The sequence below is a fragment of the Halorubrum lipolyticum DSM 21995 genome, from assembly GCF_000337375.1.
Lineage (GTDB): Archaea > Halobacteriota > Halobacteria > Halobacteriales > Haloferacaceae > Halorubrum > Halorubrum lipolyticum.
The window spans coordinates 57,672-115,342 of sequence record NZ_AOJG01000018.1; the positions used below are offsets into that span (position 1 = coordinate 57,672).

Genomic DNA, 57,671 nt, shown 5'->3' on the forward strand with positions numbered 1-57,671 from the left:
TGAACGAGAACGGAACCGCCGTGATCGTCGTCGAGAGCAACTCAATCGACGCGTTCGAGGTCACCGTCGGCGACGAGGATGAGGTCGGATATGAGTTCCGCGCGACGGTGACGCCGGCAGCGGACGGGGTCACGTCACTCGTCTTCGACCACTCGGAGGCCGGCGGGGACGGCAAAACGGTGACCGCCCAGGGCGACGGCGCGATCAAGATCGACTACGAGACGTCCCTCGACGACACGGTCGCCCCCGGCGACTACGACGTGGGGCTGTTCGTCGGCGGCGGCGAACCGACCGACGTCAGTACTCTGGTCGTCGAGGACGGAGATGACGACGATACCGGGAGCGACGGCGACGCGACCGACGGAAGCGGTGCAGACGAGGGATCGGTCGAGCCCGCCACCGTCACCGAGGCCGACGTCGAAGACGCCGACCTCGTCGTCGAGCCGGCAGAGACCGAAGTACGCGTTCCGGTGGAACTCGACGACGGCGAGGAGGTGACTCTCCGGATCCGCTCAATCGGGGACGCGAGTCCGGCCTTCCTCATGACGGAAGAAGCGACCGTCGAGGACGGGTCGGCGAGCGCGGCCTTCGATCTGAGCCGGGCGACCCACGGGGACCGCGCGACGCTGACCGTCCGCGGGAACGAAGCCCTTGACGAGCCGGTCGACCGCGAGGTGCTCGTCGTCGACGAGGAGGTCGGCGTCGAGGAGAGCGACGGCGTTCTCAACGTCGAGACGCCCGGGTTCGGAATCGTCGCCGGTGGGCTCGCGGTTCTCATCGCCGCACTCGCTGTCCGGCAGCGAGAGTGACGAGGCCGAACCAGGTTATTTCTCGATCGAATCTTCTTCGGAACCGACGGCAGCGTCGTCCTCTCCTCGGAGCTGCCGAGGGAGGAGCCCCGAAATAAGCCCGCGGAGGATCCGCCCCGGATCGAGGAAGTACTGCGGGAGCACGACCATCGCGATGGCGACGACGAGCAGTCCGGCGCCGAGCGCGACCTCGCCGGCGACCAGCCGGATGACGGCGTAGTTCGCGAGCGGCAGCGCGAACACGAGCGACGCCGCCAGTCCGATCATATCCATCAGCCCGAGATTCATCGGACTCGGGTTGGCGCCCGGCGTTCAAAAGGGGCGCGGCAGCGATTCGGCAGCAACGAGGCGACGGCGACGACGCGGGGCGGCCGCGACGACGCGACGGCGACGCCCCAGCGCGATCGGTCGAAACCCCGCCCGAACACCGAACCGATATGTGTCGCGCGCGCCCAGTTCCGGTATGTTCACCGGCATCGTCGAGGACACCGGGACCGTCCGCGAGCGGACCGAGACCGAGGACGGACTCCGGCTGCGGATCGCCGTCGACGGGTTCGACGACCTCCACCACGGCCAGTCGATCAGCGTCAGCGGCGTCTGTCTCACGGTCGAGGAGTACGACGATGACGACGCCGAGGACTGGTTCGAGGTGTTCCTCGCGAGCGAGACCGTCGCGAAGACGTACCTCGGCGACATCCGCGAGGGAGATCCGGTCAACGTCGAGCGCGCGATGCCCGCCGACGGGCGGTTCGACGGCCACGTCGTGCAGGGCCACGTCGACACCGTCACCGAGGTGACGGCGATAGAGCGCGTCGGCGAGGACTGGCGGTTCACCTTCTCGATCCCCGAGGGCCACGAGGACTACCTCGTCGACAAGGGGTCGGTGACGCTCGACGGCATCTCGCTGACGGTCGCCGAGAAGCGAGGCGAGGAGTTCGACGTCGCGATCATCCCGACGACCTACGAGCTGACGACCCTCTCGGAGAAGGCGGTCGGGGACCCGGTCCACCTCGAAGTGGACGTGATCGCGAAGTACGTCGAGAACATGATCGACGGGTACGCCTGAGGGCTGTTGCGGCGAGGCGTCGAATCGAAGTGCTTGGTTTTCGGCGTTGTGACTCCGGAGACGAGACGACGAATACCGTTTTAAATTACGGCCGCTCGCTCATAAACAGTCGCCGACGAATCGACCAAGAACACCGCCAAAGCCCAGTCACTCTTTTATAAATAATCGACCGATATCGGTGGTGAACACCACCAAATTTCCAGTCACTCACTTATAAATAGCCAAATTCGGATCGACGGAGAACACCACCAAAGCCCCAGCCGCGAGAGCTCGGTGCGCTCGCTGCGGTCCTCGGCGCTCACTCCGTTCGCGCCTGCGGTCCTTGCGTCGCGCGCCGTCGCCCTCGCGGCTGCCCCTTTGAGTCCCGCACCGCACGGCAACCGCACCTCACACCTCCCCAGCCTCGTCGGTGGTCCTCCGCTTCGCTCCGGACCACCGACTCCCTCGCGCGGTGCTGTTCGCGCCCGCTGGACGCTCACAGGCACGCGCCGGCCACATCACCGATCCACCTCTAGCGGGTTATTTGTCTCCTGTCCTGAGTCGATCGCGAACGAGTCAGATGAATTGACATCCTCTCCGCCCTGAAGGGCGAAGATTCCCACGGCACCGCACCGCTGGGTTGGGATGGTTACGGTTTGTAGCTGCCTTGATGACGGCTACTGGCTGTGTCAATCAGCCGTTACTCCTATCCCGCCATGGGATTCGGAGGTACTTCTTACTGTACCCGAACACTACAACAGAAAGGGTGCTTTCTGTGTGTGATCGGGAATCCCGATATTGTCCGATTAGGCGGGCGGATAGACCGCCTCGGCTAGCTTTCAGTAGGACAACTGCTTACTTAAAACATCCGGACAGGAGTTCGTGTTTAGTGTAGAGAACTGTCGGATTCATCCCCGCGCTGAAGCGCGAGGCTTTCTCCTCGATTCTCCGTAAGCGAGTAAACCCAATAAAAAAGCGCTCAGTCGTCGTGCGCGTCCTTCGCGCCCTTCACCGTCTCGCGGACCGCGTCGACGCCCTCGTCGTGGAGCAGGTCGCCGACGACGATCACGTCGCTGTGGGCGGCCATCTCGTTGGCCGACTCGTAGCCGTGGATCCCCCCGCCGTAGAAGAGGGTGGCCTCGTCGAGCGCGTCGTGGGCGGCCGCGACCTTCTCCGTGTCGCCAAAGGTGCCCGAGTACTCGACGTAGACGATCTCCTGGCCGAACATGCGCTCGGCCACCTTCGCGTAGGCCTCCACGTCGTCCGCGCTGAGGTCGCAGTCGGCCTCGGTCAGCTGGGCGACCGACGCCTCGGGATTCATCACGATGTACGCCTCGGTGTGCGTCCGGCCCCAGTCGAGGTCGTCGATGCGGACCCACTCCTTGTGCGCGCCGGTGATCCAAAACGGGCCGCCGGCGTTGAACACGGTCGGGATCAGGTAGCCGTCGAGGGCGGGCGAGTCGATGACGACGCCCGGGTTCGACGGCTCCTGATAGAGCGGCACGTCGTACTCGGCGGCAGCGTCGACGACGCGGCTCATCTTCTCCGCGGTGACGTCGAGGGTCCCCCCGATCTCGATCGCGTCGGTCCCGGTCCGGCAGACGTCCTCGAAGGTGTCGTCCCCGTACAGCTCCTTGTCCGGGTCGACCTTCAGCACGTGGTCCCAGTCGTCCCACGGGTTGTTCATCGGAAGCGACTCCACCGGGCGGAACCAAAAAGGTGCGGAAGCTGTCTCGCCAGTGCGCGGACTCGCCCGCGGAGACTACAGCAAGTCGTCGAGCTCGTCGTTCCGGAACGCGTCGGCGGGGTCGGGCTGTTCCTCCGGCTCGTCCCGAATTGCCTGTCGCGCGCGTTCGAGGAACTCCTCGACGCGGCGCGAGCGCTCGACGCCACCGAGGAGGACCAACGCGGCCACCCGGTCGGAGTCCAGCGGGAAGTCGCCGCCGCGCACTTGCATCGATCCGGTCTCCTCCTGGAGCCACTTGCGCGCCTTCTCCGCGCCCTTCCGAGAGATCCGGTCGGGATCGCCCGCGATGGCGACGAGGGCGGCGTCCGCGTCGGTCGCGTTCGGGAGCGACATCCCCGTCATCACCGCGCTCCGGACCGCGCTCATCACGGTCGTGATGTTCTCTTCGGCGTCTTCGGCGGCGGGCGCGGACGCGAACCCGACCGCGGCCATCCCGCCGGCGCGCAGCGTGTTGATCACCTCGCTCGTGTCGACGACCGACTCCGCGACGCCCTCGACCGACTCGCCGGCCGCGAGCAGGAGCCCGACGCGCTTGGCCATCGAGGCGTTGATCGCGGCGTAGCCTCCCTCGACCGACTCGCCCGAGGAGCGCCACGCGTCGTTGTCGAGCAGGATCGTCGCGTCCGCCTCGCGGACGAGCGTCTTCAGCGACCGGCCGGCGTTCACCTGATACATCGCCCCCTCGTCGCGGCCGGGGAGGACGCCGAGCGCGTACACCGGCACGTCATACACGCGGCTCAGCTCGCGGACGAGCACCGGCGCGCCGCCCGATCCGGTGCCGCCGCCGAGCCCCGCGACCACGAACAGCGCCTCCGCGTCTGCGGTCACCTTCGGCGCGAGCGCGTCCAGCACCTCGACGGCGTCCTCCTGCATCACCTCGGCGCCGAGCTCGTTGTCGCCGCCGACACCGTGTCCGTTCACCCGAGACTGACCGACGAGGACCGTGTCGAGCGGGAGGGGCTCTAGGTCGGCCGACGCGGTGTTCACCGCGAGCGCGTCGAGCACCGCGCCGTAGCCGGCGTCGGCGTCGAACTCGGCGAGCGCGGTCGCGAGCTTCCCGCCCGCCTGTCCGACGCCGAGGAGGACCGCTTTCATGATCGTAAGCTAACCGATCCCGGGGTAATACCTTTTCCCCCATATTTAAATACGGAACCGCGGCCAGTCGGCGGCGTGACCGACGACACTCACGACCGCGACCGGCCGGTCGGCGACGGCGGAGAGCCAGCGGAGACCACGGGTGACGGGCGTCCGGGACAGCCTCCCTCGTTCGAGCGAGCCGACCGTACGCCGGCCGGGACGGCCGGGACGGCCGGCTCGACGCGATCGAAGGCGGCGCGTTCGACCGCCACCGGCCCGGTCGAATCACCGACCGGAGACCCGAACACCGGTCCGAGCGCCGGACCGAACGGTGACCGGGTCGAAGAGCGGCTCCGTGCGGTCGAACGGGCGCTCACCGGGACCGACGATGCCGTCGCCGACATCGGCGACGAGGCGGCCGCCAGCGCGGAGCGGGAGGAGCTGTCGACGCGGCTCGACGACCTCGAAGCGCGCGTCGAGGAGCTGGAGGCGGCGACGCAGGCGATCAGGGGATACGTCGGATCGATCCGGTCCGTGAACCAAGCGGTCGAGCGCCGCGCCGACCTCGCGCTCGCCAGGGCGAGCGAAGGCGCTCGGCAGACGGCCAGAGACGGTCGACAGGCTACCGAAGACGGCCGACAAACGGCCGGAGACGGAGGGGAAATCGCGGACCGCGACGCGGCCGACGACGGTGTGCTCGACGGCGGCGTTCCGAGCGAGGCCGCCCTCGACGCCGCCGTTCCGGCGGCAGAACGCCGGAAAAACGGAACGGGAGCGGCGACCGAGCCGGCGGGTGGGCGCGCGGAAACGGACGACGAGAAGGCGGACGACTCGTGGCGCGCCGGCGCGCTGGATCGGCTCCGTGAGTCCTTGTAATCCGCGTCGCGCCGCGGGGACGGGCGGGTGATCCGCGTCGTCCTCACGGTCCTCGTCGCCGTCGCGCTCCTTTCGGTCTCGATGCCGGCGCTGGAGGACGCCCGCGTCGGTACGACCGACGAGCGGCTCGGGACCGAGTCTGACCGGATCGAGCGGGCGATCGGCGCGCTCTCATCCGGCTCGAGGAGCGTCTCGGACCCGTCGCTCGCCGCCCGGACGACAATAACCGTTCGTTCCCCGAGCGGCCTCACGGCCGCGCGGATCGACCGGCTCGCGATCGTCGAACCGGAGCGGTCGAGAAACGGGCCTGGCGCCGCGCTCCGGTATCGGATCCGCGGCGGTCGCGACCGGACCGTCTCGATCGTCCCGGACGCGGCGACCGCGACCGTCGAGGTCGTCGACGGACCGATCCCGCTCCGAACGCGCGGCGAGAGCCGTCTGGGCCTCCGTCTCGTCGACGACGCCGGCCCGACCGTCGAGATCGCGCGGGTCGGATGAAGGTTTATAACTGATACCGCGGCCACGCCCGCCATGAGCTTCGATCTCCCCTCGCTGTCGTCGCTCGGGGGCGACGGCGCGCCGCTGCGATCGCTCCCGTGGCTCGACGGGGACGCGGACGGCTGTCGATGCGACCCGTCGTTCAGAGAGCCGGTCGGAACCGGCGTCGACGACCGCATGGTCCTCGCGGTGGACGCCGCCGACTGTCCCGGGCGCGGTGACCTCGCCGCGAGCCCCGCCTGTCTCGCGACGGTTGTCGAGGCGCTGACGGAGCGCGACGCCGACGTGGTCCGGACGCGCCACGCGGGTCGAGAGCGGACCTACGCCGGGCGGGCCGCTGCGTGCCTGATCGCCGCCGGACGGTTTCGCGAGCGGGTCGAGTTCCACGAGACGCGGCTCGCGGAGCGCGTGACTCGGGAACCGATCACGGCGGCGCGGGAGGCGAGCGGTCGCGAGGGACCGCCGAAGCGGATCGCCGCGGAGACCGGACTGGCCGAGACCGTCGCGGACGCGGAGGAGACCGGCGACGTGTTGCGAGCGCACGCCGGGCCGACGATCGCGGCCACGCGCGTCGCGTCTGCACCGCCGCCGGATGCAGCGCTCGTCGACCAGTGGGAGGTCGACACCGGCGCGACCGTGCGGCTGTACGACGGAGTGGGGCCGCTGCGGACGTACCACCTCACACCGCCGTCTTCGCGGCTCGACGACGGGGCCGTCGAGCGACTCGCCGCCGCCAAAGACCGGCTGATCGACGATCCGACCGGGGGCGACAGGGCGCCGGGGCGGGCGGTCCGAGCGGTCGCGACGACCGACGACCCGGTCTCGACGCTCGTCGACGTGCTTCGACGGCACACACGCGGATACGGCGCGTTCGAACACGTGTTCGCCGACGACCGCGTGAGCGACGCGACGCTGTCGGCGCCCGTCGCAGAGAACCCGCTCCGGGTCGTCGTCGACGGGGAACGCTGTCGCACGAACGTCAGGCTACCACCCGAGGGCGCGGCGACGCTGGCGTCCCGGCTCCGGCGAACGAGCGGCCGGGGGTTCTCCCGCGCGAGTCCCACGCTCGACGCGACGATCGAAACCGAAGCCGGTCGGGTTCGGGTCGCGGCGACGACGGACCCCGCCAGTGACGGTCTCTCCTTCACGTTCCGCCGCGGTGACCCGGAGGCCTGGACCCTCGCGCGGCTCGTGGACGTCAAGACGATCACGCCGGCGGCCGCCGGGCTCCTTTCGGTGGCCGTCGAGCGAGGTGTGACCGGACTGGTCGCCGGCGGCCGCGGCGCGGGAAAAACGACGGCGCTCGGGTCGCTCCTCTGGGAGCTGCCGGCCGAGACCCGGTCGATCCTGATCGAGGACACGCCGGAGCTGCCCGTGGACGCGGTGACCGCCGCCGGGCGTGACACCCAGCGGCTCCGGGTCGGCGACGGCGCAGAGCCGTCGCCGAGCGAGGCGGTGCGGACCGCGCTCCGGCTTGGCGGCGGCGCGATCGTCGTCGGGGAGGTCCGCGGCGAGGAGGCCGCGGCGCTGTACGAGGCGATGCGCGTCGGGGCGGCCGGCGAGGCGGTCCTCGGGACGATCCACGGCGAAGATCCCGACGCGGTCCGGGAGCGGGTCGTCACCGATCTCGGCGTCTCACCCTCCTCGTTCGCCGTGACCGACCTGATCGTCGTGCTCGACGACCACCGCGTCGAGACGATCGCCGAGGTCGTCGGCCACGATGACGGATGCGCGTTCGAGCCGCTGTTCGAGCGAACCGGAGCGGGACTGGTCTCCTCCGGCCGAATCGATCGCGGCGAGAGTCGGATCGTCGAGTCGCTCTCGGAGACCGGCGAATCGTACGCATCCGTGCGAGATGCCATCGATCGCCGGGGCGAACGGATCGGTGAGGCGGCGAGGACCGGGCGGACCGCGCCGGAACGGTACGTCGACACTTCGGTCGACGTACCGGGGAGGAACGAGGAGGACCGGCTGGCCACGAGCGAGAGGTTCGGCGGTGGTGAGCGATGACCGGTCCGGACGGCGCTCTGACTGAGCGCCCACGACGCGGTGCAGTAGGTGACGACGAGGGATCGGCGGAGCTCCGTCGAGCTATCGCGTTCCTCGGATGGGACGCGACGAGCGCGGAGGTGATCGAAACGGGGTATCGAGCCGGGGTGGGTGTCGGACTGGTCTGCGCCGTCGTCGTCGCGTTCGTCTCCGGACCGGTTCCGGGGCTGCTGTTCGGACTGACCGGCGGTCTGGGCGCCACGCACGCCGTCCATCGGGGACCCGTGTGGCTCGCGTCGCTCCGGCGGACGAGGGCCCTCGGAGCCGCGCCCGGACTCGTCGGACGGCTCGTGTTGCGGATGCGGTTGGACCCGTCGACGGAACGCGCCGTGCGGTTCGCCGCGCGGACCGGCGACGGACCGCTCGCCGACGACCTCGCGCGCCGCGAGCGAGCGAACGCCGACGGGCCGACCAGCGGACTCAGAGCGTTCGCCCGCGAGTGGCAGCCGTGGTTCCCGGCGATCGACCGGGCGGCGGCGCTCGTTCGCACGGCCGCGTCGGCGCCTCCCGAACGGCGGGGGCGGTGCCTGGACCGCGCGCTCGACGCGACGATCGCCGGAACGACCGACCGGCTCGCCGCCTTCGTCGGCGAGGTCCGCGGCCCCGTCTCGGCGCTGTACGCGTTCGGGGTGTTGCTCCCGCTCGCGCTCATTGCCCTCCTTCCGGCGGCTGCCGCGGCCGGCGTTCCGATCGGCCCGGGCCTCGTCGCGGCGCTGTACCTCGGCGTGCTACCGGCGGGACTGCTCGCGGCGTCGGCGTGGCTGCTCTCCCGTCGCCCGGTCGCGTTCGCGCCGCCGAGCATCGACGGAGATCATCCGGACGTTCCGGAAAGAGGAGCCCACGCCGCGGTCGCTGGGGTGGGAACCGGAGCCGTCGCCGCCGTCGTCGCGGCGCGGTTCGTCGCCGGATGGGCCGCGCCAGTCGCCGGGATCGGAGTCGGAGCCGGCGTCGCGCTATTCGTCGCCGTCCGCCGTCGCAGGGCGGTACTGTCGAACGTCCGCGCCGTCGAGCGCACCCTTCCGGACGCGATGACGGTGATCGGCGGCGACGTGGCCGAAGGGGTCGCCGTCGAGACCGCGATCGCGAACGCCGGCGAGCGGCTCGACGGCGCCACCGGTGATCTGTTCGAACTCGCCGGACGGCGGAGCGATACGCTTCGAGTCGGCGTCCGGGAGGCGTTCCTCGGCCGCGGCGGTCCGGCGGTTCCGGTTCCGTCACCGCGGGTACGAGGCGCGGTCGCACTGCTCTCCGTCGCCGCGCGGGAGGGTCGACCGGCGGGCGACGTGCTGCTCGAACTCGCCGACCAGCTGGAGGACCTCCGCGAGCTCGAGAGCGACGCGCGGCGACAGCTCGCGACCGTGACGGGGACCCTAACGAACACCGCGGCGGTGTTCGCGCCGCTCGTGGGCGGGGCGACCGTCGCGCTCGCGACCGGTATCGACGCGGTCGACGCCGGGGGAATCGGCGCGGGAGCGACGGCCGGAGCGGACGTGCTCGGCGGCGGTGCGGGCGGTGCAGGCGGTGTGAGTGGCGATCCGGTCGGAGCGAGCGGCGAATCGTCGCCGGGAGCGAAGGGCGGAGCGCTTTCGGTTCCGGTGCTCGGCCGGATCGTCGGCGCGTACGTGTTGGTCCTCGCGGCGCTGCTCACAGCGTTGGCGACCGGGCTCGAACGCGGGTTCGATCGGACGCTCGTCGCCTATCGGGTCGGGATCGCGTTGCCGACTGCGACCGCGACGTACCTCGTCGCTTTCCTCGGCGCCGGACTGCTGCTGTAGCGGGGCGAAGGAACTTTCGAGAGCGCATCGGAGCGACCATTTAAATACGAAAACGCGGCCAGTCGCCTCGTGTTCGAGACCCACCTCGACGCCACGTACGCGTGGCTCGGTCTAGCGCTGGTAAGCGTCGCGACCGCCGGCGTCGCCGCCGCGCTCCCGGCCTCTCCGCCGCCGGACGCGAGCGGCGTCGCGCACACGATTGACTCGGTCGGCGACAGCGAGTACCCGACGACGGCGGAGCACGGGCTCGCCGCGGACCGCGTCCGTCTCACGGACCGCTCGATCGCACTCGACGGGGGAGGCGGGACCGCGCGGGCGACACTGCATGGACCGCGGATTACCCCCGTCCCGACGGGCCGAGAGGGAACGACCGACGACGATCGCCTTCGTCGGGTTCTGAGCGGCGTTCCGCCAGGCGCGGCGTTCGACGATTCCGACGCGTTCGCGGCCGCCGCCGAGCGCGCCCAGACGAGCGACCACGAGTGGCGTCCGGCGCCGGATCGACTAACGGTGAGGCGAGTTCACTACGGAGGAGAACATGTCACGCTGGTCGGCTGAACGGTCCCTCCGCGGAGAGGGATCCGAAGGCCGCGCCGCGGTCGAACCGATCGCCGCCCTGATCGCCGTGCTTGCCGTCGGCGCGGCCCTGGGCTTGTACGTCGTCGCGCTCGACGACGCGGCGCCGGATCGGGAGCGTCCGACCGCCGAAGCGACGCTCGATCGGGTCGAACCAGCCGTGACGACGGGCGGCGTCGTCGAGCCGGAACGGCTGCGCGGCATCGGTGAGTTCCGATACGCCGCGACCGTCGCGATCGAGGCTAACGGAGAGACGTGGACGGTCCGGTCCGGCGACGAGGCACCGGTAGCGGAGGACGGGCGACACACAGACGCGGTCGCGGTCGCCGAGCGGAAAGTAACCGTCAGAGTCGGAGTGGGGCGGAACGTCCGCGGAACGCTTCGAGCGGTGGTGTATCGATGACGAGCACCGTGCTCGACGTGACGGTACTGCTCCTCTGCGTCTCCGCGAGCGTCGTCGCGCTCGGTGCTGTCGACGGCGACCGGGGAGCGGCGGAGGCCGAAGCCGGCGAAGCCGCCGATCTGATCGCGACGGAGACGGTGACCGTGACGTACGCGTCGGACGAGGCGCCGAACGGGACCCGGACGGTCCACGCGACACGCGCCGAGCTGGTGGCGCTGGTGGCGGCCGAAGGCGGAGGAGACGGTGAGGAACACGCACGGAGAGAGGCGTTCGAGTCCGAGGCACTGTCCGCCGTCGAGCGGGGCATCGGACCGCGGACGCGGATCGACGCGGAGGTGGAGATGTCGCAGCCGAAGCGGGCCGCGAACGAAAGCGGCGGCGGAGCGGAGGGACCTTCGTCGGACGCCGCGGCCGGAGCGTCGCGTCGGAGCCCGAACGAGTCCGCGCTGCTGAGCGGGCCCGGGAGGTGGAACTTCGGTTCGGACGGAGTCGGTCAAAATCCGACCGGAGCGACCGGGACAGGCGTTCCGTGGCGTATCGATCGGGAGGAAGGCGGCGGCGGGAGATCCGAAACGGAGCGGCGTGAGATCGGGGCCGAACCTCCGGGTCCGATCGCCGTCGGGAGTGAGCCGCCGCGGGGCGCCGAGGTCACGGCCGCCGTGATCACGCACCCGATCCCGAACGACTCGGGTTCGATCGAGAGGGTCAGGATCGTGATCAGGAGGTGGTGAGCGTGCGAAATCGGTCGACAGACGAACGCGCGTCCGACACCGTATCGCGGTGCCGATCCTTCACCGTCGACGAGCGCGCGCGGGTCCCGTTCGCGCTGATCGGCGTGCTCCTCTTGGTGACGAGCTCGACGTACGCCGCGGGGATTGCGGACCAGGGGCTCGTCGGTGAGGACCGGAGCGTGGAACGCGCCGTCGAGCGCGTCGACGCCGATTCGACCGCCGCGCTCAGGGCCGCGGCGCGTCGGGCCGCGCACGATGCGGCCGCGGAGCCGGTGACGCGAGCGCCGGACGAGACGGCCGCCGGTTCGGAGGGTAGACGCGGAGCGACCGCGGTCCGAAACGGGTCCGCCTTCGAAGACGCGTTCCGGATCCGGCTCGCACTCGCCGGCGCCGAGGCGCTGTCGGCCGTCGACGCCGAAGTCGGTGACGTGACGGCGACGGCGTCGCTACCGACGGTGGACGACCCGAGCGGGCTGGCGACGGCGCGCGACCGGGTTCACGTCGAGTCCGCCGCGAACGGGACGGCGACGCGCGTGACGTTCGAAGGGATGGAAACGACCGCGACGCGGAACGGGCGCACGGTCGTCGACCGGACGGAGGACAGAACCGTCGTGGTGGCTGTGCCGACGCTTGCGGCGCACGAGCGGACGGAGCGGCTCGAGGAACGACTCGATCGAGGGCCGACCGAGGGACCGGGACTGGGCCGTCAGCTCACCGCGAGCCTCTACCCGATGACGTGGGCGCGCGGGTACGCGCAGTACGCGGGCGCACCGGTCGAGAACGTGCTCGCGAACCGGCACGTGGAGCTGTCGACGAACGCGGGGATCGTCCGGACGCAACGCGACGTGTTCGGCACGAGCGACCCGAACGCACGCGGGGGAGTGGCGCGTGCGACGGCGCGGACCGGCGTCACCGACCTGCTCAAACCGACCGGCGTCGACGAGGGGTCGTGGACCGAGGCCGTGCTCGACGCACCCACGCCGGGGGGAGGCGACGGCTCGAAAGCCGAGAGCACCCCGGAGGAGATCGACGGCGCGTTCGAGTCGGACGAAGACCGGGCGGGAAAGGGAACGTCGGTCGCAGTCGGTCGCGCGGCCGACGAGGGTGCGACGCGGGTCTACGACGATCTGGACGCGATCATCGAAGACGCGTACCGGGTCGAAGCGGGCGTCGAAGCGTCGGCGACGCAAGTGGCCGACGGCGGGCGTCCGACGCCGCCGACTCCATCTCCCTCGGAGTTCGTGACGGCCGGCGGCTGGGAGCGCGTCGACCTGACGCGGACCGAGCGGTCGCCGGACGTCTCGGGAAGCGGCGTGCCAGAGGGCGTCCCGTCGGAGACGGTCGATCCCGGCGAGCGCGTCTCGTTCGGCGTCGCGACCCGCGAGGCGACCGTCGAGCGCGTCGCGGTCGCGGAGTGGGAGCGGACGACGGTCGAGCGCGGTCCGAACGGGAGCGTCGTCGACGAGACGGTTCACCGGGAGACAACGCGCGACGCGGTCACCGACCGCTACCGGGTGCAGGTGTCGGTGGCGGGAGAGCACGCTCCGACCGACGAAGCGCCCGATCGGGCCGCCGCGACGTTCGGCGCGGGCGACGCGACCGACGGTCCCGACCTGCGCGACGCGCCGCCGGCCGCGCGGTCCGATCTCGGTGTCGACACCGAACGCGGCGTCGACCGGATCGCCGAGGACGCGGTCGACGGCGGAGCGGTGCGCGAGTCGACGACCGTCGTCGGGTCCCGTTCGGAGGCCGATCGGGACGCCGTCGCGGCCGACGTGGCCGCGCTCGCGAGCGAGGTGCGCGACATTGAGACCGAGGCGTCGATGGAGGACGCGGCGGTCGGTGAGGCCGAGCCGTACGTTGATCTCGCCGACGCGCTTCGCGACCGACGCGCGGAGCTCGTCGACGCGCCGGGGACGTACGACGGCGCGGTCGATCGGGCCGGGACCGCCGCCCGCGTCGCGTACCTCGACGCCGTGATCGACGAGCTCGAATTCGCCGCGGACGACCGGGAGCGCGCGACTGACGGGTTCCTCGACCGCGTGAACGGCGCGTTCGACGGCCCCGACGTGGGCGACGCGCTCGCCAGCCGCGAGGCCGCACGCGACTCCGGAACGTACACGGTCGGCGAGGACGGCCCCGGCGGAGCGGTGATGTTCGCACCGAACGGGTCTCCGGGATATCTCCCGCGGACGGCCGTCGACGGAGAGGCCGTCGACGGCGTAAACGGGACGACGACCCGACCGCTCGCGGTCCGAAACGTGAACTACGTCACCGTACCGTACGGGGAGGTGTCGAGCGGCGTCGTCGATCGGGTTCTCGGTACCCAGGACACGGTTCGGGCCAGGACCGCCGGGCGGTCGCTTCTCCTGGCGAACGAGGCGCTGGAGGCGGGCGACGACCCCGACCTGCGGGCGGATCGGGACGCGCTCGCCAGACAAGTGGACGGATCGCTGGACGAGGTGGACGGGGAACTCAGATCGACGCTCCGCGTTCGGACCTCGCTGTCGCGCGACGAGCGACGCAGGGCGCTCGACGAGGCCGCCGCGGACTACGGTTCGACGGGCGAGCGCGCCGTCGCCGTCGGCAACGGGTCCTATCCGGAGCGAGTCGCCGCCGAGGCCGCGAGCGTTGGGTCGCTGTCGCGGACGGCCGAAGAGGCGCTCGCCGCGAACCTGCGCGTCAGGGCCCGCACTGCGGCCGGGAGGGACGCCGTTCGGGTCCCCACTCGATTCGTCGACGAGACAACGAGCGGTGCTCGGGTCCTGCTCAGAGACCGGATGGAGAAAGCGATCGAAAGGGAGACGGCTCGGGCGGGCGAGGCGGCCGCCGGGAAGGTGAGCGAGAAGGCGGTGGAGGAACTGGGAGAGAAATGGTCGATGAAGCCCGCCCGCGCCGTCGGTGCGGGCCTTCCGGTCGCGCCCGTGCCGGGGTACTGGGTGACGACGGTGAACGCCTGGCGCGTGCAGGTCCGCGGTGAGTATCCGCGGTTCGCGCTGCGTGCCGACGTGGGCGCCCCCGGAGAGCGCTTCGCCTACGTCCGGAGCGAGGGCGACGTGACCGTCGACGTCGGCGGGGAGACGGTCCGGCTGGGCGAGACGGAGCCGGTCGCGTTCGAGACCGAGACGGTGGTCGCTGTCGCGGTTCCGGCCGGCCCGCCCGGCGTCGGCGACGTGGACGGAACCCGCGACGAGCGGTCCGGGGGGTGGCCGTGTCCCGGCGCGATGGGCGAGTCGCCGGACGGAGACGGCGAGGGGGCGTGTGCGGATCCGTGACCCGACCGCAGCCGTTTTGAGACGCCGCGACCGAGGGCGACCATGTTTCACGAGGTCGTCGCCGAGGGCGCGACGGGACCCGAACGCGACACCGGCGAAATGACCGCCGCGACGCTGCTCGCATCGTTCGAGACGCTGGTGAGCGAGGCGGTCGCGGAGGCCGGCCGCGATCGGATCGCCGAGGAGACCGGGATCGACGGGGAGCGTCTCGCCGCCGCCGCCGCCGGCGACGTCGAGGGACTTCGGCTCGAAGACGGGGTCGCGATCGTCGCCGTTCCGACCGACCGCGACGGCGACGTTCTCGTCGCCGAGGTCCGCGACCACCTGCTGATGGGAATGGCGACGGCGGTGCTCGACGTCGACACGATCGCCGCCGCGATCGACGCGGACCTCACGGGACAGGAGGTTCAGCAGGCGCTCGAGGGCCGCGCCGCGATGACGCTCGGCCAACTGGCCGAGATCATGGCGGTCATCGAGCGGCGAAAGCCATGAGGGTCGTCGTCGTCGGCTGCGGCTACGTCGGCCTCGAACTCGCCCGACAGCTCGCCGAGCGCGGCCACGCCGTGACGGGCGTCCGGCGGTCGGACGACGGGTTGGACGCGATCGAGTCGGTCGGGAAGTCAATGGACGAAGGCGAAGACGCGGGCGAGGTAGACGCCGTCCGCGCGGACGCGACCGACTCGGCGTCGCTCGACGCGCTCCCCGACGCGGACGCGGTCGTGTTCGCGGCCAGCTCCGGCGGTCGCGGTGCCGCGGCCGCCCGCGAGGTGTACGTCGACGGACTCGAGAACGTGATCGAGGCGTACGGATCGCGGGCGGCGACGCCGGACAGGCTCGTGTACACATCGTCGACGGGCGTCTACGGTGACCACGACGGCGCGTGGGTCGACGAGGAGACGCCGATCGAGCCCACGACCCAGAAGACCCGCGTCCTCGCCGAGGCGGAGCGGACCGCGCTGGAGGCGACCGCCGAGTTCGGGATCGACGGAACGGTCGCGCGCTTCGCGGGGCTGTACGGGCCGGACCGCTATCGACTCGACCGCTACCTCGACGGTCCGGTCACGGCCGGCTACCTCAACATGATCCACCGCGACGACGCCGCCGGAGCAGTCCGGTACCTCCTCGAAGCCGACCGCGCACGCGGCGACGCCGTCCTCGTCGTCGACGACGAGCCGGTCGACAAGCACGCGTTCGCCGACTGGCTGGCCGACGCGTGCGGCGTGCCGCGACCGGCGAAGCGGTCGAAGGCGGAGCGGATCGCTGACGGCGATCTCTCCGCGGCGGCCGAACGGCGGATCCGGACCAGCAAGCGCTGTTCGAACGACCGGCTGCGGGCCCTCGACTACGAGTTCGCGTATCCGACCTTCCGCGAGGGGTACCGCGACGCGGTGCGGGCGTTCAGAGCGGCGAACGAGTGAGTTCTCGGCCGCCGTGACCGGTCGAAACGGGTCTATCGCGTGTTGTCGGCGGGTCGAAACGGTAACGAACCTTGATGTACCGTGAGCGAGTCGACCGGGACGTATGTGGTCCCTGAGCGCGGTCGACGACCCGCTCTCGCAGGCTGAGGCGGTGGCGCGAGAGAACCCGGAGCTCGTCGTCGCGACCGCGGTCGTCGCGGCCGTCGCGATCGCCGGCGCGTACGTGTTGTTCCGCGCTCACAGGACGCCCGGCGTCAGGTTCCGTCGGCTGCTGGCCGAGCACGACGAGATCGCGGTGCTGATGCACCCGAACCCGGATCCGGACGCGATGTCGGCGGCGCTCGGCGTCGCGTCGCTCGCGGAGCAGCTCGACGTCGACGCGACGGTCCAATACCCCGGACAGATCCGCCACCAGGAGAACCGGGCGTTCCGCACGGTGCTCGATCTGGACTTGGAACCGATCGAGCACGTGAGCGACCTCGCGGCCGAGTCGGTCGTGTTGGTCGATCACAACGAGCCGCGGGGCTTCGCCGGCGCCGACGGCGTGCTCCCGCTCGCCGTCGTCGACCACCACCCCGGCGACGGGGCCGGTGAGGCGTTCACCGACGTGCGGACCGACTACGGCGCGACCGCCTCCGTCATCGCCGAGTACTTCCAGCAGAACGACGCGACGCCGGTGCCGCCGGACAAGCACGCGAGCGAGACGGACAGCGACCTCACGCTCCCCACCGACACGGCGACCGGGCTCCTGTACGGGATCCTCACCGACACCAAACACCTCACGGTCGGCGCGAGCGAGCCCGATTTCGCGGCCGCCGCGTACGTGTATCCCGGCGTCGACCAGGACCGGCTCGACCGGATCGCCAACCCGGCAGTCGACGCGGAGGTGCTGGAGGTGAAGGCGCGGGCCATCGCGGGCCGCCGGGTCGAGGGGTCGTTCGCGGTCGCCGACGTCGGCGGGGTGAACAACGTCGACGCGATCCCGCAGGCGGCCGACGAACTGATCCAACTGGAGGGGGTCAGCGCCGTCGTGGTCATCGGGGAGCGCGACGGGACGGTCCACATCTCCGGCCGGTCGCGGGACGACCGCGTTCACATGGGCAACGCCATCGACTCGGTCCTGTCCCACCGCGACAACGGCAACGGCGGCGGCCACTCGCGGATGGGTGGCGGAACGGTCGGCCCGACGATCGACGCGACGGACGACGAGGGGCCGAAAGCAGTGGACCGCGACGCGCTCGCCGACGACCTGTTCCGAGCGATGGCGGGCGACGTGTGAGCGGGGAGCGGGGCGGCCGGCCGGGAGCGCTGAAGCGCGAGACGGTCACCGATAGTTAAGTCAACGGCGGCGAAGCGACGGGTATGGATCTCGACCTCTCGATGCGCGATCTGCCCACCGACGACGGTTGGCGCGCGCTCGCCGGCGTCGGCATCGGCTACGCGATTGCGACCGGACTGATATTCGCGCTCTTCTTTATCCTCCCGTACGTGGTCCTACGGGCGCTGTAGCGACTAGCGACGAATCGGACGAACGGCGGAGAATCGGGACGGCGGGCCGCCTCAGGCGAACGCCAGCGAGTCGTCGGCGCCGGTCTCGTCGTCCTGCTGGAGCTTCTCGTGAGCCCCGAGGAAGTCGTCGAGCGTGACCTCGGTGCGGTCGTCGCGGATCGCGAACATCCCGGCCTCCGTGCAGATGGCCTTGATGTCGGCGCCCGAGGCGTCGATCGTCATCTCGGCGAGGTCGGTGAAGTCGATGTCGCTCGCGAGGTTCATCTTCCGGGTGTGGATCTGGAAGATGATCTCGCGGCCCTCGGTGCCCGGCTTGGGCACCTCGATGAGCCGGTCGAAGCGGCCCGGGCGGAGGATGGCGGGATCCAGCATGTCGAAGCGGTTGGTGGCGGCGATGATCCGCACCTCGCCGCGCTCGTCGAAGCCGTCCATCTCGGAGAGCAGCTGCATCATCGTGCGCTGGACCTCGGCGTCGCCCGAGGTCTTCGAGTCCGTGCGCTTCGAGGCGATCGCGTCGATCTCGTCGATGAACAGGACTGCGGGCTGGTTCTCGCGGGCGACCTCGAAGAGGTCCCGGACCAGCTTCGCGCCCTCGCCGATGAACTTGTGGACGAGCTCGGAGCCGGCCATCTTGATGAACGTCGCGTCCGTCTCGTTGGCGACCGCCTTCGCGAGCATCGTCTTCCCGGTGCCCGGCGGCCCGTACAGCAGGACGCCGCTCGGCGGCGTGATGCCCACGTCCTCGAACATATCGGGGTGTTCGAGGGGCATCTCGACGGTCTCGCGGACCTCCTGCATCTGGTCTTCGAGTCCGCCGATGTCGGCGTAGGTGACGTCGGGGGAGTGCTCGACCTGCATCACGCGGGCGCGCACGTCCGTCTCCTTCTCCAGCTTCTTGACGACGGACAGCGAGTTGTTCACCGCGACCCGGTCGTCCGGGTTGAGCTTCTCGCGCATCTCGGCGGTGATCTCGGTGAGCGCCTCCTGGTTGTTCCCGTGCTGTTTGATGACGGCGCCGTCGGGCGTGACCTCCTGAACCGTGGCCACGAACAGCGGGGACTGCTTCAGCTTCTTGTTCTCGTGGGTGAGCCGCTCGAGCTTCTGCTGGTACTTGTTGTTCTCGGCGTTCGCGTCGAGGAGCTTGTCGCGCATCTCCTCGTTTTGCGACTCCAGCACGTCGAGCTCCTCTTGGAGGGACTCGATCTTCTCCTGTCTCGACGCCGACCCCTCGTCGTAGGGCAGCTCGACGTCGTCGACGGTATCGGTCATTGTGCGTAATAAGGCGTCTCGCGCGTAAGAGGTTTCGGGTGGGGGAGAGTTAGCGAGGAACAGTCACCCGATAGATGCCCATCAGTAATTAAATAGGATAGTAAATATTATCTAACGGCATGAGATATGGAGAGGTACGCATGAGCACCACCGACGCCGTCGCCGCCGACGAGGACGTTACCGACCGCTGGAGCGCCGTCCGGGATCTGCCGCCGAGCGCGAAGCTCGTCGCGAAGGTCCTCGACTACAACGACACGCTCACGCAGAGCGAGCTCGCCGAGGAGACCCTGCTTCCGCCCCGGACTGTCAGGTACGCGCTCTCGCGGCTGGAGGAGGAGGGGGTCGTCGACTCCCGGTTCTCCTTCGCCGACGCCCGGAAGCGGCTGTACACGCTGTCGGTGTGAGCGGCGAACGGGACCGATCCGCTCCTCTCTCGCACCCGTCTCTCCGCCCCAGCCTCGTCTCTCCGCCCCAGCCTCGTCTCTCCGCCCCAGCCTCGTCTCTCCGCCCCAGCCTCGTCTCTCCGCCCNTCTCTCCGCCCCAGCCTCGTCTCTCCGCCCCAGCCTCGTCTCTCCGCCCCAGCCTCGTCTCTCCGCCCCAGCCTCGTCTCTCCGCCCCATCTCTCCGACTCAGCCTCCGCCTTCTCCCCTCCGGGAGCGACCCCTTATCAGCGATAGCGACCCAGGCCGCCCATGGTCTCGACCGTCGCCGTCAAGCGGGCGCTCTCGGCGTTAGCGAGCCGAACCGACACCGCGACCCGACCCTCCGTCGCCGTGATCGACGAGGCCGACGCCGCGCGGTCCGATATCCGGCGGGCCGCGTCGTTCGTCGACGCCGACGGGCTCGACCGGCTGGACGAGGCGATCGCCGCCGCCGAGTGCGCCGGTGACGAGGCCGCCGCCGAGCGCGGACGCGAGGCGCGCGCGGCGTTCCGTCGGTTTCGCGAGGCGGTTGGCGACGGCGGAGGGCGCGGCGATACCGAGGTCCCGCGGTAACCCGCCAGACCACTTCCGCTCCGCCCCCGGAACCCCTAAACCCGATACCGGCCAACACCCGGGCAGATGACACGGGTGATCCACACCGGCGACACCCACGTGGGGTACGCGCAGTACCACTCACCGGTCCGACGGCGGGACTTCCTCGACGCGTTCGCGGCCGTGATCGACGACGCGATCGAGGGGGAGGTCGACGCGGTGGTCCACGCCGGCGACCTCTTCCACGACCGCCGGCCCGAACTCGACGATCTGATGGGAACGATCACGGTCCTCCGCCGGCTCGACGACGCCGGCATCCCCTTCCTCGCCGTGGTCGGGAACCACGAGTCGACGCGGGGCGGCCAGTGGCTCGATCTCTTCGAACGGCTCGGGCTCGCGACGCGGCTCGGCGACGGGCCGACCGTCGTCGGCGACACCGCCTTCTACGGGCTCGACCACGTCCCCGTCTCCCGCCGCGACGACCTCGACTACGCGTTCGACGACCACGACGCGGAGTACGCCGCCCTCGTCGCACACGGGCTCTTCGAGCCGTTCGGCTACGCGGACTGGGACACCGAGGAGGTGCTCGCGGAGAGCACGGTCGCGTTCGACGCGATGCTCCTCGGCGACAACCACACGCCCGACGTCGCCGAGGTCGACGGAACGTGGGTCACGTATCCGGGGTCCACGGAGCGCGCGAGCGCGAGCGAGCGCGAGGGACGCGGCTACAACCTCGTCACGTTCGACGCCGACGCCGCCGGAGGCGACGACCGCGTCGAGATCCGACGGCGGGCGCTCGACACCCGCCCGTTCGTCTTCGTGGAGGCCGACCTCCGCGAGGGCGAGGGCGCGGCGCGAGTGCGCGAGAACGTGCGCCAGCACGACCTCGACGACGCCGTCGCCCTCGTGAACGTGACCGGCGAGGGCGACCCGGTCACGCCGGCCGCGATCGAGGAGTTCGCGACCGACGAGGGGGCGCTGATCGCTCGCGTGACGGACCGCCGCGAGGTGGAGACGGACGCCGAGATCGACGTGAGCTTCGCCGACCCCGAGGACGCCGTGCGGGAGCGAGTCGAGGAGATGGGACTGTCGGCGGCCGCGCTCGACGTCGAGGAGGCGGTTCGCGCCGACACGGTTCCGGACGCGAACGTTAGAGAGACCGTGAAACGGCGGGTCGAAGAGCGGATGGACGACCTCGACGCGTTCGAGGGCGGCGAACCGGGCGGCAACGGCGAGGGAGACATCGACGTTGACGACGAAGGAGACAGCAACGCGAACGAAGGAGACGCCGAGACCGATAGCGACGCCGCCGAGCAAGCGAGTTCCGAGACGCCCGGGACCGACGGGCAGGTTTCCATGGAGGACTACCTGTGAACTTCGACCGGATCCGACTCGCGAACTTCAAGCCGTACGGCGACGCCGACCTCCGGCTGACGGAGGGCGTCACGGTGATCCACGGGCTCAACGGCAGCGGGAAGTCCTCGCTGTTAGAGGCCTGTTTCTTCGCGCTCTACGGGTCGAAGGCGCTCGACGGCACGCTCGAAGACGTGATCACGAACGGCGAGGAGGAGACGGAGGTGGACCTGTGGTTCACGCACGACGGCGTCTCCTACCGCGTCGAGCGACGGCTCAAGGAGTACGACGGCCGGATAGACCACCAGTGCACGCTCGAGGCGACGGACGGGAGCGACGTGACTCGCGACGGCGCGCGGGCGGTGCGGGAGTTCGTCACCGAGCTGCTCCGGATGGACGCCGAGGCGTTCGTCAACTGCGCGTACGTCCGGCAGGGGGAGGTGAACAAGCTGATCAACGCCACGCCGCGCGAGCGGCAGGACACGATCGACGACCTGCTCCAGCTCGGGAAGCTGGAGGAGTATCGCGAGCGCGCCGGCGACGCGCGGCTCGGCGTCGAGGACGTGCTGGAGAACCGCCGCGGGCGGCTCGATCAGCTCGACGACCAGATCGCGGCGAAAGAGGAGAAAGAGCTCCACGACCGGCTCAACGGGCTCGAAAGCGATCTCTCGGACGTCGCCGACGACATCGACCGCTACGAGGCGCAGCGAGAGCAGGCGAAGGAGACCCGCGAGGCCGCCGCCGAGACGCTGTCGGCTCACGCGGAGAAGCGGGAGGAGCTGGAGTCGGTCGAGGCAGAGGTCGACGAGATCGGAGCAGCGATCCGCGAGGCGGAGCGCGAGCGCGACGAGCACCGCGACGCGATACGGGACGCCCGCGAGCGGATCGAGGAGATCGAGGCCGCGATCGACGATCGACTCGACGACGCCGGGCTCGACGCGGCGACCGACGAGGCCGTCGCCGAGCGCCGGGCCGAGCTCGACGACCGGGAGGCGGAGATCCGCGAGGAGCTCGATGACGAACGAGTGAGCGCCGAGGCGTTCCGCAACCAGGCGACGAACCTCGCCGGGAAGGCCGACGACCGCACCGAGCGCGCCGCGGAGATCGAGTCCGAGGCCGACGACCTCGCTGACGAGGCGGAGGCGGCCGCGGACGAGGCCGACGAGCGCGAGTCCTCGATCGGGGAACTCCGCGAGGAGGCCGAGGGCCTGCGCGATCGGTTCGCGGCCGCCGACGTCGACGTGGACCGCGACGGCGTAGGTGACGAACGCGAAAGACTCCGCGAGCGCCGCGGCGAGGTCCGCGAGCGGATCGCGGAGCTGTCGGCGGAGCTGAAGAACGCCCGCGAGCGCGTCGAGGAGGCCGAGGAGCTACTCGCGGCGGGGAAGTGCCCCGAGTGCGGCCAGCCCGTCGAGGACTCGCCGCACGCCAGCGGGATCGACGAGGACCGCGAGCGGGTCGCCGAGCTGGAAACGGAGCTGGAGGACGCCCGCGAGCGCGAGAGCGACCTCGACGAGCGGATCGCAGAGCTGGACGACCTCGCGAGCGCGGCGGACCGCCTCGACGAGATCGACGGGGCGGCGGACACCCTCGAGGAGCGGATCGAGGAGAAGCGCTCGGAGGCGGAGCGGAAGCGGGAGGCGGCGGCGGAGAAGCGCGAACGCGCCGAAGCCCTCCGCGAGGAGGCCGAGGAGACCCGCGAGGTCGCCGCGCAGAAGCGCGAGGAGGCCGAGGCGGCCGCGGCGCGTGTGGAGGAGCTCGAGGACGCGGTCGCGGCGGTCGACGACGCGCGGGAGGCGGTGACGGCGATCGAGGAGCGGCGCTCGGCGGTCGCGGACGCGGAAGACGAGATCGAGCGTCGACGCGAGAAGCGCGAAAATCTGACGGAGGTGAACGACGAGCGGCGCGACCGCCTCGGCGACAAGCGCGAGCGGCGCGACGAGCTCGCCGCCGCCGTCGACGGGGACGCAGTCGAGGAGGCGAGAGCGAAGAAGGAGCGGGCCGAGGAGTACCTCGAGAAGGTCGACGGGGAGCTCGACCGACTCGCGGAGCGGCGGACGGAGCTGGAGAACGCTATCGGCGGGGTGAAGGGAGAAATTCGGGAGCTAGAGAACCTCCGAGCGGAGCGCGAGTCGCTCGCGGAGCGGGTGGACGCGCTCGAAGCGCTCCACGAGGAGACGAGCGATCTGGAGGCGATGTACGGCGACCTCCGGGCGGAGCTCCGCCAGCGCAACGTCGCCGAGTTGGAGCGCACCCTCAACGAGACGTTCGAGCTCGTCTACGGCAACGACGCCTACTCGCACATCGAGCTCGACGGCGAGTACGTCCTCACCGTCTACCAGAAGGACGGCGAGCCGCTCGACCCCGAGCAGCTCTCCGGGGGCGAGCGCGCGCTGTTCAACCTCTCGCTGCGCTGTGCGATCTACCGGCTGCTCTCGGAGGGGATCGAGGGCGCGGCGCCGACGCCGCCGCTCATCCTCGACGAGCCGACCGTCTTCCTCGACTCCGGGCACGTCTCCCGGCTCGTCCGGCTCGTCGAGGAGATGCGCGGGTTCGGGGTGCGTCAGATCCTCATCGTCAGCCACGACGACGAGCTGGTGGGCGCGGCCGACGAGCTGGTGACGGTGGAGAAGGACCCGCGCACGAACCGGTCGACGGTGCGGCGGGAGGACGCCGCCGCGCTCGACGCCGACGAGCTCGACATCGCCGAACTCGCGGACGACTGAGCGGACGGTCTCTCCGGCGTTTCTCTTTATAAATATCCGACTGCATCGCGATCGGTGGGAAACGGCGGCGATACCGTTACCGACAGAGACACCGGGACAGCCCACACCGCCCACCTCGGCGCGCCTGCGAGCGCCCAGCGGGCGCGAGCAGCCCGCGAGGGAGGCGGCGGGTCGGCGCGACACCGTCCGCGCCGACCCGTCCGCCGAGGCTGGGGAGGCGCGAGGCATACGCTCGGCCGAACGAGGCACGGGTACGAACAGCCGCGAATGGTCGCGGGTCGCGTTTATAAACGGTTACTCGTCCGCCGACCCGCCCCGCAACAGCCCCAGCGCGTCGACCGCGACCGGCGTCGCCTCGTAGCCGCGTCGGCCCGCGACCTCGGCCTCGTCGATCAGGCCCGCCGCGCGGAACTCCGTGAGCGTGCCGTGGAGGTCGGACTCGCACATGTCGGCCGCGTCGAGGAGGTCGATCGCGGCGATCGGTCCCTCGTCGACGACGACCGCGAGCAGCCCCAGCGACCGGTCGTCCCGGACCGCTCGGAGCGTCCGCCGAACCGGAGCCGGCACGCCCGAGGCCGCGGTCGCGAGCGGCGACTCGCCGTCGACGACCGAGAGCTGGTCGTTGTCGACGTACCGCTCTTCGCCGGTGGCCGGGTCCCGGACCCGACTCGACTCGGCTGAGCGTTTCACGAGGAGGTACGTCTCGCCGGCCGCGTCACGAACCGTCTGCATGGATCGGAGAGAGCGGTCGCGCGGGCATTACGCTTCCGGGGGCGTCGCGTCGGTATCGGATTCGGGGGCGTCATCGGACTCGGTGGGGGACTCAGACCCGGTAGCGGACTCATCGCCGAGGCCGTCGTCACCCTCGTCGTCTCCGGAATCCGACTCCGCCGCCTCCCGCGATCGCTCCCACGACCGGTACGTCTGGTAGGTCCGAACGCCCGCGAGGAGCCCGGCGACGAACAGGGCCGGACCGATCCGCGACCACCCCTCGAAGAACCACAGCATCGGCCCGAGCGCGACGAGAAGCACCGCGGCGTTGGCGTAGACGACCGCGACGACGAACGCGCGGAGCGTCCCCGAGTCCACGTCGCTCGCGCCTTCGAAATCGCCGCCGTCGTCGAACGTCTTCACCGAGGGCGCCTTCGGGATGTCGGGCGTCATCTCCCGTTCGGCGTCGGAGCTCTCGCCGAAGGAGACCTCGCCCTCGTCGTCCTCGTCGAGACTGAACACGCCGGACGTACGCGGGGACGGGGCAAAGGGGTTCCGTCCGAACGGAAGCGACGGAGCGCCGGTCAGGTCGCGTCGGCCAGCCGGACCGTTCGGCTCGCCTCGACCCACGCGAGGGGGTTCGCGGCGTCGAAAAGCACCACGTTCCCGTCGTCCTCGTACACCTCCACCTCGGCGTCGACCGCGTCGGAATCGGCCGTGCGAGCCGCCTGGGGTTCGGAACGTGGGTCCGAAGACATGGACCGTGGTATGCCGTCACACATTATATGCCTTTCCGTGGCGGGACTCCTCGCCGCACCCGAAAGCCGAGTTTTTTAGCCGGGTGCGCCGAAGCACGGATATGACTCAGTCGGGGCTGTCGGACTTCTCGTCGTCCGGAGACGCGGGCGACGGGTCGGAGGACGGCACGGAGGCCGAACGGGAGGAGCTGGCCGCACAAGAGGCGGCCGTCGTCGCCGGCGGCGGGCGCGGACACGTCAGCGACGTGGTCGACGTCGACGAGGCGAAGTTCCCGGAGTCGACCGGGACCGTCGAGCTGATGATCACCCAGATCGACTACGCCGTCGAGGGGTACGGCAGCGACGAGTACCCGGTCGTCCACGTGTTCGGCCGGCGGCCGGCGGAGAACGTCGGCGGAGACGGCGAGGAGGACACCGTCGAACACCTCCGCGTGCTCGGCGTCGAGCCGTACTTCTACGTCCCTACGGCCGACCTCGACCGCGACCCGGTCGAGGAGTACGACGTGGTGATCGGGACGCGCGAGGAGAACGTCGACGGCGAGCCGTACGAGAGCATCCGCGGCGAGGCGCTCACTCGGATCGTCACACGCACGCCCCGCGACGTGGGGAACATCCGCGACGACTTCGCGACCAGCTTCGAGGCGGACATCCTCTTCCCGAATCGCTTCCTGATCGACAACGGGCTCAACGGTGGACTCCGGGTGGAAGAGCGTCGGCTCGACGACGGGGAGGGGACGATACAGGTCCATGAGGGGATGCTCGAACCCGCCGCGGTCGACGCCGAGATGCGGGTGAACACCTTCGACATCGAGGTCGACGACCGTCGCGGCTTCCCCGAGGACGGCGAGGAGCCGATCATCTGTCTCACCAGCCACGACTCATACGACGACGAGTACGTCGTCTGGCTGTACGACGCCCCCGAGGCCGAGGTGCCCCCGCCCGAGGACCTCCCCGACTACGAGGGGATCGTCGGCGACGGCGAGGAGCTCGAATTCAGGGTCGAGACGTTCGAGGCGGAGGCCGCGATGCTCGACGCGTTTATCGAGTACATCGACGACACCGATCCCGACCTGCTGACGGGGTGGAACTTCGAGGACTTCGACGCGCCGTACGTCCTCGACCGGCTGGAGGTCCTCGACGACGGGAGCCAGTACGACCTCTCTGTCGACCGGCTCTCACGGATCGGCGAGGTGTGGCGCTCCGGGTGGGGCGGTCCGGACATCAAGGGTCGGGTCGTCTTCGACCTGCTGTACGCGTACAAGCGGACGATGTTCACGGAGCTTGAGTCGTACCGGCTCGACGCGGTCGGCGAGCGCGAGCTCGGCGTCGGCAAGGAGCGCTACACGGGCGACATCGGGGACCTCTGGGAGCAGGACCCCGAGCGCTTACTGGAGTACAGCATCCGCGACGTGGAGCTGTGTGTCGAGATCGACCGCAAGCAGGACGTGATCGCCTTCTGGGACGAGGTGCGCACCTTCGTCGGCTGCAAGATCGAAGACGCGCCGACCCCCGGCGACACCGTCGACATGTACGTCCTTCACAAGGCGTTCGGGAAGTTCGCGCTCCCGACGAAGGGGCAACAGGAGTCGGAGGATTTCGAGGGCGGCGCCGTCTTCGACCCGATCACCGGCGTCAAGGAGATGGTGACGGTCCAGGACCTGAAGAGCCTCTATCCGATGTGCATGGTGACGATCAACGCCGGCCCGGAGACGAAGGTCGACCCCGACCAGTACGACGGGGAGACGTACGTCGCGCCCAACGGGACCCACTTTCGGAAGGAGCCGGACGGGATCATGCGCGAGATGGTCGACGAGCTGCTCTCCGAGCGCGAGGAGAAGAAGTCGCTCCGGAACGACCACGACCCCGGTACCGAGCCGTACGAGCAGTACGACCGACAGCAAGCTTCTGTAAAGGTTATTATGAACTGCTTCACGCCGGACACCGAGGTCGTGACTCCCGACGGCGTACGGTCGATCACGGAGTTGGAGGTCGGCGACGCCGTGTACTCGCTCGATCCCGAGACGGAGGAGATGGCGGTCAAGACCGTCGAGGAGACCCACGCGTACCCCGACTACCGAGGTGATCTCGTCGACATCGAGACCTCGAAGATCGACTTCCGCGTGACGCCGAACCACCGGATGCTCGTCCGGAAAAACGAGACGAACGGGATCACCGAAGACGGGTACGGTTTCGTGGAGGCCGGCGATCTCGACGGCGCGACCAACTACGAACTCCCCCACGACTGGGACGGACCGGACGGCGAACGGGTCAAGGAGGTCGACCTGACCGAGCTCGTCGACGGCGAGTACGAGGTGTGGGTCCGACCGAGCGTCCACGGCCACACGTTCACCGCCGAACTGGGATGGACACCGCGGCGCGTGCCGAAGGCGGACGTCGGCGAGACCGGCTACGTGTTCACGGCGGCGGAGTTCGAGGAACACCGCGAGTACGTCGAGTCGGTGTGTGAGCGAAGCTACGTTCACCGCGAGCCCGGGCGGAAGTGGATCCCGCGGACGTTCGACGGTGACGACTTCCTCGAACTGCTCGCGTGGTACGTCACGGAAGGAAACGTGTACACCTCAGAGGAGAAGCGGTTCGGCGACAACCTTCGCGGCTCCGCGACCACGATACAGATCGCGCAGGACGCCGTGGCGGACGGCGGGGACTCCGATCACGAGACGATCGGCGACCTCCTCGACCGGATGAGGTTGGACTACTACGTCGACGACCGCAGCTATCAGTTCACCTCGGAGCTGCTCGGGGATTTCCTCCGGGACCGCTGCGGCGACGGGAGCTTCGAGAAGCGGCTCCCGGACCGCGTCTTCGAGGCGACGAGGGCGCAGAAGCGCGCGTTCTTGGAGACGCTGATCGACGGCGACGGCGACCGGCAAACCGGATCGTGGCGGTACACGACGTCGAGCGAGGAGTTGCGGGACGACGTGCTCCGCCTCTGTGCCCACCTCGGGCTCACCGCGAGCTACAACCGCGACAGCGGGAGCTGGCGGATTTACGTCACGGAAGACGGGAAGAACACGCTCCGGATGCACCGGAGTGGGTCCCGGAGCGAGGCCGAGGACGGCGTCTACTGCGTGACCGTCGAGGACAACCACACGCTCCTCGCGGGACGGAACGGGAAGTTCCAATTTGTCGGCCAGTCGTTATATGGAGTGACGGGATGGGATCGGTTCCGCCTGTACGACAAAGAAGGCGCAGCGGCCGTCACGGCGACCGGTCGCGAGGTCATCGACTTCACCGAGGAGGCCGCAGAGGAGCTTAATTATCAGGTAGCTTATGGGGATACTGACAGCGTTATGTTATCTTTGTCTGACATGTCGAAGGAGAAGGCGATCGAGACCTCCTTCGAGATAGAGGACCACATCAACGAGCGCTACGACGATTTCGCGCGCGACGAGCTCAACGCCGAGTTCCACCGCTTCCAGATCGAGTTCGAGAAGCTCTACCGGCGGTTCTTCCAGGCGGGCAAGAAGAAGCGGTACGCCGGCCACATCATCTGGAAAGAGGGGAAAGACGTCGATGACATCGACATCACCGGCTTCGAGTACAAGCGCTCGGACATCGCCGGCATCACGAAGGAGGTCCAGCAGAACGTCATCGAGACGATCGTGACGGGCGACGACATCGACGAGGACTTAGAGGAGGTGAAGGCGTACCTCGTGGACGTCATCGCGCGCGTGCTCGACGGCGACATGGACCTCGACGAGATCGGGATCCCGGGCGGGATCGGCAAGAAGCTCGACGCCTACGACACCCCGACCGCGCAGGTCCGGGGCGCGAAGTACGCCAACCTCATGCTCGGGACCAACTTCGGGAGCGGGTCGAAGCCGAAGCGGCTCTACATCGAGAAGGTCCACCCCGACTTCTGGCAGCGGATGGAAGACGAGGAGGGGCTCGACCCGCAGCGCGACCACCTGTACGGGGAGTTCAAACGCGATCCGGACGTGATCTGTTTCGAGTACGCCGATCAGGTCCCCGACGAGTTCGAGGTCGACTGGGAGAAGATGCTGGACAAGACCCTTCAGGGGCCGATCGAGCGCGTGATCGAAGCGCTCGGGATGTCCTGGGAGGAGGTCAAGACGGGCCAAGAACAGACCGGACTCGGCTCTTTCATGTAGTCTGCTCGCTTCTGAGAAAGCAGTTTTCGATCGTTGGAAAAAATCTTAACGGATTCGAGAGTTTTGACGGGGAGATGCGTAACCATTAACCCCCTCAACCACCACCGTAAACGTACGAGGCACGAGAATACATATGGCTACTCTCGAAATCAACGATCTTCACGCACGAGTGGCGGAAGAGGACGGTGAACGCATTCTTCGTGGGGTCGACTTGACGGTCGAGTCAGGGGACATCCACGCGCTGATGGGCCCGAACGGCTCCGGCAAGTCGACGCTCGCGAAGGTCATCGCCGGCCACCCCGCGTACGAGGTCACCGGCGGCGAGGTCCTCCTGCATCTCGACGAGGCGGACGTTGCCGACATCGACGCCGAGCTCGACGACGAGGACTACCACTGGGAGCTGCTCGAGTTGGAGCCCAACGAGCGGGCCGCGCTCGGGATCTTCCTCGGGTTCCAGTACCCGGCAGAGATCGAGGGCGTCACCATGACGAACTTCCTCCGGCAGGCGCTCAACGCGAAGGCAGACGAGCGCGAGGAGCTGTTCGAGGACGAGGACGCCGCGGAGGCCGACGCGGACGACGACGAGGGGGGGTACGACACGTCCCCGATGGAGGGCCCCGCGGACGACGGCGAAATCGGCGTCGCCGAGTTCCAAGAGATCCTCTCTGAGAAGATGGAGCTGCTCGACATGGACGAGAAGTTCATGCAGCGGTACCTCAACGCCGGTTTCTCCGGCGGCGAAAAGAAGCAGAACGAGGTCCTGCAGGCCGCGATGCTAGAGCCCGCCGTCGCCGTGCTCGACGAGATCGACTCCGGGCTCGACATCGACCGGCTCCAGGACGTCTCGAAGGGGATCAACGCGCTCCGCGACGAGCAGGGCACGGGCGTCCTCCAGATCACGCACTACCAGCGGATCCTCGACTACGTCGAGCCCGACCACGTCCACGTAATGTTAGACGGTGAGGTCGTCAAAAGCGGCGGCGCGGAGCTCGCCGAGAAGCTCGAGGACGAGGGGTACGACTGGGTCCGCGAGGACGCGTTCGAGGCGGCGTAACCGAATCCAGTCACGCGATACACGTAAATCAGGCAAGACGTAACACGAAATCATGAGCTCACAACAGGACGAACTGAAGGAGACAGACACCGAGGCCCGCTTCGAGTTTAAGAAGGAGGAGAAGTCCGCCTTCCAGACCGAGAAGGGCCTCACCGAGGAGACGGTCCGCGTCATCTCGGAGGACAAAGACGAACCGGAGTGGATGCTGGAGCGGCGCCTGCGCGCGCTCGAGCAGTTCCAAGAGATGCCGATGCCGACCGACTGGCCCGGCCAGCCGGATCTGAGCGAGGTCGACGTCGACGAGATCATCCCGTACATCCGGCCGGACGTCGACGTCCGCGCCGGCGTCGACGACTGGACCGAACTCCCGGACGAGATCAAAGACACGTTCGACAAGCTGGGCATCCCGGAGGCCGAGAAGAACGCGCTCTCCGGCGTCGGCGCCCAGTACGAGTCGGAAGTCGTCTACCAGAACATGCAGGAGCGGTGGGAGGAGAAGGGCGTCATCTTCTGTAACATGGACGAGGCCGTCCAGGAGCACGAAGAGCTCGTCCGCGAGCACTTCATGACGAAGTGCGTCCCCCCGAGCGACAACAAGTTCGCGGCGCTCCACGGCGCGATCTGGTCCGGCGGCTCGTTCGTCTACGTCCCGGAGAACACCACCGTCGACATGCCGGTGCAGGCGTACTTCCGGATGAACTCCGAGGGGATGGGCCAGTTCGAGCACACGCTCATCATCGCCGAGGAGGGCTCCGAAGTCCACTACATCGAGGGCTGTTCCGCGCCGAAGTACTCGGCGTTCAACCTCCACTCCGGCGGCGTCGAAGTGTTCGTCGGCGAGGACGCCCACGTCCAGTACTCCACGGTGCAGAACTGGTCGAAGAACACGTACAACCTGAACACGAAGCGCGCCATCGCCGAGAAGGGCGGACGCATGGAGTGGATCTCGGGCTCGATGGGCTCGAAAGCGACGATGCTGTACCCGTCGACGATCCTGAAGGGCCGCGGCGCCTCCGACAACCACATCACCATCGCGTTCGCGGGCGAGGGACAGAACATCGACACGGGCGCGAAGGTGTACCACAACGCGCCCGACACCAAGTCGACCGTCGAGTCGAAGTCGATCTCGAAGGACGGCGGCCGCACGAACTACCGCGGGCTCGTCCACATCGCCGACGGCGCCGAGAACTCCTCGACCGCCGTCGAGTGCGACGCGCTGATGTTCGACAACGAGTCGACCTCCGACACCATGCCGTACATGGAGATCAACGAGTCGAAGGTCGACGTCGCCCACGAGGCGACCGTCGGCAAGATCGGCGACGAGGACATCTTCTACCTGCAGTCGCGCGGCCTCGACGACGACGACGCCAAGCAGATGATCGTTTCGGGCTTCATCGAGCCCATCACGGAGGAGCTGCCCATCGAGTACGCCGTCGAGCTCAACCGGCTCGTCGAGCTGGAGATGGAGGGCTCGCTCGGATAACATGAGCACGCAAGCAATCGAGAGCCTCTCTGAGGACACGGTACGACGCATCGCCGAGGAACGCGACGAGCCCGAGTGGCTCTTGGAGACCCGTCTGAACGCGCTGTCCGCGCTGGAGTCGGCCGAGCTGCCGGACGTGATCCAGACGCCCGGGCGCCGCTGGACCGACCTGGAGGCGCTCGACTTCGAGGCGCTCGTCGACCCCCTGAACCAGTCCGACGCCACGGAGCGGTCCGCCGGCGACGACGAGGTCGTCGTGCTCCCCTTCACCGAGGCGTTCGACGAGTACGGCGACATCATCGAGGCGAACTTCGGCTCGGTGCTCGACCCCGAACACAACTACCTCACCGCGCTGTCGGTCGCGCTGTTCACCACCGGCACGTTCGTCTACGTCCCAGAGGGCGTCGACGTCGAAGACGTGACGGTGCGCGCGGAGATGAACTCCCGCTCGCTGTTCAGCCAGACGCTCGTCGTCGCCGAGGAGTCGTCGTCGGTGACGATCCTCGAGTCGATCGAGTCGGGCGACGACGAGGTCGGTGACGACCGGTACTTCTCGAACCTCGTCGAGATCGCCGCGGGCGAGAACGCGAGCGTCCAGTTCGGGTCGCTCCAGAACCTCGACGACGACACGTACACCTACTCGCTGAAGCGCGCCGACGTCGGCGTCTACGGCACCGTCGACTGGATCGAGAGCAACTTCGGGTCGAAGCTGACGCGCTCCGACGTGGAGTCGGAGCTGAACGGCGACGGCGCCGAGAGCCAGATCGTCGGGACGTTCTTCGGCACCGACGACCAGCACTTCGACATCAACGCCCGCGTCTGGCACCAGGCCGAACACACGACGGCCGACCTCGTCACGCGCGGCGTGCTCGACGACGTGGCCCGGTCCGTCTACGAGGGCGTCCAAGACGTCGGTAACGAGGCCTGGAACACCTCCAGCTACCAGCGCGAGAACACGCTGATGCTGTCGGACGACGCCGAGGCCGACGCGTCGCCGAAGCTGATCATCCACAACCACGACACCGAGGCCTCTCACTCCGCGACGGTCGGACAGGTCGACGCAGAGGACCTGTTCTACCTGGAGAGCCGCACCATCGACTCGCACACGGCGCGGAACATGCTCGTCGAGGGCTTCTTCGTCCCCGTGTTAGAGGAGATCGCCGTCGACGAGTTCCGCGACGACGTCGAGGAACTCGTCTTCGAGCGCCTGCAGTAAGAGTCGTCCGTCGACGGGCGACGCCGATTTTATCACGACGCTGAGAAGCTCGATGAACCGATCGGCCGTGACGTTCATTATTTCAATAACGAATTATTTTCATATTACCTACAGGACTAAACAGTCGAGAGCCGTAGGTACGGGAATGGCAGACGACAAGGACGGACGAGAGAAACAGGCGCGCAACGAGGACGACCGTCAGCGGCGGCGCGACGTCGACGCGGAGCTGGAACGCGGCGACGAGCCGGAACCGGAACTCGACCCCGATGATCTCGGAGAGTTCGAAGCGGAGCTCGAACAGCTGGAGTTCCCGGTCACCGGGATGGAGATCGTCGCGACGATCGGTGACCGCGAGATCGCCTCTCCCACGGAGCGGTACACCGTCGAACAGTTGGTCCCGAACACGGACCGGGCGGTGTTCGACTCTCCGGACCGCGTCCGCGTTCGGATACAGCGACCAACGGTCGCCACGGCGATGAAGCGGATCGTGGAGGCCAGCGAGGCGCTGCCGAACGAGGAGCTCGACGGCTCGCAGTACGACGCCTACGAGAAGACCTTCCTCGAGCTCGAACGGGTCAGCCCAGACGACGACGACGAAGCGATCGGCGTCGTCCGCGACTGGGTCGTCGACCGGATCCGGGAGAAGGAGACGCTCCCGACCTCGCGACAGATCCGTCGACAGGCGGCGAAAGTCTGCCGACAGGAGGGACACCAGGTCCGGAACGACGACTGGCTCGGCATATAAAACGCCGCGTCGGAGGGGAACTCCTTAAGTCGGACTACACCTGAGTTGACGTGTATGCGAACGGGCGTATCGAACGGTGACGGGTGGTCGCCGTGAGCGTGAGCCAGCGGATCGCCTCCGACGACCAGCTCGCCCGGCTGTTGCAGATCGGGATCGTGCTGGAGGAGGTCGTGGAGGCACGGGCGCACCACCACTACCAGAGCCTCGACGCCGAACTCGACGAGGAGGTCGAGACGCTGCTCGCGGACGCCGCCGAGGAGTCGGCGGAACACCGCCAGCGGCTGGAGTCGCTGATCGAGGGGCTCGGCGTCGACAGCGTTCCCTTCGACGAGATCGAGTCGCTCGTTGACGCGCGATACGGCCGGACCCAACCCGAGGACTTCGACGGCGTGTTGTACGACCAGCTGTGTAACGAGGAGACCGCCTACAAGTTCTACGACGACCTCATCCAGGCGATCGAGGAGTCGGACGCCGAGTTCTCGCTCGACCGCGCGGAGCTCCTCGACGAGCTCCACGCGATCCGCGAGGACGAGGCCGAGGGGGTCAGCGAAGTGACGGCCGTCATGGAGCGACGATGAACCGGGGGATCGAACCGACGACGAGCGCCGACGGAGGGAAGCCGTGAACACCGCAGACCAGTACCTCAAGACGATATACGTCGTACAGAAGCAGGAAGACGGTCCCGCCTCGACCGGGTCGATCGCCGATTCGCTCGGCGTCAGCCCGGCGAGCGCCAACGAGATGATCGGGAAGCTCGAAGACCGCGGGCTCGCCGAGCACGAGAAGTACAAGGGGGTCCGACTCACCGACGACGGGATCGTGCGGGCACGCGACGCGCTCCAGACCTACTGTATCATCGAGCGCTTCCTCGCGAACGTGCTCGCGGTCGAGGAGTTCCAGGCCGAGGCTCGCGAGCTGGAGGCGGTCATCGACGACACCGTCGCCGACCGGCTCGACACGATCATCGACCGAGAGCCGGAGTGTCCGGACTGTTTCGACCCCGAGACGGACGCCTGCGCGTGTCTGGAGATCGCGGCGGCGCCCGTCGAGCCGGAGCAGTAGAGCGGGAGAAATCTGAGGGGAGCGGTTTTTCGGCGTCCGCTTACACGCCCGTCGAGTACCGCAGAATACCCGCGATGCCGCCGAACGCGTCGAGCAGCTGTTCGCCCTTCTCGAAGTCGGTGGAGATGAACTTGGTGTCGGTGCCGCGCTGTTCCGCGATCGCCATCAGGTGTTCGATCACGTCCTCGCGCTCGTCGACGTCGGCCTCCTCGCCGCACTCCGAGCACTCGTGTGAGGGGGTGGAGTGTCGCGCGTCGACCACCTCGTACTCGTCGTGGCCGTTCGGGCACTCGTAGACGACAACGTCGGAGCGGAGGTCCTCGGAGATGAGCAGGCGGTCGACGGAGCCCATGATCAGGTTTCGCCGGGTCTGATCGAAGCCGTAGGTGGCCTCCTCGCCGGTGTTGAGCTTCTCGAAGAACTCGTCCATGTGGCGTTTGTCCTCGACGATCTCCTGATCGGCGAGCGCCTCGCTGGCGTTGTCGACGAGGTCCTTCAGCCCGGACTCGTCGGTGTACGCCACGTCGAACTTGCCGAGAACCTTGTCCTGCAGCTCGTGGTGGAGGTAGTCGCCGTCGAGGAACTCGTCTTTCGTCGGCGAGGGACCGCCCACGAGGATGCCGTCGAGCTCGTGGCGCTTGTCGACGAACAGGTCGTCCGCCATCCCCGCGACCTCCTGGTAGAAGTTGTCGATCGCTTCGAGCCGCAGGCGGGCGAACCGCTGGGCTGACTGACCCCCCTTCCGCTGCTTGCCGGGGACGAGCGAGGAGGCGGACTTGACAGGCACGACCCGCTTGCCCTTGAGCCAGCCGACGTTGGCCTCGCGGCGGTCCAAGACGATGAGCCCGAACAGCCCGGAGTCCTCCAGCATGTGTTCGAGCGGCTCCGTGAGGAACTCGGAGTCGCAGTGGTAGCGGAACGACTCGACGGGCTGCGGGGGCGACTCCAGCGTCCGGGTGACCATGTCGGTCTGGCCGCCGCCGGCGTCGATCGCCCCCGAGAAGATCACCATCCCGTTCTCGGGCGGGTAGGTGTCGTAGTAGCGGAGGCGGTCCTTGATCGAGGTGAGCGCGTCCTGGACGGCCGTCCGGGTCTGCTTGGATTTAATGTTGGACGCCTCGCTGTGTTCCTGTGTGACGTGGGCGACCACGTCGGAGACCTGCCGATCCTCGGGGATGTAGATGGTGACGAGCTGCGTGCCGGAGCCCTCGAAGTCGCGGAGCTCCTCGATGACCTTGCGGAACTCGTACTTCCGCCGGTCCTCGCTCGCCTCTTGGGCGTCGCTACTCATTACCCGAACTACGGCGGCGTGCGTGTAAGTAAGCTTTGACCTTCCCGCCAGTGCGACGGTACCGGATCGCACGGGCGGCCGATCGCCGGGTCGTTTATAAACAATTGGCGGTGGCGCGTGCCTGCGAGGCCGCGTCGCGGCCGAGCAGCGCGCGCGAGGGAGTCGGTCGCCCGAAGCAACGCGAAGGGCGACCGACGAGGCTGGGGAGGCGCGAGGTGCGGTACGGGGCGGTTGGGTGGGACTCAAAGGGGCAGTCGCCGGCGGCTGCGCCGCCGGCTTCCAGAGGCGCGAAGCGCCTCGCTGCCGCGAGGACGAAGCACGACGACACAAGCACCACAGCGAAGGAGCGGTAGCGACTGAGCGAGGAGCGCAGCGAGTCGCGTGAGTCCTCGCGGCTGGGGCTTTGGAAGTGTTCACCGCCGATCCATCTGTAGCCGTTTATAAGCGAGCGACTGGGGCTTTGGAAGTGTTCACCGCACCGACGATGACACCACCCCAATCGAAGAAAACCGAACGACTGATCCAATCGCCCCGATCCTACATCGACTCGGGCGCCTCGACGCCGAGCACGTCCAGCGCGTTGGCCATCGTGTGCTTCGCGGCCGCGACGAGCGCGACGCGGGCGGCCCGCAGCTCGTCGCTCTCGGCGGTCACGACGGGGCACTCCCGATAAAAAGCGTTGTACGCGTCGGCGAACTCGCGGGTGAACGTGGCGATCGTGTGCGGCTCCAGGTCGTCCGCCGCCGACTCGATCGCGGCCGGGAAGCGAGCGACCTCGCGGAGGAGGTCGCGGGCCGCCTCGGTCTCGAAGACCGCGGCGTCGACGTCGAGCGCGCCGGCGTCGACGACCCCGTCGGCGTCTTCCGTCACCCCCGGGACCTCGACGCCGGCGTCGGCCGCCTCGTCGAGGATCCCGCAACAGCGCGCGTGGACGTACTGGACGAACGGCGCGGACTGCCCCTCGAAGTCGAGCGCGTCCTCCCACTCGAAGGTGATCGCCTTCGCGGGCTGCTTCGAGACGATGTCGTACCGGACCGCGCCGATCCCGACCTGGTGGGCGATGCGCTCCACGTCCGCCTCGGTGAGGTCGTCGTCGCGGATCCGGTCGTCCATCCGGCGCTCGACCGCCTCGCGGGCGCGGTCGATCGCCTCGTCGAGCAGGTCGTCGAGCATCACGCCGGTGCCTCGCCGGGTGGACATCTTCCCCTCGGGGAGGTTGACGTACGAGTAGATGACGTGGCCGAGCCGGTCGGTGTCGTTACCGAGCAGCTCGAGGGTCGCGTCGAGCTGGTCGGCCTGCAGCTTGTGGTCCTCGCCGAGCACCGTCACGGCCTGGTCGTAGTTGGCGAACTTCCACTCGTGGTGCGCCAGGTCGCGGGTGGTGTAGAGGCTGGTGTCGTCAGAGCGCAGGAAGACGAGGTTCTTGTCGATCCCCCAGTCGTCGAGCTCCAGCTGCCACGCGTCCTCCTCGTAGACGGCGTGGTCGGTCTCCTTGAGCCGCTCGGCGATCTCGTCGGTGGAGCCGTCCCGCATGAACCGCGTCTCCTTGACGAACTCGTCGAACTCGGCGGGGAGCCGCGCCAGACAGTCCTTCATCCCGCCGAGGACCGCGTCGACGACCTCGCCGACGCGCTCGTACGTCTCCTCGTCGCCGGCCTCCAATCCCTGCAAGATGGCGGCGATCTCGTCTTCCGCGGCCTCGACCGCCTCCGGCTCGGCCTCCTCGAGGAAGGCGTTCCCCTTGCGGTAGTAACGCACGAGATCGTACTCGGCGCGGTCGCGGGCGGGCTCGNAGATGTGTATAAGAGACAGCCCACGTGAACACCGCCATCTGGCGGCCCGCGTCGTTGACGTAGTAGTGGCGGTCCACGTCGTAGCCCGCGTACTCCATGAGATTCGCGACCGCGTCGCCGACGATCGGGTTGCGCGCGCGGCCGACGTGGACCGGGCCGGTCGGGTTCGCGCTCGTGTGTTCGACGACCACCGAGGTGTCCCGGTCGGGGAGCGCGCCGTAGCTCGCGTCGGGAGCGGCCGCGTCGAGGGTGTCGGCGAGGTAGCGCTCGCCGGCGTGGAAGTTGACGTACGGCCCGGCGGTGTCGACCGCGTCGATATAGCCGTACCCCGCGATGTCGACGGCGTCGGCGACCGTCGCGGCCACGTTCGGGGGCGCGTCGCCGACCTCGCCCGCGAGCCGGAAGGCGACGCTGGAGGCGAGCGTCGCGTCCATGTCGTCGGGCGGGCGTTCGATGCCGAGGTCGTCGGTCGGGAGGTCCAACGCGTCGAGCGCGTCGCCGAGCGCGTCGGCGACCTCCGACCGGAACTGCCTGAACATACCGTCCGTTCGTCGGTCGGCCTAAAAGGCCCTTCCGAAGCGGGGCGCGAGGGGGAGATCGGCGGGACGTGCGCTCGACCCGCGGCGGCGCACCCGTGAGCGCCGCCGCACGGCGGACCACCCGGAGACGGCCGGACCGATCGAAGGCGAACCCGCCCCCGACGCCGGAATCGCCGCCCGTTCAGAGCCCCTCCTCGCCGCCCTCCTGCGCGAGCATGACGACCATCGAGAGCCCGGAGATGACGAGGAGCAGGAGGGTGGGGACGACGGCGTACTGGTAGAGCCCGGACTCCTGCGCGCGCCAGATCTGCGTGACGATCGTCTCGAAGCCGGAGGGGCGGAGGATGAGCGTGACCGGGAGCTCCTTCATCGTCGTGAGGAACACGAGGGCCGCGCCGGCGACGATCCCGGATCTGACGAGGGGAAACGTCACGCGCCGGAACGAGCCCATCGACGACTCGCCGAGCGCTCGGCTCGCCTCGACGAGCCGCGGGTCGACGCCCAGGATCGAGGTCCGCGTCGACCCGACGACCTGCGGCAGGAACCGGACGACGTACGCGAACACCAGGAGGGGGAGCGTCTGGTAGAGCCACGGGAGGTAGCTCGACCCGAAGTAGACCAACGCGAGCGCCAACACGATCCCGGGGACCGCGAAGCCGACGTAGGTCGCCCGCTCGAACAGCGTCGACAGCGGGGTGTCGTGGTTCGCGGCGAAGTACGCGACGGGCAGCGCCGCGAGCGCGGCGACGACGGCGGCCGCCACGGCGACCGACACCGAGTTGAGCGCCTGCACCCACTCGAACGCCATCGAGGGGCGGCGACCGGTGTCGGTGCGGACGAGCCACAGGAGGAGGATCCACAGCGGGACGAGGAGCGCGACCGCGGACACCGACGCGGGGAGGAGCGTCGCCGGCCAGCGCCAGCGCCCCAGCCCGACGAGCCGGTCGGTGTTGCCCGCGTCGTCGCCGTGCGCGTTGCGGTCGGACCGGACCAGCCGCTCCAGCGCGAGGACGACGAGCACGACGGCGAGCAACTGCAGGGAGAGCAGGGCGGCGTAGTCGCTCCCGAAGGAGTTGTACTCGACGTAGATCTGGCGGGTGAACACGGGGAGCCGCATGATCGTCGGCGTCCCGAAGTCTGACACCGCGTACAGCGCCGCCAGGAGGGACCCGGCGGCGACCGCGGGGCGAATCACGGGGAGCGTCACGCGGCGGAACGCCTCGAACCGCCCGTGGTTCAGCGTCCGCGCCGCCTCGATCAGCGTCGTGTCGAGCGAGAGGAGGGCGGCGCGGGTCGTCAGGTAGACGTACGGATACGTGTAGAGGGTGATGACGAGGATCGCCCCCGGGAGCCCGTAGATGTCGGGGAGCCGCTCGACCCCCAGCGGCGCGAGCAGGTCGTGGAACTCGCCGCGGGGGCCGAACGCCGAGACGAAGGAGAACGCGCCGACGTAGCTCGGCACGACGAGCGGGAGCGCGACGGCGATCGACCAGAACCGGCGGAAGGGGAGGTCGGTCCGCGCCGTCAGGTACGCCAGGGGCACGCCCAGCAGGATCGAGAAGGCGGTGACGCCGCCCATCAACAGCAGGCTGTTCACCAGGATATCGACGGTCTCGCGGCTGAACAGCAGCTCCGTCGCCCGCGACCGATCGACGGTGACCGCCCTGATCACCAGCCAGGCCAGCGGGAACACCAGCGTTCCGGCGATGGCGGCCGAGAGCAGCGTCAGCCCCACCGGTAGCCGGCCGTCGCCGTCCGTCACGATATCTCGGATCCGGCGTGTCCAGTTCATAGTCCGGAAAGGGCGGGTCTTAGCGGAGGGAGGCCGCACCGACCGTTAGCAGTTGCGATCCGCCTCGGCCATCGGTACAGCGGTCGGGGGCGGCGGACGGGTCCGCGTTCGGGTCCGACGGATATAATAGTTTAGGGAGACCTAAATCCGATATGGAACTGACGCGGCGCGACGCGGTGGCGGCGCTGGCCGCCGTGGGCGCGACCGGTGGCGTCGCCGTCGCCGCCCGGCGGTCGAGCGACGGGGACGGCCGCGACGACGCCGAAGGGACGGTCGGCGAAGGCGATCCCGACGGGGAGGGCGACGCGATCCCTGACGAGGCAACCGTTCGGGCGGCGATGACCGCGATCGCGACCGTGGTCTACCCGAGCGAGGTCGACGGCGTCGAGGAGTTCGTCGACGGGTTCCTCGACGGCCGGCTCGACGGGTCGGCGCGCGCGACGGAGCTGCGCGCGGCGGTCGGCGACCTCGACGAAGCGGCTCACTCGTGGTACGACGCACCGGTCGCCGAGCTCTCCGAGGCCGACCGGGACGGCCTCCTCCGCGAGGTCGGCGCCGACACCGCCGACGAGAACCCCGACGGAACGCTCGCCGAGCGGGTGCGGTACCACGTCGTCAACGAGCTGTTGCTCGCGCTGTACGCCTCGCCGACCGGCGGCGAGCTGGTGGGACTGGAGAACCCGCAGGGCCACCCCGGCGGGACCGAGAGCTACCGGCGGGGCCCGCGATGAGCGCGGGGGACGCGAACCGTGACGTCGACCGCTCGCCCGTCGCGAACGCGAACGTCTGCGTCGTCGGCGCCGGTCCCGCGGGCGCGCTCGTCGCGGACCGGCTGGCGGCCGACCACGACGTGGTCGTCCTCGACGCCGGCCCTCGGTTCGATCCCGCGGACCGGCTCGCGCGACAGGAGCGAGCGATCCGACCGTCGTCCGACCGACCCGACGTGTGGGACGTGGGCGGCGAGCGCGACGCCCACGCCAACTCGGGCGAGTGGTTCTACCCGCTGAATCACGCCCGCGTCAAGGGAGTGGGCGGGTCGACGCTCCACTGGCAGGGGATGGTGATGCGGCTCCACGAGGACGATTTCAACTCGGAGACCGAGCGCGGCGTCGGCCCGGACTGGCCGATCGACTACGCCGACCTCCGACCGTACTACGCCGAGGCGGAGAAGGAACTGGGCGTCGCGGGCGCCTCCGACAACCCCTACGCGCCGCCGCGCGAGGAGCCGCATCCGATGCCCGCGTTCGAGCCCTCCTACAGCGACTCGCTGTTCGCGGAGGCCTGCGAGGAGCTGGGGATCGACATGCACTCGGTGCCGAACGCGCGCAACTCGGAGGCGTACGACGACCGCTCCGCCTGCGTCGGCTACGGCACCTGCCAGCCCGTCTGTCCGGCCGGCGCGAAGTACGACGCGACGGTCCACGTCGACCGCGCGGAAGAGCGGGGTGCGACCGTCATCGACCGAGCGCCGGTCCAGCGGCTCGAACACGACGCCGACCGCGTCACCGCCGCGGTGTACGCGACGCCCGACGGCGAGGAGCACCGGCAGACCGCCGACGCCTTCGTCGTCGCCTGCGGCGGCGTGGAGACGCCGCGGCTCCTGCTGCTCTCGGAGTCGGACCGGTACCCCGACGGCCTCGCCAACTCCAGCGGGACGGTCGGGAAGTTCTTCATGGACCACCTGTTCGCGGGCGTCGGCGGTACCCTCGACGAGCCGACCCGCCAGAACCACGTCGGGTTCTACACGAGCGCGTGCGACCAGTTCTACGACGAGGCGGACGAGTCGGTCGGGCCGTTCAAGCTGGAGTTCTTCAACTACGCCGGCCCCTCGCCGGTCGAGCAGGCGCTGACCGGCGACGACTGGGGGGACGACCTCTTAGCGCGGCTCCGCGACGGCTACGGCACCCACGTGGCGATGGGCGGGCTGGTCGAACAGCTCCCGCGGGCGGACAGCTACGTCGGACTCGACCCCGACCGCACCGACGACCGCGGTAACCCGGTCCCCGAGATCCACTGGAACGTCGGCGATCGCGCCCTCCGGACGATCGAGCGCGCGAACGAGGTCCAGCGAGCGGTACTGGAGGCGCTCGGCGCCGAGATCGAGTGGGTCGCGGGCCCCGACGCGACCGGCCCCGCCTACCACCACATGGGAACCACCCGGATGAGCGCGGACCCCGACGCCGGCGTCGTCGACGCCGACTGCCGGACCCACGACCTGGACAACTGCTGGATCGCGTCCAGCTCCGTCTTCCCCACGAGCGGCGCGATGAACCCCACGCTGACGATCGCCGCGCTCGCGCTGCGCGTCGCCGACGACGTTCGGGAACGCCTCTAACAGCTGCTTTAGGTAAACCTAAAAATTCAAGTGGGTGGGGCGGCACCTCGGAGGTAATGAGTTCGATCACGGCGCCCGACGACGAGGCGACCGACGGAGCCGACTCCGTCGACATCGACGCGAACGGACACGCCGACGACGCGGCCGACGGGACGGCCGTCGACGGCGACACCGACCGCTACACCTTCGACGACCTGAGCGTCGTGATGGGGACGTACAACGAGGAGGAGGCGATCGGGACCGTCCTCGACGACATCGAGCGCGTCACCGACGGGCGCGCCGAGGTCGTCTGCGTCGACGGCTCCTCGGACCGGACGCCCGAGATCGCTCGCGAGCACGGCGCGACCGTGATCGAGCAGGAGCCGCAGGGGTACGGGGTCGCCGTCCGGGAGGCGGTCCTGACGCCCGACCGCTCGGTCGTCGTCACGACCGACTGCGACGACACCTACCCGATGGACCGACTCCCCGACTTCCTCGATGCGATCAACGAGGGCCCCGACGTGGTCAGCGGCGACCGGCTCTACCACGGCGCGAAGTCGATGCCGGCGTTCAACCGGTTCGGGAATCAGGCGTTCGCGGCGCTCGCGTCCCTCCTCATGGGCGAGCGCGTCCACGACACGACGACCGGGATGCGCGCGTACCGGCGCGAGGTCGTGCAGGAGATCGGGTGGACCGAGAACACGGGCCTCTCCGCCGAGCTGCTGATCCGCCCCCTGATGCGCGGCTACGACGTGCGCGAGGAGCCGATCGAGTACGCCGAGCGACTGGGCGAGACGAAGCTCGATCCGATCGAGGGCGGCGCCGCCATCGCGAAGTCGATCGTGACCGTCTGCCTCGAAGAGCGGCTGCGACGGTTCTGAGGACTGAGCCGGGCCTCGAAGGCGGAAGGGCTTTTTCAGTACCACGAGCTATCGGAGCCGAGTGTTTATAAGTAGATGAGGCGGTGGCGCGCCTCCGAGCGGGCCACCGGCCCGCGAGGAGCCCGCGAGGGAGTCAGTCGCCCGGAGCAACGCGGAGGGCGGCTGACGAGGCTGGGGAGGGGTGAGGTGCGGGGCGGTGCTGTGCGGGGTGGGACTCAAAGGGCAGTCGCGAGGACGAAGGCGGCCGCGGCAAGCACTGCAGCGAAGGAGCGCAAGCGACTGAGCGAGGCGCGCAGCAAGGCCCCCGAGTCGTCGCGACTGGGGCTTTAGAAACGTTCACCGTCGATCTGTTGGCAACCGCTTATAAATACCGACGAGTAGATCGTCGCTATCCGTCAGCTTCGACGCCGTCAGCATCCGTCTCGAAGACCACCCACTCGGCGTGGGCGTCCGGGTCCTCGGGGAGGTACGTCCCCTCGGTCCCGCACTCGGTGACCAGCCGGCACACCGAGCGCTCGGGGGGCCAGACGACCTCGACGCGGTCGCCTTCGACCCCGTCGCCTTCGACACCCTCGTCCGCGACATCGCCACCCGCGACCCGAACCGCCGCCTCCTGCCGGTAGGTGAACGTCGAGCCCGCCGGATCGACGAGCGTCACCGTCACGATGACCTCGTCGCCCTCGGGGGCGATCGGGACGGTCGCGTTCGGCGCGCCGGCGAGCCGCACCCCATCGGGACCGACCGACCAGTCGACCGAGAGCGAGCCGTCCGGGTCGGTCACGACGCTGCTCGCGAAGCCGTCGCCGACCGCGGTTCCCGCGTCACCTGCGGTCTCCTCGCTGCCGCCGCGCACGGCCTCCACCCGGATCCGCGCGCTCTCGACGCGTTCGGGGACGCCGACGGTCGTCGTCGCCTCGACCCGTCCCCCCTCGCGAACGTCGAGCGGTTCGAGCTTCGGCGCGACGTGTCGGGTCGGGTCCGGCGTCCACTCCCCCTGATACGCGTACCGGTGAAGCTCGCGGTCGGGGTACGCGTCGATCACCGCGAAGTCCTCGACCGGGTCGCGGTCGAGCGCGTACACCACCTCGCCGTCGAGCCCTGGGTCATTTCGGAGCGACTGGAACGGGTGGTTCTGCCACTCGCCGTAGGGCGTCGGGATAAACACGAGGTCGTCGTCGAACTCGGCCGCCTCGATCGGCTCGTAGGCCGTCTCGTACTTGTCGGCGAGGGACGCGTTCCGATCGATCGGCGTCGAGACGGCCGCGGCGCCCGCGACGCCGGCCGTGACCAGCGCGAGGACGACCGCGACAGCGACGATCGCGCGGGCGGCCCGCGCCGAGAACGCGTCGCCGAGGCGCCGGCGGACCGCCGGGAGCGCCCGCCACGCGGCGCCGACCGCGATCCCGCCGAACACCGACAGCGGCACGAGCAGGTCGAAGTGGTAGAACGGCCCGAACTGCGAGACGAACCCGTCGGTCGGGTCGGAGAGCGTCGCGAGCGCGTTGTGGGTCCCCCAGAAGAACAGGTTCCCGACGACGACGGAACCCGCGATACCGCCGACGAGGAGCCCGGCGGTACGCTCGAACCGGGGGTCATCCGCGTCCGTCACACCGACTCCGACAGCGGCGCGCGTCCCGCGTCGCCACCGGCGAACCGCCAGCGCACCGCCGGCGAGCGCGAGAGCGGTCCCGATCGGACCGGCCGCGACCCACCGCGTCAGGAGGAACCACAGCGCGTAGCCGTTCGAGCGCACCGCGAGCTCCGGGGTGTAGTCGGCCGAGTGACCGAGGAGTCGGCGCTCACCGAAACCGGGGCCGTCCATCGGTGCGAACGCCTCGTACGGGAACGTGAGCGGCGACCCGGTCATCCGGAGGTTGTACGCGAGGGTGACGCCGACGAACAGGGTTCCGAACAGCGCCGTGAGCCCGTGGCGACGCACGGGGCCCGGAAGCGGGCGCAGACCCGCGTTCCGGACCGCGGCACCGACTCGGACCAGTGCGTGCAGGATGAACGGCGCCGCGAAGAGCACCGCGGTGTACGGCCGCGCGAAGAACGCCACCCCGATCGCGGTCCCGGCGACGCCGGCCGCCGGCACCGACTCGTCCCGCACGCCCCGAAGGTACGCGACCGCGAAGCAGAGGTTGAAGAACGTCGTAGGCGCGTACGGAAAGAAGACCGCGGAGGTGGCCACCGCCATCGGCGAGGCCGCGAACAGGACGGCGGCCGCGAGGCCGGCCCGGCGACCGAAGACCGACGCACCGAGCAGGTACACGAGCGCCGCGTTGCCGGCGGCGACCGCGGCGAGCGTGATCCGCGGCTCACCGAAAAGCGCCATCGAGACCGCGTACATCGCGGCGGGGACGGGACTGTACTTCGGGTAGAGCCGACCCTCGTCCTCGACGAAGAACCACGGGTGGAAGGCGTCTGCGAGCGCGCCCGCGTGTAGCTCCAGCTGCCCGGAGAGCAGCATCGAAGCCTGCATGAGGTACACCCCCTCGTCGTGGTTGGTGGAGTGGTACGCGAAGACGGTCGCGGCGATCGCGAAGACGAGGGCCCCGAATCCGACGGCGACGACGACGGCCGCGAGCGTGAGCCGATCCGCGCGGGCGATCCGAGCGCGGCCGCGGCTCGCGAGTCGCCGTGCGAACGAGCGCGGGCCAGAAGGGTCCGGACGGGACGACACGGGAGTCGGTGAGAGCGGAGCCTAGACCTCGACGCCGGCGTCGCGCATGAGGTCGATGGTCGTCTCGAGGTCGGACAGCTCCGTCAGATCGATGTCGGGGACGTCGAGCTCGTCGATCGTCGGCAGGTCGCCGACCGGCTCGACGTCGGGGATGAGCGGGTACTCGAACGTCGACCGGGCGAAGTAGTCCTGCGCCTCGGCCGAAAGCAGGTGGCGGACGAAGTTCCCGGCGAGCGTCGCGTCGCTCGCCGTGTCCACGATGGCGGCGCCGGCGACGTTGAACACCGCGCCGGCGTCGCCGCCGGTGAACGCGGTGGCGATCGACGCCTCCGGGTTGCCGTCGAGGACGCGCTGGATGTAGTAGTGGTTCGTGAACGCCGCGTCGATCTCCCCGTCCGCGATCCCCTGACAGGTGGCGAACTCGTTGTTGTACGGTGTGATGCCCGACTCGACGACGGCCTCGAGCCACTCGCGGGTGGCGTCCTCGCCCTCGATGAGCCGCATCGCGGTGACGAAGGCCTGACAGGAGCCGTAGGAGGGCGCCCACCCGAGGTCGCCGTCGAACTCCTCGGGATACGCCATGATGTCGTCGGGCACGTCCGACTCGTCGTACTCGCTGCTGTCGTACGGGACCGTCCGGGCGCGACCGGACGTGCCGATCCACTGCTCCGTACGGAACTCCTCGCGTACCAGCTCGGCGACGTCGCTCGGCATCGCCTGCGTTCGCCCCTCGTCGGCGAGCGCGCCGAGCGATCCCGCGTTGACCGAGTAGAACACGTCCGCCGGCGATCCCTCGCCCTCGTTGACGATCGCGTTCACGTGGTCGGTGGAGCCGGCGTACCGAACCGTCAGGTCGAAATCGTCGTACTGGTCCTCGATGTACCCGACGAGTTCGCCGACGAGGAACTCGCCGCGACCGGAGTAGACCGTGAGCTCGCCTTCCAAGTCGGGCATCTCGGCCATCGAGGTGCCGCCGGGGGCCTCGCGGCCCTCGCGCCCGGAACCGATCTGTCCGATGGACGACTCGGCGCCGCCGTCGTTACCGTCGCCGCCGTCGCCTCCTTCGCTGTCGTCACCGTCGCCCGTACACCCGGCGAGGCCGACGACGCCGACGCCCCCGGCCGCCGCCAGGAACCGTCGTCGATCGACGCCGTCCTCGTCTCGTGCGTGTTTCGTCATGTGTTTTAGGCTAACCTAAATACTCTTAGTGGTGTCGGTTCAGTCGTCCGCGACCGCCGGCGTCCGACGGAGCGCGTCGAGGCAGTCGAGCCAGTCGCGCATGTGTTCGCCGACGTGCGTGAAGAACGCACCGTTCCGGTACTCGTCGAACTCGCTGTCGGCGAGCCGGTCGGCCATCGCGTCGTACACGGCGGCGTAGTCGTCGGCGTCCGCGCCGGCGTCATCAACCAGCTCCCAGAGGTGCTCGTTGAGCTCGAGCCCGGCGACCTCGTTGTGGAGGTCGTCGAACGTCGAGCGGGCGGCCTTGTTGTGTTCACACAGCGGACCGCCGTTGTAGATCCGCTTGCCGAGCACGTCGCAGGCGCGCTTCAAGAAGACGCCCGACCAGATGTCGTCGAAGCGCCCGACCTCCCACTCGTTGTCGTCCATCGGGAGCTGGTAGAACGCCGGGATCACTTCGCGGCGGAACGCGAGGTTCATCGAGCAGACGGTGAGGTAGTCGCCGCGGGCGGCGACGAAGTCGCTCCCGAAGTCGTCGGCGGTCGTCCGCGTCTGCGCCTGTCCCTCTAGGTCGCCGTCCATCAGGATCCGGACCGCGTCGAGGTCGGGCACGTTCGTCCACAGGCCCTGCGAGGCGACGACTTCGCCGGACTCGATCTCGACCGCGTCGGTCTCCACCGTTTCGTTCATCGCCGAGTACGGGTAGCCGCGGGGGTAGAGCCCGTGTTCGTCGGCGTTCTGATAGAGGACGTTGACCCAGTTCTCGTCGGAGCTGACGCGCTCGATATCGCCCTCGAACGCGAGGTTCTCCATGTGGCGCCCGAAGTAGTCCTCGTCGTCGTGCGGGAGCGTGTCGTCGTCGATGAACAGGCCGTACTCGAAGGCGTCGTCGGCCCACATGTAGAGGAGCCCGAAGCTCGTCTCGGCGTGGCTCGCGGCCGGGACGACGTGGCCGTACTCCGCGATACCGTTGGCCTCGTACCACTCCTCGCGCCGCGTCCCGTCGAACACCTCGCCGGAGACGTCGAGGTCGTCGAGCATGGCGCGCATCTCGTCAGCGTCGCAGAAGTCCTCGGTGACGAGCACGAAGTGGAGCCGCGACGTGTCGAACCCGTGCTCCCGGGCGTTCGCGACGTACGCGCGGACGCACTCGTACTCGCGGATCGTGGGAACGATCACGCAGATGTCTCCGTGTCGGTCCGCTGAGCGTCGTTCTTCCATACACCGATGTTTTTAGGCTGGCCTAAAAGTCTGACGGTCCGGGGGACGACGCCTCGCGCTCCCCGGTCGCCGACGCCTCGGCGCCGCCCACGCTCTCCGCACCCGACTCGCCGGCGACGCTCCTCCCGTCGGCCTGCACCGAGGGGGCCGACTCACCGTCCGTCGCGGGGCCGGCCGTCGGCGAGAGGCCGAGTGCAAGCGCCGCGATCCCGCCGCCCGCGAGCGTGACCGCGTTCTTCAGCGCGTGGTCGAGGATCGCGGCCGCGAGCGCGGTCTCGACCGGCAGCCCCGTCGCGCTCACGACGAGGCCGGTGAACGCCGCCTCGTACAGCCCGATCCCGCCCTGCGAGAGCGGAAGCACCTTCGCGAGGTTGCCGACGCTGACCGCGAGCGTCCCGACGACGAGCAGCGTCGGCGTCGGCACGACCCCGCCGATCCCGCCGGTGAGCGCGGCGAGCACGAGGACGGCCGTGAGCACGTCGAGCGCCCAGACGACGGCGCTCCAGAGGAACACCGCGCCGAGCCCGCGGGGGTCGGCGGCGACGACCCGAACCGACGAGCCGAACCGGACGGCGGCGTCGACTGCCCCCGAGAGGCGCGACCCCGTGGCCCGATCCCGGAGCGCCGGCCCGAACCGCCGGTCGCTCCGGGCGACGGCGACGGTCACGACGGAGAGGGTCCCGGCGACGGCGGCGATACCGGCTGCGGCCGCGAGCGCGGTCGACGGCGCGACCGCCCCCACGGACTCGCCCGATCCGGGCGACCGACCGGTCAGGAAGAGGACCCCGAGCGCGACGCCTCCGAGCGCGCCGATAGCCACGAGGTCGAACGCGCGCTCGACCGCGAGCGAGGCGACCCCCGTCGGGTACGGCACGTTCCGACGCTCCTTGAGCAGGTACGCGCGGACTCCGTCGCCCGCCCGCGCGGGAATCGCGAGGTTCGCGGTCTGGCTGGCGAACACCGTCGCCGTGAGGAACCCGACCCGACAGCGACGGCCCATTGCCGCGAGCACGTCGGCGTACCGGCGACCGCGGACCGGCCACGAGAGGAGGTAAGCGACGAGGGCGACGCCGAGGAGCGCCGGGTCGGCCGCCGTCGCCGCCGCCACGACCGCGTCGGCGTCGAGCGTGCGGACCGCGACGGCGACGCCGACCGCGAGAACGGCGACCGTCCCGAGAAGCGTGAGCCGCTCCCGCGAGAGACGGTTTCGGATCCGACCCCGAACGCGACCGTCAGTCATCGGTCTGCCGGCGTTCGACGGCGTTCGACGGGACGTTCAGCGTACACACATTGATTTAGGCCGACCTAAAGAACAAAAGGTTGACGGTCCGCGTCGCTCCGTCGACGCCTGACACCGTCGACGCGAGGCACTACCCGGCATAACCCAGTTACCCGGCGCGACGCACTACCTGACACAACACCCTTAGAGTACCCGGCCGTTCGGCCGCGTATGTCCCTCCCAGAAGCCGCAAAGCGGCGAGCGAACCGCCGGTCCTCGAGCGCCGACGACGGGCACGGCACCCGGCGCCAGCGGGACGGTCCGCCGAACGGCGTGTACCTGATCGCCGCTCTCGCCTTCCTCGGCGGCGCGGTCGACCTCCTCCTCGGACTCGCGATGCTCCCGACCTCGTTCGTCGTCTTCGGCGTCCTCCTCGCGACGATCGGCGGTCTGGAGTGTTGGGCCGCGGTCGGTCTCTTCCGCCTTCGAGCGCGGGCGCTCGGACTCGCCGTGGTGCTGTTCGGCGCGGGCGCCCTCATCGACGGCCTCCGGCTGCTGTTCGCGCTCGGGAGCGGCGGAGCGGCCGGCGGGCCGGCGGCGCGGATCCTGCTCGCGGTCGTCGTGATCGGCTACCTCCTCGCGCGGGCCGATCACTTCGAGTGAGGTCCGACGCCACCGAAATACGCTTGTGTGTAGAAATCGAAATATAACACATGACCGATGTCGAGACCGACGCGAACACCGAGCGCGTCCGGATGTGGCTCGTCGAGCGCACCTACTCCGACGACGAGCAGAACATGGTCATCCTCACCTACGCCACGCCCGACGGCGAGCGCTACTTCCGCAAGGAGCGGGCGCTCACCTCCTTCACCGACGTGCGCGACACGACGGCCGCCGTCGACGCGGCCCCCGAGAACGTCGGCGCCGTCGACGACCCGGCCGATCGCGAGCGGTACGCCGCCGAGGCCGAGCGGATGGCCGGCGAACACGACCCCGACGACGTGATCTGAGGCGGACGGTCACCATTTAATCCGCTCTGGCGCGAACGACCGAGCGATGCGCGCCACGTTCGAGACCCTCGCGGCCGCGGCGCTGGTCGGGATCGCACAGCTCGCGTTGAGCGCCGTCGGCCTCGCCGGTCTGTTCGCGCTGTCGACGCCGCTCGCCGTCGCGCCGTGGACCGCGGTCACCAGCGTGTACGCGCACGGGTCGATCGGCCACCTGCTGGCGAACGCGATCGCGCTGCTCCTCGTCGGCCCGCTCGTCGAGCGCCGGACGACGCGCCTCCGATTCCACGCGTTCGTCGTCGGAACGGGTGCGCTCGCCGGGATCGCGCAGGTGACGCTCGGCGGACTGCTCGGCCCCCCGTCGGCCGTGTTGGGGTTGAGCGGCGCCGTCTTCGCGCTCGGCGGGTACCTCCTCGCGGGCAACGTCGTGAGCGCGACGCTGTTCGACCGGCTGCGACTCTCCTCCCGGGCGCAGTTCGCGCTGTTCGGGCTCGCCGCCGTCGTCCTCACCGCGACGACCGCGGCGCCCGGCGTCGCGCTGATCGCCCACGCGACCGGCGCGTTCTGCGGGCTCGTCGCCGGACGCGCGGGACTGCTCGACGTGCGGTAGCGGGCGGGGAGACGTATCGGACCGCGCCGGACGCGAGCGACGGCGGCAGCGCTCGCGAGCGTGAAAGAAAACGAAGAGAGCGTGTGAACGGACGCCCTAGCGCTTAGTCTTCGAGAACGATCTCGATGCTGACGTCGTTCGGCACTTGGACGCGCATGAGCTGGCGGAGCGCGCGTTCGTCGGCGTCGATGTCGATCAGACGCTTGTGGACGCGCATCTCCCAGTGCTCCCACGTCGCCGTCCCCTCACCGTCCGGGGACTTTCGCGACGGGATCTCGAGCGTCTTCGTCGGCAGCGGGATCGGGCCCGACAGGGCGACCCCCGTCGAGTCCGCGATCTCGCGGACGTCGTCGCAGATGTCGTCGAGGTCCTCGGGGCTCGTGCCGGCGAGGCGGACGCGTGCCTGCTGCATCGATTATCGCTCGTTGACTTCGAGCACCTTGCCGGCCGCGATGGTCTGACCCATGTCGCGGATGGCGAAGCTGCCGAGTTCCGGGATCTCGCCGGACGGCTCGATGCTGAGCGGCTTTTGCGGGCGCACGGTGACGACCGCGGCGTCGCCGGACTTGATGAAGTCCGGGTTCTCCTCGGCGACCTCACCGGACGACGGGTCGATCTTCTGATCGATGGACTCGATCGTACAGGCGACCTGCGCCGTGTGGGCGTGGAAGACCGGGGTGTAGCCGGCCGTGATGACGCTGGGGTGCTGCATGACGACGACCTGCGCCTTGAACGTCTCGGCGACGCTCGGCGGGTCGTCGGCCGGACCACAGACGTCGCCGCGACGGATGTCGTCCTTGCCGATGCCGCGGACGTTGAACCCGACGTTGTCGCCGGGCTCGGCCTTGGGCACTTCCTCGTGGTGCATCTCGACCGTCTTCACCTCGCCGCCCACGTCGGACGGCTGGAAGGAGACGTTGTCGCCGGTGTTGAGGATTCCGGTCTCGACGCGTCCCACGGGGACGGTCCCGATGCCGGAGATGGTGTACACGTCCTGGATGGGGAGTCGGAGCGGCGCGTCCGTCGGCGGCTCGGACTCCGGCAGGTCGTTGAGCGACTCCAGCAGAGTGGGGCCGTCGTACCAGGGCGTGTTGTCGGACGCCTCGGCGACGTTGTCGCCCTCGAACGCGGAGATCGGCACGAAGGTCGTGTCGTCGGTCGCGAAGCGGACCTGGTTGAGCAGGTTCTTGACCTCCTCGATGACCTCGTTGTAGGTGGACTCCTGGTAGTCGACCAGGTCCATCTTGTTGACGCCGATGATGAGCTCGTTGATGCCCAGCGTGCGGGCCAGGAACACGTGCTCTCGGGTCTGCGGCGCGACGCCGTCGTCGGCCGCGACGACGAGCACCGCGTTGTCGGCCTGCGAGGCGCCCGTGATCATGTTCTTCACGAAGTCACGGTGGCCCGGGCAGTCGACGATGGTGAAGTAGTAGTTGTCCGTGTCGAACTCCTGGTGGGCGATGTCGATCGTGACGCCGCGCTCGCGCTCCTCGGCGAGGTTGTCCATCACGTAGGCGAACTCGAAGCCGCCCTTGCCCTTCTCTTCGGCTTCCTCGCGGTGCTGCTCGATTACGTGCTCGGGGACGCTCCCCGTCTCGAAGAGGAGGCGACCCACGAGCGTGCTCTTGCCGTGGTCGACGTGGCCGATGATGGCCAGATTCTGGTGCGGTTTGTCACTCATGGGGTAATCACGCGCTAAGGCGCTCTGTGAGTAAGTTTCGGTAGATTCCACTAAAACGGTTTCGATACGTACTACAGAGTATCTCGCCGCCGTCGGGCGATTCTCGACAACGCGGGGCACGCCATCGAGACGCACGGTCGGGCGACGGGCGCGGGGTCCGAGACCGAGAGCCCTACTCCAGCCGGCCGACGTCCCCGAGCACCGCGCTCGCCGTCTCCGGACCGCCCGCGCCCCGCCCGGAGATGTTGAGCCGGCCGGCGTGAGTGGTCTCGATCTGGACGATGTTCTGCGTTCCGGAGACCGCGAGCGTCCCGTTCTCGGGGACGAGCCGCGGCGCGACCCGGACCGTCTCGCCCGTCGCCTCGCCGATGAGCCGGACCGTCCGCCCGTCTTCGGCGGCGAGCCGGAGCGCGGAGCCGGGCACGTCGCGGATCCCCTCCACGTCGGCGTCGTCGAGCGTGAACTCCCGGGCGTCGACCGGGTCGTCGGCCGCGCCGAACGAGAGCACGTTCGCGAGGATGACGCATTTGAGCGCCGCGTCGGTGCCGTCCACGTCGAAGGAGGGATCGGCCTCGGCGACGCCGAGGTCCTGCGCCTCCGCGAGCACGTGGTCGTAGTCGAGCCCCTCGGCGGCCATCCGCGTGAGGATGAAGTTCGCCGTCCCGTTCAGCACGCCCCGGACCGCCGTGACGTGACCGGGCTCGATGTCCTCGACGGTCGAGACCGCGGGGATCGCGCCGCCGACGGTCGCCTCGAACCGGACCTCGCCGGCGCTGTCGTCGACGAGCGCCCGCAGGTCGCCGAACCGCTCCGCAACGGGTCCCTTGTTCGCGAGCACGGCGTGGCGGTCGCGCTCCAGCGCGGTCCGGACGTGCGAGAACCCGGGCTCGGCGTCGCCCAGCGTCGTCGGCGTCGCCTCGACGAGGGCGTCGTAGTCGGCCGCCAGCGCGTCGGCCGGATCCGCGTCGCCGACGATCCCCCGCTCGGCCTTGCGGGCCACGACCGCGTCGGGATCGACGCCGACGCCCCGGCCGTCTGCCCCGTCCGCGACGGTCGCGCTCGACGAGTCCGCGACCGCGACGACCTCGTGGCCGTACTCGCCCGCCAGATCGACGACGGAGCGCCCGACCGCGCCCGCGCCGATGACGGCGAGTTTCACGCCTCCACCCCCGTGAGCGGCTCGACCAGCCGAAGCTCCTTCTCCTCGGCCAGCTCCCGGACCGCCGCGAGCGCCGCCTCCGTCTCCCCGGCGCGGGCCTCCAGCCGAAGCCGGGCGCTCGACGCCTCCTCGGTGCCCTGTGGCGCTGCCAGCGACACGTCGGCGACCGACGCCGACTCGCAGGCCTCGATCCGCGAGAGCGTGTCCGACAGGTCCGTGTCGATGAGGTGACCGAAGAGCAGTATCGTCACTTCCTCTGCGTACCGCTCCGTCCCCGCCTGCATCACGTTCACGCCCTCGCTCCGAAGCGCCTCGACGATCCCCTCGAACCGCTCTTGGGTCGCCTCGAAGTCGACCTCGACCGGGATCCGGCCGCGGGGCGTCTTGTTCCCGCGCTCGTGGTAGATGGAGAGGAGGTTCCCCCCGTTGTCGGCGATCGGGTGGAGCGCCGCGAGCAGCTGTCCGGGCTCGTCGACGAGCTCCAGCCGGACCGTGTGCGTCGACGACTCGGTTGAGGCGTGCCCGCCGTCTGGGGCGGGGTCGTCGTCCGGGTGCCCGTCGATCCCGTCGCTCACGCCGCCACCTCCGCGAAGCGCGTCGGATCGGCGTCGACACCCACCGTCGCCGGAGTCGCGGTCGGTGTGGTCGGCGTCCGGCACGACCCTGTCGGCGCTGCGGAGCGGTCGCTTGCTGGCTCCGTCACGGTGCGGCGAGCGGGAGTCGTGCCCGTCTGCATACCCGAAAGGAGTCGGGGGATCGGGTATAAGCCTTCGGCGATGGCATGCGTTGCCTCGCTCTTCTCCGCGTGAACTCTCCGCACGGAGCGAGCAGAAGGGTAACCCAGAGCCAGGACGAAAACGCGAGAGAGAACGGACTCCGGCTGGACACTCACGCGGTGACAGGTGTCAGAGTCCTCGAAACGCGGCAAAAAGCATTTTTGAGTGTCGGTGATAGCTCCGAACCGATGCCCTCCACCGACAGACGAGCGCTTCTGAAGTACGTCGCGCTCACAACGACGGGATTGATCGGGGCCGGCCTGCTGATGAAAACGACCGAACCAGGGGACGAACGTCCCCCCTGGGGGCCCCCTGTCGAGGGGTCCGGAGACTGGGCGATCATCGACGAGGATGCCGATCGGTTCACGGGCGAGGACGTCGAGGGGACGCTCGCGCTGACGGTGCAGGGGCCGAACGGCGGCTCCGACCGGTTCTACGACGGATCCGGGCTGCGTATCGTCAGCTACGAGACCACCGTCACCGGCATCGACCCGGACTGGAGCTACACTCTCGGGCAACCGCGCCTCTGGCTTCGCATCAGACCGGAAGGAGACGCTGAGGGCGCCGTGTATTTTTCAAACACCAACGCGTACGGGGACACCTCGGACGAGGAGGTTTCCGGAAGCGCCGAGATCCGGCACGCGTTCGACGCCGGAAGCGGTCGAGGAGCCGTGAATCCCGTTCTGAACTACTCGGGGCCCGCTGACAGCGACGAAACCGGGCTGGATACGACCGTGGAATCGCGTGTGAGCGTTCCGATACAGAAGGTGTGGACGAAGGGGGTCGGCGGCCGGATCGAGGTCGGGTCGCTCCGGTGCGAGATAACCGAGACCGTCACCTTTTTTGAGTGACTGCGGCTGCGTCGGCCCTCTCCGTGTCCGGGAGGCGAGTTCTATCACTTACGACGGATTCCACCGACTCTGGAGAACGCTGAATCGAAGGGGCCGCGTCGTCGACTTAGAAGTAGTCGATCGACTGCGGCAGTTCCAGCTTCATCCCCTTGCGCTCGCGGATCTCCATGATCTTCTCGCGCTGGAGGTTGTCGACGAGCACGCGGAAGCCCGCGTTCTCGGTGTTCCACGAGGCGCGGCCCTCGGTGGCCGAGCGGATGTCGGAGGAGAAGCCGATCATCTCCTCGACGGGCGCGATGCCCTCGACGACCATGAGGTCGCCCTCCTGGTACATGTCGTCGACGCGGCCGCGGCGGCCCTGGATCTCGCCGGAGGCGGCGCCCATGTGCTCCGAGGGCACGTCGATCCGAACGTCCTGAATCGGTTCAAGCAGGCGGACCTCGCCGTCGATCAGCGCGCGGTGGACCGCGTCGCGGACCGCGGGGATGACCTGCGCGGGACCGCGGTGGATGGTGTCCTCGTGGAGCTTCGCGTCGTGCAGGCGGAACAGCGACCCCTGGACCGGCTCGGCGGCGAGCGGCCCGTCGTCGAGCGCCTCCTGGAGCCCCTCTAAGACGAGCTCCATCGTCTCGTTGAGGTGCTGGATCCCCTTCGTGTCGTCGATGAGGATGTTGGTCCGGTGGATGTCCTCGACGTTCTGCGAGGTGTCCTTGTCCATGCCGGCCTCCTGGAGCGCCTCGCGGCGCTCCAGTTCGGGCATGTCCATCGAGACCTCGCCGAGCTGGATGGCGTCGACGATCTCCTGGGCCATCGGCTCGACGGTGAGGTAGAACTTGTTGTGGCGGTTCGGCGACTGCCCCTCGACTTCCCGGGACGCCTCCTGGGGCTGCTCGCGGAAGACCACGATGGGCTCGCCGGTGATGACCGGGATGCCCTGGTTGTCGCGGATCCGCTGGGTGATCACTTCGAGGTGGAGCTCGCCCTGCCCGCTGATGAGGTGCTCGCCCGTGTCCTCGTTGATCTCGATCTGGATCGTCGGATCCTCTTTCGCGACCTGCTGGAGCGTCTCGATGAGCTTCGGCAGGTCGTCCATGTTCTGCGCCTCGACGGACTTCGTGATGACCGGCTCGGAGATGTGCTCGATCGACTCGAACGGCGTCATCTCGACGGAGGAGACCGTGGAGCCGGCGATGGCGTCACGCAGCCCGGTGACGGACGCGATGTTCCCCGCCGGGACGCGGTCCACCTCCTCGCGCTCGGACCCCATGAACAGCCCGACGCTCTGGATGCGGTTCTTGCCGGCGGTCCCGGAGACGTACAGCTCCTGGCCCTTCTCCAGCGTGCCGGAGAAGACGCGGCCCGTCGCGATCTCGCCCGCGTGCGGGTCCATCGAGATGTCGGTG

General features: G+C 69.3%; 50 protein-coding genes and 1 pseudogene (2 of these 51 cut by a window edge). 32 read left to right on the forward strand and 19 right to left on the reverse strand.

Annotated features, from left to right (window positions below; translation table 11 throughout):
- A protein-coding gene (locus C469_RS07595; RefSeq protein ID WP_008005338.1) for a BGTF surface domain-containing protein crosses the window boundary here: on the forward strand, positions 1–809 show its 3' portion. Its footprint begins 208 nt before the window's first position; 809 of the gene's 1,017 nt are visible here — the last part of the coding sequence; its start codon lies beyond the left edge, outside the window; the stop codon is at positions 807–809.
- A gap of 15 nt (positions 810–824) precedes the next feature.
- On the opposite strand, the gene C469_RS07600 is transcribed toward C469_RS07595, so the two are convergent.
- Positions 825–1,097 carry a DUF7533 family protein gene (locus C469_RS07600; protein ID WP_008005339.1) on the reverse strand — a complete coding sequence of 91 codons (273 nt, stop codon included), beginning with the start codon at positions 1,095–1,097 and terminating at the stop codon, positions 825–827.
- Between the two features lie 175 nt (positions 1,098–1,272).
- Between C469_RS07600 and C469_RS07605 the strand changes: the two genes are divergently transcribed.
- A complete protein-coding gene (locus tag C469_RS07605; protein WP_008005340.1) occupies positions 1,273–1,875 on the forward strand; it encodes a riboflavin synthase in 603 nt (200 codons plus the stop codon).
- A 958-nt stretch (positions 1,876–2,833) separates the two neighbouring features.
- Here the strand turns inward: C469_RS07605 and C469_RS07610 are convergent.
- The gene (locus tag C469_RS07610; protein ID WP_008005341.1) at positions 2,834–3,541 is read right to left on the reverse strand and encodes a phosphoglycerol geranylgeranyltransferase; all 708 of its coding nucleotides are present in this window, start codon (positions 3,539–3,541) and stop codon (positions 2,834–2,836) included.
- 75 nt (positions 3,542–3,616) lie between these two features.
- Complete coding sequence (locus C469_RS07615) at positions 3,617–4,696, reverse strand: tubulin/FtsZ family protein (RefSeq protein ID WP_008005342.1); 1,080 nt, start codon at positions 4,694–4,696, stop codon at positions 3,617–3,619.
- A gap of 75 nt (positions 4,697–4,771) precedes the next feature.
- Between C469_RS07615 and C469_RS07620 the strand changes: the two genes are divergently transcribed.
- The 12 genes from C469_RS07620 to C469_RS17180 all read left to right on the forward strand — a co-directional run bounded on the left by C469_RS07620 (position 4,772) and on the right by C469_RS17180 (position 17,788).
- The gene (locus tag C469_RS07620; protein ID WP_008005343.1) at positions 4,772–5,554 is read left to right on the forward strand and encodes a DUF7310 family coiled-coil domain-containing protein; all 783 of its coding nucleotides are present in this window, start codon (positions 4,772–4,774) and stop codon (positions 5,552–5,554) included.
- A gap of 27 nt (positions 5,555–5,581) precedes the next feature.
- A complete protein-coding gene (locus C469_RS07625) occupies positions 5,582–6,052 on the forward strand; it encodes a DUF7311 family protein (protein ID WP_008005344.1) in 471 nt (156 codons plus the stop codon).
- Positions 6,053–6,085: 33 nt separating this feature from the next.
- On the forward strand, positions 6,086–8,062 hold the full coding sequence (locus tag C469_RS07630; RefSeq protein WP_008005345.1) for an ATPase, T2SS/T4P/T4SS family: 1,977 nt from the start codon (positions 6,086–6,088) through the stop codon (positions 8,060–8,062).
- Positions 8,059–9,876: a hypothetical protein gene (locus tag C469_RS07635; protein WP_049911138.1), complete on the forward strand. Its 1,818-nt coding sequence runs from the start codon at positions 8,059–8,061 to the stop codon at positions 9,874–9,876. The genes C469_RS07630 and C469_RS07635 overlap by 4 nt, the downstream gene beginning before the upstream one ends.
- A 69-nt stretch (positions 9,877–9,945) precedes the next feature.
- Positions 9,946–10,434 (forward strand): DUF7283 family protein, encoded by a 489-nt coding sequence (locus tag C469_RS07640; RefSeq protein ID WP_008005347.1) that lies wholly within the window; start codon positions 9,946–9,948, stop codon positions 10,432–10,434.
- Entirely contained in the window at positions 10,415–10,855 is a 441-nt protein-coding gene (locus C469_RS07645; protein ID WP_008005348.1) for a DUF7285 family protein, read from the forward strand. The genes C469_RS07640 and C469_RS07645 overlap by 20 nt, the downstream gene beginning before the upstream one ends.
- A complete protein-coding gene (locus C469_RS07650; RefSeq protein ID WP_008005350.1) occupies positions 10,852–11,586 on the forward strand; it encodes a DUF7284 family protein in 735 nt (244 codons plus the stop codon). Before C469_RS07645 ends, C469_RS07650 begins: the two co-directional genes overlap by 4 nt.
- Complete coding sequence (locus tag C469_RS07655; RefSeq protein WP_008005352.1) at positions 11,580–14,861, forward strand: DUF7286 family protein; 3,282 nt, start codon at positions 11,580–11,582, stop codon at positions 14,859–14,861. The genes C469_RS07650 and C469_RS07655 overlap by 7 nt, the downstream gene beginning before the upstream one ends.
- A 42-nt stretch (positions 14,862–14,903) precedes the next feature.
- Complete coding sequence (locus C469_RS07660) at positions 14,904–15,353, forward strand: DUF5791 family protein (RefSeq protein WP_008005355.1); 450 nt, start codon at positions 14,904–14,906, stop codon at positions 15,351–15,353.
- Positions 15,350–16,279 (forward strand): NAD-dependent epimerase/dehydratase family protein, encoded by a 930-nt coding sequence (locus C469_RS07665; protein ID WP_008005356.1) that lies wholly within the window; start codon positions 15,350–15,352, stop codon positions 16,277–16,279. The genes C469_RS07660 and C469_RS07665 overlap by 4 nt, the downstream gene beginning before the upstream one ends.
- Positions 16,280–16,382: 103 nt before the next feature.
- Complete coding sequence (locus C469_RS07670) at positions 16,383–17,558, forward strand: DHH family phosphoesterase (RefSeq protein ID WP_008005358.1); 1,176 nt, start codon at positions 16,383–16,385, stop codon at positions 17,556–17,558.
- Positions 17,559–17,641: 83 nt separating this feature from the next.
- Positions 17,642–17,788: a hypothetical protein gene (locus C469_RS17180; protein WP_008005360.1), complete on the forward strand. Its 147-nt coding sequence runs from the start codon at positions 17,642–17,644 to the stop codon at positions 17,786–17,788.
- A gap of 51 nt (positions 17,789–17,839) precedes the next feature.
- Here the strand turns inward: C469_RS17180 and pan1 are convergent, their stop codons facing one another.
- Positions 17,840–19,057, reverse strand: coding sequence for a proteasome-activating nucleotidase Pan1 (gene pan1 / locus C469_RS07675; RefSeq protein ID WP_008005362.1), 1,218 nt, complete (start codon positions 19,055–19,057; stop codon positions 17,840–17,842).
- A gap of 140 nt (positions 19,058–19,197) precedes the next feature.
- Between pan1 and C469_RS07680 the strand changes: the two genes are divergently transcribed.
- From C469_RS07680 to rad50, 4 genes are all read left to right on the forward strand, one after another.
- On the forward strand, positions 19,198–19,461 hold the full coding sequence (locus tag C469_RS07680; protein ID WP_008005364.1) for a MarR family transcriptional regulator: 264 nt from the start codon (positions 19,198–19,200) through the stop codon (positions 19,459–19,461).
- A gap of 288 nt (positions 19,462–19,749) precedes the next feature.
- On the forward strand, positions 19,750–20,052 hold the full coding sequence (locus C469_RS07685; protein WP_008005366.1) for a hypothetical protein: 303 nt from the start codon (positions 19,750–19,752) through the stop codon (positions 20,050–20,052).
- 66 nt (positions 20,053–20,118) lie between these two features.
- A complete protein-coding gene (mre11, locus tag C469_RS07690; protein ID WP_008005368.1) occupies positions 20,119–21,405 on the forward strand; it encodes a DNA double-strand break repair protein Mre11 in 1,287 nt (428 codons plus the stop codon).
- Complete coding sequence (gene rad50, locus C469_RS07695) at positions 21,402–24,110, forward strand: DNA double-strand break repair ATPase Rad50 (protein WP_008005370.1); 2,709 nt, start codon at positions 21,402–21,404, stop codon at positions 24,108–24,110. Before mre11 ends, rad50 begins: the two co-directional genes overlap by 4 nt.
- A 294-nt stretch (positions 24,111–24,404) precedes the next feature.
- Here rad50 and C469_RS07700 read toward each other — a convergent pair whose 3' ends face one another.
- The 3 genes from C469_RS07700 to C469_RS17185 all read right to left on the reverse strand — a co-directional run bounded on the left by C469_RS07700 (position 24,405) and on the right by C469_RS17185 (position 25,579).
- Positions 24,405–24,842, reverse strand: a complete 438-nt coding sequence (locus tag C469_RS07700; RefSeq protein WP_008005371.1) for a DUF7346 family protein — start codon at positions 24,840–24,842, stop codon at positions 24,405–24,407.
- Positions 24,843–24,869: 27 nt separating this feature from the next.
- Positions 24,870–25,343, reverse strand: a complete 474-nt coding sequence (locus C469_RS07705) for a DUF7322 domain-containing protein (RefSeq protein WP_008005374.1) — start codon at positions 25,341–25,343, stop codon at positions 24,870–24,872.
- A 62-nt stretch (positions 25,344–25,405) separates the two neighbouring features.
- Positions 25,406–25,579 carry a DUF7331 family protein gene (locus tag C469_RS17185; RefSeq protein ID WP_008005376.1) on the reverse strand — a complete coding sequence of 58 codons (174 nt, stop codon included), beginning with the start codon at positions 25,577–25,579 and terminating at the stop codon, positions 25,406–25,408.
- A 101-nt stretch (positions 25,580–25,680) separates the two neighbouring features.
- On the opposite strand from C469_RS17185, the gene C469_RS07710 reads away from it, so the two are divergent.
- The 7 genes from C469_RS07710 to C469_RS07740 all read left to right on the forward strand — a co-directional run bounded on the left by C469_RS07710 (position 25,681) and on the right by C469_RS07740 (position 35,272).
- The gene (locus tag C469_RS07710) at positions 25,681–29,712 is read left to right on the forward strand and encodes an intein-containing DNA polymerase II (RefSeq protein ID WP_008005378.1); all 4,032 of its coding nucleotides are present in this window, start codon (positions 25,681–25,683) and stop codon (positions 29,710–29,712) included.
- A 133-nt stretch (positions 29,713–29,845) separates the two neighbouring features.
- Positions 29,846–30,766: an ABC transporter ATP-binding protein gene (locus C469_RS07715; protein WP_008005379.1), complete on the forward strand. Its 921-nt coding sequence runs from the start codon at positions 29,846–29,848 to the stop codon at positions 30,764–30,766.
- Between the two features lie 52 nt (positions 30,767–30,818).
- Complete coding sequence (gene sufB / locus C469_RS07720; protein ID WP_008005382.1) at positions 30,819–32,249, forward strand: Fe-S cluster assembly protein SufB; 1,431 nt, start codon at positions 30,819–30,821, stop codon at positions 32,247–32,249.
- Between the two features lies 1 nt (position 32,250).
- The gene (gene sufD / locus C469_RS07725; protein WP_008005383.1) at positions 32,251–33,465 is read left to right on the forward strand and encodes a Fe-S cluster assembly protein SufD; all 1,215 of its coding nucleotides are present in this window, start codon (positions 32,251–32,253) and stop codon (positions 33,463–33,465) included.
- A gap of 145 nt (positions 33,466–33,610) precedes the next feature.
- Positions 33,611–34,210, forward strand: coding sequence for a DUF5789 family protein (locus tag C469_RS07730; protein ID WP_008005385.1), 600 nt, complete (start codon positions 33,611–33,613; stop codon positions 34,208–34,210).
- 92 nt (positions 34,211–34,302) lie between these two features.
- Entirely contained in the window at positions 34,303–34,788 is a 486-nt protein-coding gene (locus C469_RS07735; RefSeq protein WP_008005386.1) for a hypothetical protein, read from the forward strand.
- 43 nt (positions 34,789–34,831) lie between these two features.
- Entirely contained in the window at positions 34,832–35,272 is a 441-nt protein-coding gene (locus C469_RS07740) for a metal-dependent transcriptional regulator (protein WP_008005387.1), read from the forward strand.
- 40 nt (positions 35,273–35,312) lie between these two features.
- Here the strand turns inward: C469_RS07740 and prf1 are convergent, their stop codons facing one another.
- The 3 genes and pseudogenes from prf1 to C469_RS07755 all read right to left on the reverse strand — a co-directional run bounded on the left by prf1 (position 35,313) and on the right by C469_RS07755 (position 40,687).
- Positions 35,313–36,563 (reverse strand): peptide chain release factor aRF-1, encoded by a 1,251-nt coding sequence (gene prf1, locus C469_RS07745; RefSeq protein ID WP_008005388.1) that lies wholly within the window; start codon positions 36,561–36,563, stop codon positions 35,313–35,315.
- Positions 36,564–37,100: 537 nt separating this feature from the next.
- Positions 37,101–38,895: pseudogene (gene argS / locus C469_RS07750) on the reverse strand (arginine--tRNA ligase).
- A gap of 181 nt (positions 38,896–39,076) precedes the next feature.
- Positions 39,077–40,687 (reverse strand): ABC transporter permease, encoded by a 1,611-nt coding sequence (locus C469_RS07755; protein WP_008005390.1) that lies wholly within the window; start codon positions 40,685–40,687, stop codon positions 39,077–39,079.
- 152 nt (positions 40,688–40,839) lie between these two features.
- Here C469_RS07755 and C469_RS07760 point away from each other — a divergent pair, with 152 nt between their 5' ends.
- From C469_RS07760 to C469_RS07770, 3 genes are all read left to right on the forward strand, one after another.
- Complete coding sequence (locus tag C469_RS07760; protein ID WP_008005391.1) at positions 40,840–41,418, forward strand: gluconate 2-dehydrogenase subunit 3 family protein; 579 nt, start codon at positions 40,840–40,842, stop codon at positions 41,416–41,418.
- Positions 41,415–43,022 (forward strand): GMC family oxidoreductase, encoded by a 1,608-nt coding sequence (locus C469_RS07765; RefSeq protein ID WP_008005393.1) that lies wholly within the window; start codon positions 41,415–41,417, stop codon positions 43,020–43,022. Before C469_RS07760 ends, C469_RS07765 begins: the two co-directional genes overlap by 4 nt.
- Before the next feature lie 206 nt (positions 43,023–43,228).
- Complete coding sequence (locus C469_RS07770; protein ID WP_241429991.1) at positions 43,229–43,882, forward strand: dolichyl-phosphate hexose transferase; 654 nt, start codon at positions 43,229–43,231, stop codon at positions 43,880–43,882.
- Positions 43,883–44,270: 388 nt separating this feature from the next.
- Here the strand turns inward: C469_RS07770 and C469_RS07775 are convergent, their stop codons facing one another.
- The 4 genes from C469_RS07775 to C469_RS07790 are packed head-to-tail and all read right to left on the reverse strand — an operon-like array spanning position 44,271 to position 50,205.
- Positions 44,271–46,565: an ArnT family glycosyltransferase gene (locus tag C469_RS07775; protein ID WP_008005397.1), complete on the reverse strand. Its 2,295-nt coding sequence runs from the start codon at positions 46,563–46,565 to the stop codon at positions 44,271–44,273.
- A gap of 21 nt (positions 46,566–46,586) precedes the next feature.
- A complete protein-coding gene (locus C469_RS07780; protein WP_008005399.1) occupies positions 46,587–47,744 on the reverse strand; it encodes an extracellular solute-binding protein in 1,158 nt (385 codons plus the stop codon).
- 39 nt (positions 47,745–47,783) lie between these two features.
- Complete coding sequence (locus C469_RS07785; protein ID WP_008005401.1) at positions 47,784–48,965, reverse strand: hypothetical protein; 1,182 nt, start codon at positions 48,963–48,965, stop codon at positions 47,784–47,786.
- A 22-nt stretch (positions 48,966–48,987) separates the two neighbouring features.
- Positions 48,988–50,205 carry a lysylphosphatidylglycerol synthase transmembrane domain-containing protein gene (locus tag C469_RS07790; RefSeq protein WP_008005403.1) on the reverse strand — a complete coding sequence of 406 codons (1,218 nt, stop codon included), beginning with the start codon at positions 50,203–50,205 and terminating at the stop codon, positions 48,988–48,990.
- Positions 50,206–50,415: 210 nt separating this feature from the next.
- On the opposite strand from C469_RS07790, the gene C469_RS07795 reads away from it, so the two are divergent.
- The 3 genes from C469_RS07795 to C469_RS07805 are packed head-to-tail and all read left to right on the forward strand — an operon-like array spanning position 50,416 to position 51,801.
- Positions 50,416–50,847, forward strand: coding sequence for a hypothetical protein (locus tag C469_RS07795; protein WP_008005405.1), 432 nt, complete (start codon positions 50,416–50,418; stop codon positions 50,845–50,847).
- Positions 50,848–50,897: 50 nt separating this feature from the next.
- Positions 50,898–51,194 carry a hypothetical protein gene (locus tag C469_RS07800; RefSeq protein WP_008005407.1) on the forward strand — a complete coding sequence of 99 codons (297 nt, stop codon included), beginning with the start codon at positions 50,898–50,900 and terminating at the stop codon, positions 51,192–51,194.
- 46 nt (positions 51,195–51,240) lie between these two features.
- Positions 51,241–51,801: a rhomboid family intramembrane serine protease gene (locus C469_RS07805; RefSeq protein ID WP_008005408.1), complete on the forward strand. Its 561-nt coding sequence runs from the start codon at positions 51,241–51,243 to the stop codon at positions 51,799–51,801.
- 103 nt (positions 51,802–51,904) lie between these two features.
- On the opposite strand, the gene rpsJ is transcribed toward C469_RS07805, so the two are convergent.
- The 4 genes from rpsJ to C469_RS07825 all read right to left on the reverse strand — a co-directional run bounded on the left by rpsJ (position 51,905) and on the right by C469_RS07825 (position 55,216).
- Complete coding sequence (gene rpsJ, locus C469_RS07810; protein WP_004048854.1) at positions 51,905–52,213, reverse strand: 30S ribosomal protein S10; 309 nt, start codon at positions 52,211–52,213, stop codon at positions 51,905–51,907.
- 3 nt (positions 52,214–52,216) lie between these two features.
- The gene (gene tuf, locus C469_RS07815) at positions 52,217–53,482 is read right to left on the reverse strand and encodes a translation elongation factor EF-1 subunit alpha (RefSeq protein ID WP_008005409.1); all 1,266 of its coding nucleotides are present in this window, start codon (positions 53,480–53,482) and stop codon (positions 52,217–52,219) included.
- A gap of 172 nt (positions 53,483–53,654) precedes the next feature.
- The gene (locus C469_RS07820) at positions 53,655–54,641 is read right to left on the reverse strand and encodes a homoserine dehydrogenase (protein ID WP_008005410.1); all 987 of its coding nucleotides are present in this window, start codon (positions 54,639–54,641) and stop codon (positions 53,655–53,657) included.
- Entirely contained in the window at positions 54,638–55,216 is a 579-nt protein-coding gene (locus C469_RS07825) for an amino acid-binding protein (RefSeq protein WP_049911153.1), read from the reverse strand. Before C469_RS07825 ends, C469_RS07820 begins: the two co-directional genes overlap by 4 nt.
- A gap of 389 nt (positions 55,217–55,605) precedes the next feature.
- Between C469_RS07825 and C469_RS07830 the strand changes: the two genes are divergently transcribed.
- The gene (locus tag C469_RS07830; protein WP_008005412.1) at positions 55,606–56,268 is read left to right on the forward strand and encodes a hypothetical protein; all 663 of its coding nucleotides are present in this window, start codon (positions 55,606–55,608) and stop codon (positions 56,266–56,268) included.
- Between the two features lie 106 nt (positions 56,269–56,374).
- Here C469_RS07830 and C469_RS07835 read toward each other — a convergent pair whose 3' ends face one another.
- Positions 56,375–57,671, reverse strand: the 3' portion of a protein-coding gene (locus C469_RS07835) for an elongation factor EF-2 (RefSeq protein WP_008005413.1). 893 nt of this gene lie beyond the right edge of the window; only the last 1,297 of its 2,190 coding nucleotides appear in the window; its start codon lies off the right edge, out of view; its stop codon occupies positions 56,375–56,377.

What these genes read in the sequence shown, in the direction of transcription:
- C469_RS07715 (WP_008005379.1), top strand. Translation starts at nt 29,846, where the DNA reads ATGGCTACTCTCGAAATCAACGATCTTCACGCACGAGTGGCGGAAGAG.
- sufB (WP_008005382.1), top strand. Translation starts at nt 30,819, where the DNA reads ATGAGCTCACAACAGGACGAACTGAAGGAGACAGACACCGAGGCCCGC.
- C469_RS07805 (WP_008005408.1), top strand. Translation starts at nt 51,241, where the DNA reads ATGCGCGCCACGTTCGAGACCCTCGCGGCCGCGGCGCTGGTCGGGATC.
- C469_RS17180 (WP_008005360.1), top strand. Translation starts at nt 17,642, where the DNA reads ATGGATCTCGACCTCTCGATGCGCGATCTGCCCACCGACGACGGTTGG.
- C469_RS07600 (WP_008005339.1), bottom strand. Translation starts at nt 1,097, where the DNA reads ATGAATCTCGGGCTGATGGATATGATCGGACTGGCGGCGTCGCTCGTG.
- C469_RS07710 (WP_008005378.1), top strand. Translation starts at nt 25,681, where the DNA reads ATGACTCAGTCGGGGCTGTCGGACTTCTCGTCGTCCGGAGACGCGGGC.
- C469_RS07635 (WP_049911138.1), top strand. Translation starts at nt 8,059, where the DNA reads ATGACCGGTCCGGACGGCGCTCTGACTGAGCGCCCACGACGCGGTGCA.
- C469_RS07610 (WP_008005341.1), bottom strand. Translation starts at nt 3,541, where the DNA reads ATGAACAACCCGTGGGACGACTGGGACCACGTGCTGAAGGTCGACCCG.
- C469_RS07770 (WP_241429991.1), top strand. Translation starts at nt 43,229, where the DNA reads ATGGGGACGTACAACGAGGAGGAGGCGATCGGGACCGTCCTCGACGAC.
- pan1 (WP_008005362.1), bottom strand. Translation starts at nt 19,057, where the DNA reads ATGACCGATACCGTCGACGACGTCGAGCTGCCCTACGACGAGGGGTCG.
- C469_RS17185 (WP_008005376.1), bottom strand. Translation starts at nt 25,579, where the DNA reads ATGTCTTCGGACCCACGTTCCGAACCCCAGGCGGCTCGCACGGCCGAT.
- C469_RS07645 (WP_008005348.1), top strand. Translation starts at nt 10,415, where the DNA reads ATGTCACGCTGGTCGGCTGAACGGTCCCTCCGCGGAGAGGGATCCGAA.
- C469_RS07665 (WP_008005356.1), top strand. Translation starts at nt 15,350, where the DNA reads ATGAGGGTCGTCGTCGTCGGCTGCGGCTACGTCGGCCTCGAACTCGCC.
- C469_RS07685 (WP_008005366.1), top strand. Translation starts at nt 19,750, where the DNA reads ATGGTCTCGACCGTCGCCGTCAAGCGGGCGCTCTCGGCGTTAGCGAGC.
- C469_RS07605 (WP_008005340.1), top strand. Translation starts at nt 1,273, where the DNA reads ATGTTCACCGGCATCGTCGAGGACACCGGGACCGTCCGCGAGCGGACC.
- C469_RS07800 (WP_008005407.1), top strand. Translation starts at nt 50,898, where the DNA reads ATGACCGATGTCGAGACCGACGCGAACACCGAGCGCGTCCGGATGTGG.
- rpsJ (WP_004048854.1), bottom strand. Translation starts at nt 52,213, where the DNA reads ATGCAGCAGGCACGCGTCCGCCTCGCCGGCACGAGCCCCGAGGACCTC.
- C469_RS07795 (WP_008005405.1), top strand. Translation starts at nt 50,416, where the DNA reads ATGTCCCTCCCAGAAGCCGCAAAGCGGCGAGCGAACCGCCGGTCCTCG.
- C469_RS07660 (WP_008005355.1), top strand. Translation starts at nt 14,904, where the DNA reads ATGTTTCACGAGGTCGTCGCCGAGGGCGCGACGGGACCCGAACGCGAC.
- sufD (WP_008005383.1), top strand. Translation starts at nt 32,251, where the DNA reads ATGAGCACGCAAGCAATCGAGAGCCTCTCTGAGGACACGGTACGACGC.
- C469_RS07650 (WP_008005350.1), top strand. Translation starts at nt 10,852, where the DNA reads ATGACGAGCACCGTGCTCGACGTGACGGTACTGCTCCTCTGCGTCTCC.
- mre11 (WP_008005368.1), top strand. Translation starts at nt 20,119, where the DNA reads ATGACACGGGTGATCCACACCGGCGACACCCACGTGGGGTACGCGCAG.
- C469_RS07785 (WP_008005401.1), bottom strand. Translation starts at nt 48,965, where the DNA reads ATGGAAGAACGACGCTCAGCGGACCGACACGGAGACATCTGCGTGATC.
- C469_RS07765 (WP_008005393.1), top strand. Translation starts at nt 41,415, where the DNA reads ATGAGCGCGGGGGACGCGAACCGTGACGTCGACCGCTCGCCCGTCGCG.
- C469_RS07630 (WP_008005345.1), top strand. Translation starts at nt 6,086, where the DNA reads ATGAGCTTCGATCTCCCCTCGCTGTCGTCGCTCGGGGGCGACGGCGCG.
- C469_RS07615 (WP_008005342.1), bottom strand. Translation starts at nt 4,696, where the DNA reads ATGAAAGCGGTCCTCCTCGGCGTCGGACAGGCGGGCGGGAAGCTCGCG.
- tuf (WP_008005409.1), bottom strand. Translation starts at nt 53,482, where the DNA reads ATGAGTGACAAACCGCACCAGAATCTGGCCATCATCGGCCACGTCGAC.
- C469_RS07730 (WP_008005385.1), top strand. Translation starts at nt 33,611, where the DNA reads ATGGCAGACGACAAGGACGGACGAGAGAAACAGGCGCGCAACGAGGAC.
- C469_RS07700 (WP_008005371.1), bottom strand. Translation starts at nt 24,842, where the DNA reads ATGCAGACGGTTCGTGACGCGGCCGGCGAGACGTACCTCCTCGTGAAA.
- C469_RS07670 (WP_008005358.1), top strand. Translation starts at nt 16,383, where the DNA reads ATGTGGTCCCTGAGCGCGGTCGACGACCCGCTCTCGCAGGCTGAGGCG.
- prf1 (WP_008005388.1), bottom strand. Translation starts at nt 36,563, where the DNA reads ATGAGTAGCGACGCCCAAGAGGCGAGCGAGGACCGGCGGAAGTACGAG.
- C469_RS07760 (WP_008005391.1), top strand. Translation starts at nt 40,840, where the DNA reads ATGGAACTGACGCGGCGCGACGCGGTGGCGGCGCTGGCCGCCGTGGGC.
- C469_RS07830 (WP_008005412.1), top strand. Translation starts at nt 55,606, where the DNA reads ATGCCCTCCACCGACAGACGAGCGCTTCTGAAGTACGTCGCGCTCACA.
- C469_RS07680 (WP_008005364.1), top strand. Translation starts at nt 19,198, where the DNA reads ATGAGCACCACCGACGCCGTCGCCGCCGACGAGGACGTTACCGACCGC.
- C469_RS07790 (WP_008005403.1), bottom strand. Translation starts at nt 50,205, where the DNA reads ATGACTGACGGTCGCGTTCGGGGTCGGATCCGAAACCGTCTCTCGCGG.
- C469_RS07780 (WP_008005399.1), bottom strand. Translation starts at nt 47,744, where the DNA reads ATGACGAAACACGCACGAGACGAGGACGGCGTCGATCGACGACGGTTC.
- C469_RS07755 (WP_008005390.1), bottom strand. Translation starts at nt 40,687, where the DNA reads ATGAACTGGACACGCCGGATCCGAGATATCGTGACGGACGGCGACGGC.